General features: G+C 63.0%; 53 protein-coding genes and 4 pseudogenes (1 of these 57 running past the window's edge). 26 read left to right on the top strand and 31 right to left on the bottom strand.

Annotated elements, in window-relative coordinates:
* Together AWB78_RS22610 and AWB78_RS22605 are read left to right on the top strand one after the other, a co-directional pair.
* A protein-coding gene (locus AWB78_RS22610; protein ID WP_062608214.1) for an RHS repeat-associated core domain-containing protein crosses the window boundary here: on the top strand, nucleotides 1–1676 show its 3' end. It extends 2758 nt beyond the left edge of the window; only the last 1676 of its 4434 coding nucleotides appear in the window; its start codon lies beyond the left edge, outside the window; its stop codon occupies nucleotides 1674–1676.
* 23 nt (nucleotides 1677–1699) lie between these two features.
* Nucleotides 1700–2158: an Imm26 family immunity protein gene (locus AWB78_RS22605; RefSeq protein ID WP_062608213.1), complete on the top strand. Its 459-nt coding sequence runs from the start codon at nucleotides 1700–1702 to the stop codon at nucleotides 2156–2158.
* Nucleotides 2159–2197: 39 nt separating this feature from the next.
* Here AWB78_RS22605 and AWB78_RS22600 read toward each other — a convergent pair whose 3' ends face one another.
* Nucleotides 2198–2428: a SymE family type I addiction module toxin gene (locus AWB78_RS22600; protein ID WP_062608258.1), complete on the bottom strand. Its 231-nt coding sequence runs from the start codon at nucleotides 2426–2428 to the stop codon at nucleotides 2198–2200.
* 82 nt (nucleotides 2429–2510) lie between these two features.
* Nucleotides 2511–2858, bottom strand: coding sequence for a helix-turn-helix domain-containing protein (locus AWB78_RS22595; RefSeq protein ID WP_198399323.1), 348 nt, complete (start codon nucleotides 2856–2858; stop codon nucleotides 2511–2513).
* Nucleotides 2859–3000: 142 nt separating this feature from the next.
* On the opposite strand from AWB78_RS22595, the gene AWB78_RS22590 reads away from it, so the two are divergent.
* The 4 genes and pseudogenes from AWB78_RS22590 to AWB78_RS22580 all read left to right on the top strand — a co-directional run bounded on the left by AWB78_RS22590 (nucleotide 3001) and on the right by AWB78_RS22580 (nucleotide 9037).
* A complete protein-coding gene (locus AWB78_RS22590; RefSeq protein ID WP_082883396.1) occupies nucleotides 3001–6036 on the top strand; it encodes a CHC2 zinc finger domain-containing protein in 3036 nt (1011 codons plus the stop codon).
* Entirely contained in the window at nucleotides 6033–7118 is a 1086-nt protein-coding gene (gene xerC, locus AWB78_RS22585; RefSeq protein ID WP_062608211.1) for a site-specific tyrosine recombinase XerC, read from the top strand. Before AWB78_RS22590 ends, xerC (AWB78_RS22585) begins: the two co-directional genes overlap by 4 nt.
* 897 nt (nucleotides 7119–8015) lie before the next feature.
* A pseudogene (locus AWB78_RS43770) lies at nucleotides 8016–8555 on the top strand (RHS repeat-associated core domain-containing protein); the annotation flags it as partial.
* A 23-nt stretch (nucleotides 8556–8578) separates the two neighbouring features.
* Nucleotides 8579–9037: an Imm26 family immunity protein gene (locus AWB78_RS22580; RefSeq protein WP_062608213.1), complete on the top strand. Its 459-nt coding sequence runs from the start codon at nucleotides 8579–8581 to the stop codon at nucleotides 9035–9037.
* 39 nt (nucleotides 9038–9076) lie between these two features.
* Here AWB78_RS22580 and AWB78_RS22575 read toward each other — a convergent pair whose 3' ends face one another.
* Both AWB78_RS22575 and AWB78_RS22570 read right to left on the bottom strand, forming a co-directional pair.
* Entirely contained in the window at nucleotides 9077–9307 is a 231-nt protein-coding gene (locus AWB78_RS22575; RefSeq protein ID WP_062608258.1) for a SymE family type I addiction module toxin, read from the bottom strand.
* 82 nt (nucleotides 9308–9389) lie between these two features.
* Nucleotides 9390–9737 (bottom strand): helix-turn-helix domain-containing protein, encoded by a 348-nt coding sequence (locus AWB78_RS22570; RefSeq protein ID WP_198399323.1) that lies wholly within the window; start codon nucleotides 9735–9737, stop codon nucleotides 9390–9392.
* Between the two features lie 142 nt (nucleotides 9738–9879).
* Here AWB78_RS22570 and AWB78_RS22565 point away from each other — a divergent pair, with 142 nt between their 5' ends.
* From AWB78_RS22565 to AWB78_RS22550, 7 genes and pseudogenes are all read left to right on the top strand, one after another.
* Entirely contained in the window at nucleotides 9880–12915 is a 3036-nt protein-coding gene (locus tag AWB78_RS22565) for a CHC2 zinc finger domain-containing protein (RefSeq protein WP_082883396.1), read from the top strand.
* A complete protein-coding gene (gene xerC, locus AWB78_RS22560; protein ID WP_062608211.1) occupies nucleotides 12912–13997 on the top strand; it encodes a site-specific tyrosine recombinase XerC in 1086 nt (361 codons plus the stop codon). Before AWB78_RS22565 ends, xerC (AWB78_RS22560) begins: the two co-directional genes overlap by 4 nt.
* An 897-nt stretch (nucleotides 13998–14894) precedes the next feature.
* Nucleotides 14895–15098 (top strand): annotated as a pseudogene (locus AWB78_RS49775) (RHS repeat-associated core domain-containing protein); the annotation flags it as partial.
* Nucleotides 15071–15400, top strand: a complete 330-nt coding sequence (locus tag AWB78_RS46685; RefSeq protein ID WP_157697597.1) for a hypothetical protein — start codon at nucleotides 15071–15073, stop codon at nucleotides 15398–15400. The pseudogene AWB78_RS49775 and the gene AWB78_RS46685, both read left to right, overlap by 28 nt.
* Nucleotides 15397–15717 (top strand): hypothetical protein, encoded by a 321-nt coding sequence (locus tag AWB78_RS46680; protein WP_157697596.1) that lies wholly within the window; start codon nucleotides 15397–15399, stop codon nucleotides 15715–15717. The genes AWB78_RS46685 and AWB78_RS46680 overlap by 4 nt, the downstream gene beginning before the upstream one ends.
* Before the next feature lie 236 nt (nucleotides 15718–15953).
* Nucleotides 15954–16553, top strand: coding sequence for a LysE family translocator (locus AWB78_RS22555; RefSeq protein ID WP_062608210.1), 600 nt, complete (start codon nucleotides 15954–15956; stop codon nucleotides 16551–16553).
* A gap of 64 nt (nucleotides 16554–16617) precedes the next feature.
* Nucleotides 16618–17394 carry a class I SAM-dependent methyltransferase gene (locus AWB78_RS22550; protein ID WP_062608209.1) on the top strand — a complete coding sequence of 259 codons (777 nt, stop codon included), beginning with the start codon at nucleotides 16618–16620 and terminating at the stop codon, nucleotides 17392–17394.
* Here the strand turns inward: AWB78_RS22550 and AWB78_RS22545 are convergent.
* From AWB78_RS22545 to AWB78_RS22500, 10 genes are all read right to left on the bottom strand, one after another.
* The gene (locus AWB78_RS22545) at nucleotides 17367–17834 is read right to left on the bottom strand and encodes a hotdog family protein (protein ID WP_062608208.1); all 468 of its coding nucleotides are present in this window, start codon (nucleotides 17832–17834) and stop codon (nucleotides 17367–17369) included. The two genes, AWB78_RS22550 and AWB78_RS22545, sit on opposite strands and share 28 nt — an antisense overlap.
* On the bottom strand, nucleotides 17831–18628 hold the full coding sequence (locus AWB78_RS22540; protein ID WP_062608207.1) for a beta-ketoacyl synthase chain length factor: 798 nt from the start codon (nucleotides 18626–18628) through the stop codon (nucleotides 17831–17833). The genes AWB78_RS22545 and AWB78_RS22540 overlap by 4 nt, the downstream gene beginning before the upstream one ends.
* A complete protein-coding gene (locus tag AWB78_RS22535) occupies nucleotides 18625–19827 on the bottom strand; it encodes a beta-ketoacyl-[acyl-carrier-protein] synthase family protein (RefSeq protein ID WP_062608206.1) in 1203 nt (400 codons plus the stop codon). The genes AWB78_RS22540 and AWB78_RS22535 overlap by 4 nt, the downstream gene beginning before the upstream one ends.
* A gap of 80 nt (nucleotides 19828–19907) precedes the next feature.
* Nucleotides 19908–20630: a class I SAM-dependent methyltransferase gene (locus tag AWB78_RS22530; RefSeq protein ID WP_062608205.1), complete on the bottom strand. Its 723-nt coding sequence runs from the start codon at nucleotides 20628–20630 to the stop codon at nucleotides 19908–19910.
* Nucleotides 20631–20663: 33 nt separating this feature from the next.
* On the bottom strand, nucleotides 20664–21476 hold the full coding sequence (locus AWB78_RS22525) for a polysaccharide deacetylase family protein (protein ID WP_062608204.1): 813 nt from the start codon (nucleotides 21474–21476) through the stop codon (nucleotides 20664–20666).
* Complete coding sequence (locus tag AWB78_RS22520) at nucleotides 21473–23845, bottom strand: MMPL family transporter (protein ID WP_062608203.1); 2373 nt, start codon at nucleotides 23843–23845, stop codon at nucleotides 21473–21475. Before AWB78_RS22520 ends, AWB78_RS22525 begins: the two co-directional genes overlap by 4 nt.
* A gap of 6 nt (nucleotides 23846–23851) precedes the next feature.
* Nucleotides 23852–24436, bottom strand: a complete 585-nt coding sequence (locus tag AWB78_RS22515) for a LolA family protein (protein ID WP_062608202.1) — start codon at nucleotides 24434–24436, stop codon at nucleotides 23852–23854.
* A 4-nt stretch (nucleotides 24437–24440) separates the two neighbouring features.
* Nucleotides 24441–25343 carry a lysophospholipid acyltransferase family protein gene (locus AWB78_RS22510; RefSeq protein WP_062608256.1) on the bottom strand — a complete coding sequence of 301 codons (903 nt, stop codon included), beginning with the start codon at nucleotides 25341–25343 and terminating at the stop codon, nucleotides 24441–24443.
* Nucleotides 25344–25411: 68 nt separating this feature from the next.
* Entirely contained in the window at nucleotides 25412–27103 is a 1692-nt protein-coding gene (locus tag AWB78_RS22505) for an ApeI family dehydratase (protein ID WP_062608257.1), read from the bottom strand.
* 20 nt (nucleotides 27104–27123) lie between these two features.
* Nucleotides 27124–27786, bottom strand: a complete 663-nt coding sequence (locus AWB78_RS22500) for a COG4648 family protein (RefSeq protein WP_062608201.1) — start codon at nucleotides 27784–27786, stop codon at nucleotides 27124–27126.
* Nucleotides 27787–28251: 465 nt separating this feature from the next.
* Between AWB78_RS22500 and AWB78_RS22495 the strand changes: the two genes are divergently transcribed.
* From AWB78_RS22495 to AWB78_RS22470, 6 genes are all read left to right on the top strand, one after another.
* Nucleotides 28252–28512 (top strand): phosphopantetheine-binding protein, encoded by a 261-nt coding sequence (locus tag AWB78_RS22495; RefSeq protein ID WP_014252231.1) that lies wholly within the window; start codon nucleotides 28252–28254, stop codon nucleotides 28510–28512.
* Between the two features lie 150 nt (nucleotides 28513–28662).
* Complete coding sequence (gene fabG / locus AWB78_RS22490) at nucleotides 28663–29379, top strand: 3-oxoacyl-ACP reductase FabG (RefSeq protein ID WP_062608200.1); 717 nt, start codon at nucleotides 28663–28665, stop codon at nucleotides 29377–29379.
* Nucleotides 29380–29399: 20 nt separating this feature from the next.
* Nucleotides 29400–30743: an NAD(P)/FAD-dependent oxidoreductase gene (locus AWB78_RS22485; RefSeq protein ID WP_062608199.1), complete on the top strand. Its 1344-nt coding sequence runs from the start codon at nucleotides 29400–29402 to the stop codon at nucleotides 30741–30743.
* Nucleotides 30743–31600 (top strand): MipA/OmpV family protein, encoded by an 858-nt coding sequence (locus tag AWB78_RS22480; protein WP_062608198.1) that lies wholly within the window; start codon nucleotides 30743–30745, stop codon nucleotides 31598–31600. The genes AWB78_RS22485 and AWB78_RS22480 overlap by 1 nt, the downstream gene beginning before the upstream one ends.
* The gene (locus AWB78_RS22475; protein WP_062608197.1) at nucleotides 31593–32402 is read left to right on the top strand and encodes a lysophospholipid acyltransferase family protein; all 810 of its coding nucleotides are present in this window, start codon (nucleotides 31593–31595) and stop codon (nucleotides 32400–32402) included. The genes AWB78_RS22480 and AWB78_RS22475 overlap by 8 nt, the downstream gene beginning before the upstream one ends.
* A gap of 61 nt (nucleotides 32403–32463) precedes the next feature.
* Entirely contained in the window at nucleotides 32464–33231 is a 768-nt protein-coding gene (locus tag AWB78_RS22470; RefSeq protein WP_062608196.1) for a glycosyltransferase family 2 protein, read from the top strand.
* Here the strand turns inward: AWB78_RS22470 and AWB78_RS22465 are convergent, their stop codons facing one another.
* The 4 genes from AWB78_RS22465 to AWB78_RS47695 form a co-directional block, all read right to left on the bottom strand.
* A complete protein-coding gene (locus AWB78_RS22465) occupies nucleotides 33232–35250 on the bottom strand; it encodes a glycoside hydrolase family 28 protein (protein ID WP_062608195.1) in 2019 nt (672 codons plus the stop codon). It abuts the gene before it with no gap.
* Nucleotides 35251–35544: 294 nt separating this feature from the next.
* Nucleotides 35545–36882: a sensor histidine kinase gene (locus AWB78_RS22460; protein WP_062608194.1), complete on the bottom strand. Its 1338-nt coding sequence runs from the start codon at nucleotides 36880–36882 to the stop codon at nucleotides 35545–35547.
* Complete coding sequence (locus tag AWB78_RS22455) at nucleotides 36879–37622, bottom strand: response regulator (protein WP_062608193.1); 744 nt, start codon at nucleotides 37620–37622, stop codon at nucleotides 36879–36881. Before AWB78_RS22455 ends, AWB78_RS22460 begins: the two co-directional genes overlap by 4 nt.
* Nucleotides 37609–37752, bottom strand: a complete 144-nt coding sequence (locus AWB78_RS47695; RefSeq protein ID WP_167390430.1) for a hypothetical protein — start codon at nucleotides 37750–37752, stop codon at nucleotides 37609–37611. The genes AWB78_RS22455 and AWB78_RS47695 overlap by 14 nt, the downstream gene beginning before the upstream one ends.
* A 240-nt stretch (nucleotides 37753–37992) precedes the next feature.
* Here AWB78_RS47695 and AWB78_RS22450 point away from each other — a divergent pair, with 240 nt between their 5' ends.
* The 7 genes from AWB78_RS22450 (at nucleotide 37993) to AWB78_RS22420 (ending at nucleotide 43033) form a co-directional block, all read left to right on the top strand.
* On the top strand, nucleotides 37993–38532 hold the full coding sequence (locus tag AWB78_RS22450) for a thioredoxin family protein (RefSeq protein ID WP_062608255.1): 540 nt from the start codon (nucleotides 37993–37995) through the stop codon (nucleotides 38530–38532).
* A gap of 205 nt (nucleotides 38533–38737) precedes the next feature.
* The gene (locus tag AWB78_RS22445; RefSeq protein ID WP_062608192.1) at nucleotides 38738–38956 is read left to right on the top strand and encodes a DUF4148 domain-containing protein; all 219 of its coding nucleotides are present in this window, start codon (nucleotides 38738–38740) and stop codon (nucleotides 38954–38956) included.
* 46 nt (nucleotides 38957–39002) lie between these two features.
* On the top strand, nucleotides 39003–39275 hold the full coding sequence (locus AWB78_RS22440; protein ID WP_062608191.1) for a hypothetical protein: 273 nt from the start codon (nucleotides 39003–39005) through the stop codon (nucleotides 39273–39275).
* A 40-nt stretch (nucleotides 39276–39315) separates the two neighbouring features.
* A complete protein-coding gene (locus AWB78_RS22435) occupies nucleotides 39316–39732 on the top strand; it encodes an organic hydroperoxide resistance protein (protein ID WP_198399322.1) in 417 nt (138 codons plus the stop codon).
* A 65-nt stretch (nucleotides 39733–39797) separates the two neighbouring features.
* Complete coding sequence (locus AWB78_RS22430) at nucleotides 39798–40721, top strand: LysR family transcriptional regulator (RefSeq protein ID WP_062608190.1); 924 nt, start codon at nucleotides 39798–39800, stop codon at nucleotides 40719–40721.
* 110 nt (nucleotides 40722–40831) lie between these two features.
* Nucleotides 40832–42034 carry a YbfB/YjiJ family MFS transporter gene (locus AWB78_RS22425; RefSeq protein WP_062608253.1) on the top strand — a complete coding sequence of 401 codons (1203 nt, stop codon included), beginning with the start codon at nucleotides 40832–40834 and terminating at the stop codon, nucleotides 42032–42034.
* A gap of 165 nt (nucleotides 42035–42199) precedes the next feature.
* The gene (locus tag AWB78_RS22420) at nucleotides 42200–43033 is read left to right on the top strand and encodes a serine hydrolase (protein ID WP_062608189.1); all 834 of its coding nucleotides are present in this window, start codon (nucleotides 42200–42202) and stop codon (nucleotides 43031–43033) included.
* A gap of 6 nt (nucleotides 43034–43039) precedes the next feature.
* On the opposite strand, the gene AWB78_RS22415 is transcribed toward AWB78_RS22420, so the two are convergent.
* From AWB78_RS22415 to AWB78_RS22360, 13 genes and pseudogenes are all read right to left on the bottom strand, one after another.
* Nucleotides 43040–44332: an MFS transporter gene (locus tag AWB78_RS22415; RefSeq protein WP_062608188.1), complete on the bottom strand. Its 1293-nt coding sequence runs from the start codon at nucleotides 44330–44332 to the stop codon at nucleotides 43040–43042.
* 85 nt (nucleotides 44333–44417) lie between these two features.
* Nucleotides 44418–45338, bottom strand: coding sequence for a LysR substrate-binding domain-containing protein (locus AWB78_RS22410; protein WP_062608187.1), 921 nt, complete (start codon nucleotides 45336–45338; stop codon nucleotides 44418–44420).
* A gap of 60 nt (nucleotides 45339–45398) precedes the next feature.
* Nucleotides 45399–46694 (bottom strand): sugar efflux transporter, encoded by a 1296-nt coding sequence (locus AWB78_RS22405; RefSeq protein WP_062608186.1) that lies wholly within the window; start codon nucleotides 46692–46694, stop codon nucleotides 45399–45401.
* 664 nt (nucleotides 46695–47358) lie between these two features.
* Nucleotides 47359–49098, bottom strand: a complete 1740-nt coding sequence (locus AWB78_RS22400) for an ABC transporter substrate-binding protein (RefSeq protein ID WP_062608185.1) — start codon at nucleotides 49096–49098, stop codon at nucleotides 47359–47361.
* Between the two features lie 102 nt (nucleotides 49099–49200).
* Complete coding sequence (locus AWB78_RS22395; RefSeq protein WP_062608184.1) at nucleotides 49201–49482, bottom strand: DUF2160 domain-containing protein; 282 nt, start codon at nucleotides 49480–49482, stop codon at nucleotides 49201–49203.
* Nucleotides 49482–50294, bottom strand: a complete 813-nt coding sequence (locus AWB78_RS22390) for a carbohydrate ABC transporter permease (protein WP_062608183.1) — start codon at nucleotides 50292–50294, stop codon at nucleotides 49482–49484. Before AWB78_RS22390 ends, AWB78_RS22395 begins: the two co-directional genes overlap by 1 nt.
* Nucleotides 50284–51180 (bottom strand): carbohydrate ABC transporter permease, encoded by an 897-nt coding sequence (locus tag AWB78_RS22385; RefSeq protein ID WP_062608182.1) that lies wholly within the window; start codon nucleotides 51178–51180, stop codon nucleotides 50284–50286. Before AWB78_RS22385 ends, AWB78_RS22390 begins: the two co-directional genes overlap by 11 nt.
* Nucleotides 51177–52301 (bottom strand): ABC transporter ATP-binding protein, encoded by a 1125-nt coding sequence (locus AWB78_RS22380; RefSeq protein ID WP_062608181.1) that lies wholly within the window; start codon nucleotides 52299–52301, stop codon nucleotides 51177–51179. The genes AWB78_RS22385 and AWB78_RS22380 overlap by 4 nt, the downstream gene beginning before the upstream one ends.
* Nucleotides 52282–53379 (bottom strand): ABC transporter ATP-binding protein, encoded by a 1098-nt coding sequence (locus AWB78_RS22375; RefSeq protein ID WP_062608180.1) that lies wholly within the window; start codon nucleotides 53377–53379, stop codon nucleotides 52282–52284. Before AWB78_RS22375 ends, AWB78_RS22380 begins: the two co-directional genes overlap by 20 nt.
* Before the next feature lie 741 nt (nucleotides 53380–54120).
* Nucleotides 54121–54915 carry a bestrophin-like domain gene (locus tag AWB78_RS22370; RefSeq protein ID WP_082883395.1) on the bottom strand — a complete coding sequence of 265 codons (795 nt, stop codon included), beginning with the start codon at nucleotides 54913–54915 and terminating at the stop codon, nucleotides 54121–54123.
* A 508-nt stretch (nucleotides 54916–55423) separates the two neighbouring features.
* A complete protein-coding gene (locus tag AWB78_RS22365; RefSeq protein WP_062608178.1) occupies nucleotides 55424–55609 on the bottom strand; it encodes a hypothetical protein in 186 nt (61 codons plus the stop codon).
* A 56-nt stretch (nucleotides 55610–55665) separates the two neighbouring features.
* Nucleotides 55666–55794 (bottom strand): annotated as a pseudogene (locus AWB78_RS49770) (DnaJ domain-containing protein); the annotation flags it as partial.
* 193 nt (nucleotides 55795–55987) lie between these two features.
* Nucleotides 55988–56351, bottom strand: a pseudogene (locus AWB78_RS22360) (H-NS family nucleoid-associated regulatory protein); the annotation flags it as partial.

Here is a 56351-nt window from a genome sequence, read left to right as displayed (position 1 = left end):
TCGATGGCCGGATCACCTGCGAGACGCAGCAGCAGGACGGGACGCTCGGCACGGTGGAGTACGTGTACGACGCGGCCGGGGAACTGAGCGCGCAGCGGCGCGAGTTGCGTTCATCGGCGAGCGAGGCGGCGTATCGTCAAACGCTGACGTACGGTTACGACGCGTTGGGGCAGGTCCAAACGCTGAAGATCGGCGCGCACGAGCCGATTCGCTTCACGCATGACATGGCGGGTCGGCTGAGCGGGCTGCGGCTGAGCGCGCAACTCGATCAGCTGTACGAGTACGACGGCGCGGGACGGCTTGCGCGGCAGACGGCACGGGCGGCGGGCCAGCGCGATGCGCAGGTGGCGTACGAGTACGACCCGAGCGGCAATCTGGTGACGCGCAGCGATAGCCGGCTCGGGGTGGATCGGTATCGATACGATCCGCTGGGGCGGATCGTCGCGCATACGGATCCGGCCGAGCGCGTGCGTCACTTCGTCTACGACGCGCAGGGCGATCGTTTCCGCACGGTGCGCGAGGATCGGGACGGGCGCGAGCTGCGTCAGGCCGATGGTGCGCATTGGTGGCTGGATGCGGCTGGGCAGTTGACCGAGCGTCAAGATCGCGAGCTGGGCGTGCAGCGTTTCGAGTGGGATGAGTTCGGACGCCTGGCGCGGTTCGAGAACACGTCCAACGAGCGCTGGACGTATCGCTACGATGCGCTGGGGCGACGGATTGGCAAGCAGGCGGCGGAGGTGCGCATCGCAGGGAAGACGCATCGCGAGCAGGGTTCGCGCACGCACTTTCTGTGGGACGGCGATGTGATGGTGGGGGAGATGCGCGAGGCGCCGACCTGCGCTGGACAGGCGCGGTTCTATGCGTATCATGAAAGCAGCTTCGAGCCGCTGGCGGTGCAGGGGTTGGAGCGGCAGGGGGATGGAGGTGCTGGTGCGCAGGTTGTTGAGACGGGGTTGTTCTTTTATGAGAATGAGCCCAATGGCGCGCCCACGCGATTACGGAACGAAGCAGGCGAGGTCGTATGGGAGGCGCATTATGGTGTGACCGGCGGCGTTGACCATTTAGAGGCGCGAGGTGTTGAGCAGCCGATTCGGCTGCAGGGTCAGTACTTCGATCGAGAGTCGAGCCTCTGCTACAACCGGCACAGATATTTCGATCCGCAGACGGGTATCTTCATATCGCAAGATCCCATTGGGTTGCTGGGAGGACTCAATCCATATGAGTTTGCGCCTAACCCGTTTGGGTGGATCGACCCAAATGGGCTGGTTAAGCTAACTGCGCCTGGTTATCAGGTATATGGACTTTACAATATCGATGCTGACGGTAATGCGGTCGGAAAACCTTATTATATTGGCATAACAAACGACATTGATAGGAGAACGGTAGAGCATCAAGGTACCGGCCGGCTAGATAAAGATGGAGTAAAGACGGGTCTATTTCCATTTGCTGAAGATGGGAAAATGTCGTATGGGAAGGCCAGGGGTGTTGAGCAAGCTTATATTGATCATTATGGAACTTATAAGCCGAGCGCTAGAGGTAAAAAAATGAGTGATGCAACTCGTGGAAATCGAGTTAACTCATTCAGAAAGAATAGAGAAGACAAGCGGGGAAAGACCTTCTTTAAAAATTATAAGGCCAAGATGAAGTCCCTTAAAAAAGGTTGTGGGAAAGGTTAATCACATTAACTCTAGATCAAAAAATGAAATTTGATAAATTCTCTTGGGATAAGAAGAAAAGTACGAAACTTAGATTTATTAGGGCGGGAGATATTTTCTGTTTTCACTTGGATGAGGGGGTTTTTGGCTTTGGCCGAATTATGGGTAAGATTTCGATGGGTCATGTTGGAGAGATATTTGACTACTTTTCAGATGAACCCTGCTTTGAAGATGATTTGCCTAAAAGATTATTCCCCCCTATCATACTGGATTCATATGCTTTATTTGATAGGAAGACAAGTGGGGATTGGAGAATCGTTGCACATCAAAATGATTTTGTGGTGGATGAGGTAGGCGAAATATTTTTTAGGTCCGTTGATGGGAAAAAGGTCGATTTCTTTGATCAAGTGGTTGGGGACGCAAGGCATGGCGAAAGTTTGATCCCGTATAGTTCTATGAGGGATGGTTTAATAAAAAAATATATTGAAAAGTATAAGAAATAAGCGATCTGGAAAGGGCCACTAAAAAGCGGCCCTTGATTCTTATTCGGCGGTAATCACAAGCCGTCCGTGTTCAACGTTGATCTTGACGCGCTGCCCTGCGTGAAACCCCGCGTGCTCGATCCACCGCCCGGCGAGTTTCATCCATGGATAGAGCGGCGGATCGGTGCGTTGCCAGTAGGGTTTCTTCGATCGACTATCGCGCCGTGACTGTTGAATGGTCACGAAGCGTTCCGTAACGGGTGGACGTGCTTTAAGATTGGCGTCAGCCATAGTCAACTCCCTGAATGAGTTGGTTGAGGTCAGCGAGCCGCGTGGGTTGCCGCCCATGCGGCTCGCGCTTTTTACTGCCTTGCTATCTCGCCATCAGCTTCGTCATTTGCGAGCGTTTGACGAGACTGTCCATCAGAACGATCAGCGCCTGCTGGTCTTCGTCCGAAAGTAAATCCATCTGTTCATAAAGTTCATGCAGCCGCGGGTTGTGAATGCGCGGCTCGGTGGGCGGCTCAAGTCCTACGAGCGAATCCACGCTGGTTTGCAATACCTGCGCAATTCTCACCACAGCATCGAGCTGCGGCAAAGATGCGCCGCGCTCCCAGCGGTTATAGACCCTCTTGTCCACAGACAGCAGTTCAGACAAACGAGTCTGGGTCATCTGCCGTGCTTCACGCGCAGCGCGCAGACGCGCAGCGAACTCTTCCATGTCGTTCTCGCATAACCAGAGAGGTTGGGATGCGGTCATTGTAAGAACCCCATGTAAAAGGAACGCCTGATTTCTATATTGTAGTTCAATTCATTGTCTACTACAATGTCCATTGACAGGTTTTTAGCCGGAGGACGGTGGTATGGCGCGCATCGCGGAGCAGGAACTGGAGCGGCTAAAGGCGGAGGTGTCGGTGGAGCAGTTGGTGCGCGCGCAGGGCATCGAGCTGGCAAAGTCGGGCCGCGACTGGCGCGGTCGCTGCCCGTTCCACGAGGATTCCACGCCATCGCTGGTGATTACGCCGGCCAAAAACCTTTGGCACTGCTTCGGATGCGGCACGGGCGGTGGCCCGGTGGATTGGGCAATGAAGGCGGGCGGGATCTCGTTCCGTCACGCAGTGGAATTGCTGCGCGAAGGTATTCCTTCTTTAGCGGCTAAAGCCGGTACAAAGAACGCCACGGTGCGCGCGCTGGAAGCGCCGGTATCGGCGAGCGCGGACGATGCCGCGCTGCTCTCACAGGTGGTCGACTACTACCATCAGACGTTGAAGGCCGCGCCCGAGGCGATCGCGTATCTGGAAAAGCGCGGCATCGCGGGCGCGGTGGAGCACTTCAAGCTGGGTTACGCGAACCGCACGCTTGGTTTGCGGCTGCCGTACAAGAACCGCGAGGCGGGCGAGGCGATCCGTTCGCGCTTGCAGTCGGTGGGCGTGATCCGCGAGAGCGGGCATGAGCATTTGAACGGCTGCGTGGTGTTTCCGTGGTTCGATAAAGCGGGAAACGTGGCGGGCCTGTACGGCCGCAAGACGCGCGACGATCTGCGCGCGGGCACGGCCTATCACCTGTATCTGCCGGGGCCGCGGTGCGGCGTGTTCAATGCGGACGGCGTGCGCGGTCAGAAGGAAGTGATCGTGTGTGAGGCGATCATCGATGCGCTGACGTTCTGGTGCGCGGGTTTTACGAATGTGACGGCGGCGTTCGGCGTGAACGGGTTCACGGATGATCATGTGGAGTTGTTCAAGTCGTCGGGTATCGAGCGCGTGATCATCGCGTTCGATCGCGACGCGGCGGGCGATGCGGGCGCGGTGAAATTGGCCGAGCGGTTGATGGCCGAGGGTTTCGGCTGCTATCGGCTGAAGTTGCCGCATGGACTGGACGCGAACGAGTACGCGCTGAAGGTGACGCCAGCGGCGAAGAGCCTGGGCACACTGATTCGCAGCGCGGAGTGGTTAGGTAATGGCAAGGCGCCGGCGCGTGCTGTTGCTGCTGTACTCGAATCGGCTCCCACTTTAGCCGCTAAAAAAGAGGTTGAACCGGCGAGTGCGCCGACGTTGCCCGCGACCGAAGGAAGTCCCTGTGGGGCAGCGATGGAGCCGGTCGTGCCCGTGCTCTCCCCCAAGGGGACTTCCTTCGGGGCGGATATCGCGTGTGAAGTGAGCGAGTCGGAGATTGTGTTCACGTTCGGCGTAGTACGTTACCGCGTGCGCGGGTTCGATGCGAAGGCGAGCGGCGCGCTGAAAGTGAACGTGCTGGCTAGCAGCGGAGAATGGTTCCACGTGGACACGCTGGACCTGTATCACGCGAAAGCGCGCGCGAACTACATTGCGCGGGCGGCGGCGGAATTGCGCGTCAAAGAGGACGCGGTCAAAGCCGACTTGGGGCGCGTGCTGCTGAAGCTGGAAATGCTGCAAGTGCAGGGCGATGCGCCGGTGTCGTCGCAGGACATGAGCGCGGAAGACAAACGCGCGGCGCTCGATCTGTTGAGCGTGCCGGATTTGCTTGCGCGGATCGTGTCGGACTTCGACGCGTGCGGCGTGGTGGGTGAAGAGACGAACAAGCTGGTGGGCTATCTGGCGGCGGTCTCGCGCAAGCTGGATGCGCCGTTGGCCGTGGTGGTCCAGAGTTCGAGCGCGGCGGGCAAGTCGTCGTTGATGGATGCGGTGTTGGCGTTCGTGCCGGAAGAGGAGCGGATCAAGTACAGCGCGATGACGGGGCAGAGCTTGTTCTACATGGGCGAGACGAACCTGAAGCACAAAGTGCTGGCGATCTGCGAGGAAGAAGGCGCAAGCCGCGCGGCGTATGCGCTCAAGCTGTTGCAATCGGATGGCGAACTCACGATTGCCTCGACGGGCAAGGATGCCGAGACGGGCAATCTCGTGACGCAGGAATATCGCGTGGAAGGGCCGGTATCGATCATGCTGACGACGACCGCGATTGAGATTGACGAAGAGCTATTGAACCGCTGTCTGATTCTGACGGTGGATGAAGGACGCGAACAGACCGAAGCGATACATCGGCTGCAACGACAAAAGCGCACGCTGGAAGGGTTGAAACTGAAGGCGCAGAAGGAACGCGTGTTGAACGTGCATCGCAACGCGCAGCGCCTTCTAAAGCCGCTGGCCGTGGTGAATCCGTATGCCGATCAGCTCACGTTCCTGTCGGACAGAACGCGCACGCGGCGCGATCATGAAAAATACCTGACGCTGATCGACACGATTGCGCTGCTGCATCAGGTCCAGCGCGAGGTGAAGACGGTTCAGCACGCGGGCGAGGCGCTCGAGTACATCGAGGTGACGCTGGCCGATATCGAGGCGGCGAACCGGATCGTTCATGAAGTGCTCGGGCGCAGCCTGGACGAGTTGCCGCCGGTGACGCGCCGTGTACTGGAAGCGATTGTTGATGCGGTGAAGGCGAAGCCGCTGCCGCGTGAGTCGGTGCGGTTTAGTCGACGTGAAGTGCGGGCCTGGACGGGGCAGAGCGACACGCAGGCGCGCGCGCATCTTGAGCGGTTGGTGGAACTTGAATACTTGCTGACGCATCGCGGCCGACGCGGCCAGAGCTTCGAATATGAGCTGATCTATGACGGCGACGGTAGTGACTCGGCGCATCTTGCCGGACTGATCGACACGACTACGATTGGAAGTTCGCGGGGTGAAATCGGGAGTTCGCGGGGCAAAGGTAGTGAGTTCGCGGGGTCAACGCGGCCCCAAAACGGCCCCATATCGGCCCCATCGCGGGGCGCTGAAAATCCCGCCAACGCTGATGGCATAAGGCCGAGCGCGAATAAGCGCGTGAGCGGCGCGAAAACGCATATCCAGAGAGAGAAAAATTCGGGCTTGGTCGTACCGTCCCCCGAGGGGACTTCCTTCGGGGCGTACTCATACGAGGCGCGCACATGAAGGCCGATGAGCAAAAGCGGGTGGTGCGCCATCGAAAGCGCAAGCTGAGAAAGAAGCGCAGCGAGGCGATTCAGTCGGTCGAGACAGTTGATAACGCGCTGATGATCTACGTGCGGCTGTATGTGGACTGGTCGCAGGCGACGGGGCGCACGGAGGCGACGGTGCGAGGCCGCGCGGTGCGGCTTGAGCGGTTCGTGCAGTGGTGCGATGTGCGCGGGCTGAACCAGCCCGAAGAAATTACGCGCGCGGTGCTGGAGGCATATCAGCGGCATCTGTACCTGTATCGGAAGAAGGACGGCAAGCCGCTGTCGATCCGCTCGCAGGAGTCGATGCTCGCGCCACTGCGCGGGTTCTGCCGATGGTTGGCGCGTGAGCGGTATGTGCAATACAACGCGGCGTCGGAACTGGTGTTGCCACGCGCGCCGAAGCTGCTGCCGCGCGTGGTGCTGTCTGTTACGCAGGTTGAGCGCCTGATGGCGCAGCCGGACGTGAGCGAACTGACCGGCGCGCGTGATCGCGCGATGCTGGAAGTGTTGTACAGCACCGGAATGCGGCGCATGGAGCTGATGAACCTGACGCTATCGGACATCGATCTGGAAGGGCGCACGGTGATGGTTCGCCAGGGCAAAGGCCGACGCGACCGGTATATCCCGATGGGCGAGCGGGCGTGTTATTGGGTCGAGCGCTATCTGGACGAAATCAGGTCAATGCTGATCGTGCGACAGGAGGATTGGACGCTGTTCCTGACGGACTACGGCGAGCCGTACAGCGGCAATCGGCTGACGGACTTCGTGAAGCGCTATATGGAACTCGCCGGAATACGCGATGGCGCATGCCACGCGCTACGCCACGCGTGCGCGACGCACATGCTGGAGAACGGCGCGGACGTGCGATTCATCCAGGCGTTGCTCGGACACGCGGATCTGTCGAGCACGCAGATTTACACGCAGGTGGCGATTGGCAAGCTCAAGGAGATTCACGCGGCCACGCATCCGGCGAGGCTCGCGCGAACGCACGACGATGATGCAGCCGCTTCACTCTTAGCCGCCATCGACGCCGAAGCGGACGAGGACGCGCAGTAAGAAAGTGAGGAACGAAAAACCGGCCTCATCGACGCGGCTGCGAGCGGTGAGCTATAGAAGGAAGTGCGGCCCGTTGGGCCGAGAGCGCACGAAGGGCCGGGGGTAAATGGGCTTCGCCCATTTAACATAACGCAAAGGCGCATTAGCGAATTCTGAGGCGCGGGCACAAGCAGCAAGGAACGGCTTGCCGCTGGCCCGCGCCTCAGAATTCGCTAATACGCGCTATGTCTTGCGCCCCCGGCCCAAGGTTGTGCTTCGCAAGGTCAATCCAGTGGCCGCGTCGCGGCCAAATCATTGAAGAACGAATAAAGCATATTCAGCGCGCTGCGCGCGAGGGTGAACGGCCCCGCCCGCCCGGCTGTCTGCTGCGCTCGGGCTTCAGCCCTGCGGGCTTACGCTCCGTGCTCGCAGCCTGCCTCCCGTCCGCCCCCAAGGGGCTCCCAGATGTGCGCCGCTGCGCGGCGAAATCAACAACACGAAAAAGCGCGGTCTGCATGCGGTGCAAGCCGCCAAGTCGTCTTGCACCGCATTGCCGAGCGTGGTGAACCGATCGCCGTCAAGGCCAAGCCCTAGCGGGCGCTGCGCGGCCTTGACGGGTTCCGGCACCATGGGACATCCGCGAAATCCGGTTAAGGCAGGTGGTTGCAAGTGTGGCAAGTGGGAATGCGTCGGCCCGGTTCCGCCGTGCCTGCCGTCGGCCTGCGGCCGCCGTCAGACACGGCGGGTCGATGGTGAGGGCGACTCGGACAAATCGACTGGTTCGGGGTGCCGATGATCGGCTAGACTCGCGTCTAGGGAAAAATCTTGTTCTTTAAGTGGGTCTGTCGGCTGGAAGTCTTGCCGGGTAAGGCGTTGCAGCTCGTGCGCGGGTGAAGTGCGTCTAAGCGGTTTGTTTACAACCGGCACAGATATTTCGATCCGCAGACGGGTATCTTCATATCGCAAGATCCCATTGGGTTGCTGGGAGGACTCAATCCATATGAGTTTGCGCCTAACCCGTTTGGGTGGATCGACCCAAATGGGCTGGTTAAGCTAACTGCGCCTGGTTATCAGGTATATGGACTTTACAATATCGATGCTGACGGTAATGCGGTCGGAAAACCTTATTATATTGGCATAACAAACGACATTGATAGGAGAACGGTAGAGCATCAAGGTACCGGCCGGCTAGATAAAGATGGAGTAAAGACGGGTCTATTTCCATTTGCTGAAGATGGGAAAATGTCGTATGGGAAGGCCAGGGGTGTTGAGCAAGCTTATATTGATCATTATGGAACTTATAAGCCGAGCGCTAGAGGTAAAAAAATGAGTGATGCAACTCGTGGAAATCGAGTTAACTCATTCAGAAAGAATAGAGAAGACAAGCGGGGAAAGACCTTCTTTAAAAATTATAAGGCCAAGATGAAGTCCCTTAAAAAAGGTTGTGGGAAAGGTTAATCACATTAACTCTAGATCAAAAAATGAAATTTGATAAATTCTCTTGGGATAAGAAGAAAAGTACGAAACTTAGATTTATTAGGGCGGGAGATATTTTCTGTTTTCACTTGGATGAGGGGGTTTTTGGCTTTGGCCGAATTATGGGTAAGATTTCGATGGGTCATGTTGGAGAGATATTTGACTACTTTTCAGATGAACCCTGCTTTGAAGATGATTTGCCTAAAAGATTATTCCCCCCTATCATACTGGATTCATATGCTTTATTTGATAGGAAGACAAGTGGGGATTGGAGAATCGTTGCACATCAAAATGATTTTGTGGTGGATGAGGTAGGCGAAATATTTTTTAGGTCCGTTGATGGGAAAAAGGTCGATTTCTTTGATCAAGTGGTTGGGGACGCAAGGCATGGCGAAAGTTTGATCCCGTATAGTTCTATGAGGGATGGTTTAATAAAAAAATATATTGAAAAGTATAAGAAATAAGCGATCTGGAAAGGGCCACTAAAAAGCGGCCCTTGATTCTTATTCGGCGGTAATCACAAGCCGTCCGTGTTCAACGTTGATCTTGACGCGCTGCCCTGCGTGAAACCCCGCGTGCTCGATCCACCGCCCGGCGAGTTTCATCCATGGATAGAGCGGCGGATCGGTGCGTTGCCAGTAGGGTTTCTTCGATCGACTATCGCGCCGTGACTGTTGAATGGTCACGAAGCGTTCCGTAACGGGTGGACGTGCTTTAAGATTGGCGTCAGCCATAGTCAACTCCCTGAATGAGTTGGTTGAGGTCAGCGAGCCGCGTGGGTTGCCGCCCATGCGGCTCGCGCTTTTTACTGCCTTGCTATCTCGCCATCAGCTTCGTCATTTGCGAGCGTTTGACGAGACTGTCCATCAGAACGATCAGCGCCTGCTGGTCTTCGTCCGAAAGTAAATCCATCTGTTCATAAAGTTCATGCAGCCGCGGGTTGTGAATGCGCGGCTCGGTGGGCGGCTCAAGTCCTACGAGCGAATCCACGCTGGTTTGCAATACCTGCGCAATTCTCACCACAGCATCGAGCTGCGGCAAAGATGCGCCGCGCTCCCAGCGGTTATAGACCCTCTTGTCCACAGACAGCAGTTCAGACAAACGAGTCTGGGTCATCTGCCGTGCTTCACGCGCAGCGCGCAGACGCGCAGCGAACTCTTCCATGTCGTTCTCGCATAACCAGAGAGGTTGGGATGCGGTCATTGTAAGAACCCCATGTAAAAGGAACGCCTGATTTCTATATTGTAGTTCAATTCATTGTCTACTACAATGTCCATTGACAGGTTTTTAGCCGGAGGACGGTGGTATGGCGCGCATCGCGGAGCAGGAACTGGAGCGGCTAAAGGCGGAGGTGTCGGTGGAGCAGTTGGTGCGCGCGCAGGGCATCGAGCTGGCAAAGTCGGGCCGCGACTGGCGCGGTCGCTGCCCGTTCCACGAGGATTCCACGCCATCGCTGGTGATTACGCCGGCCAAAAACCTTTGGCACTGCTTCGGATGCGGCACGGGCGGTGGCCCGGTGGATTGGGCAATGAAGGCGGGCGGGATCTCGTTCCGTCACGCAGTGGAATTGCTGCGCGAAGGTATTCCTTCTTTAGCGGCTAAAGCCGGTACAAAGAACGCCACGGTGCGCGCGCTGGAAGCGCCGGTATCGGCGAGCGCGGACGATGCCGCGCTGCTCTCACAGGTGGTCGACTACTACCATCAGACGTTGAAGGCCGCGCCCGAGGCGATCGCGTATCTGGAAAAGCGCGGCATCGCGGGCGCGGTGGAGCACTTCAAGCTGGGTTACGCGAACCGCACGCTTGGTTTGCGGCTGCCGTACAAGAACCGCGAGGCGGGCGAGGCGATCCGTTCGCGCTTGCAGTCGGTGGGCGTGATCCGCGAGAGCGGGCATGAGCATTTGAACGGCTGCGTGGTGTTTCCGTGGTTCGATAAAGCGGGAAACGTGGCGGGCCTGTACGGCCGCAAGACGCGCGACGATCTGCGCGCGGGCACGGCCTATCACCTGTATCTGCCGGGGCCGCGGTGCGGCGTGTTCAATGCGGACGGCGTGCGCGGTCAGAAGGAAGTGATCGTGTGTGAGGCGATCATCGATGCGCTGACGTTCTGGTGCGCGGGTTTTACGAATGTGACGGCGGCGTTCGGCGTGAACGGGTTCACGGATGATCATGTGGAGTTGTTCAAGTCGTCGGGTATCGAGCGCGTGATCATCGCGTTCGATCGCGACGCGGCGGGCGATGCGGGCGCGGTGAAATTGGCCGAGCGGTTGATGGCCGAGGGTTTCGGCTGCTATCGGCTGAAGTTGCCGCATGGACTGGACGCGAACGAGTACGCGCTGAAGGTGACGCCAGCGGCGAAGAGCCTGGGCACACTGATTCGCAGCGCGGAGTGGTTAGGTAATGGCAAGGCGCCGGCGCGTGCTGTTGCTGCTGTACTCGAATCGGCTCCCACTTTAGCCGCTAAAAAAGAGGTTGAACCGGCGAGTGCGCCGACGTTGCCCGCGACCGAAGGAAGTCCCTGTGGGGCAGCGATGGAGCCGGTCGTGCCCGTGCTCTCCCCCAAGGGGACTTCCTTCGGGGCGGATATCGCGTGTGAAGTGAGCGAGTCGGAGATTGTGTTCACGTTCGGCGTAGTACGTTACCGCGTGCGCGGGTTCGATGCGAAGGCGAGCGGCGCGCTGAAAGTGAACGTGCTGGCTAGCAGCGGAGAATGGTTCCACGTGGACACGCTGGACCTGTATCACGCGAAAGCGCGCGCGAACTACATTGCGCGGGCGGCGGCGGAATTGCGCGTCAAAGAGGACGCGGTCAAAGCCGACTTGGGGCGCGTGCTGCTGAAGCTGGAAATGCTGCAAGTGCAGGGCGATGCGCCGGTGTCGTCGCAGGACATGAGCGCGGAAGACAAACGCGCGGCGCTCGATCTGTTGAGCGTGCCGGATTTGCTTGCGCGGATCGTGTCGGACTTCGACGCGTGCGGCGTGGTGGGTGAAGAGACGAACAAGCTGGTGGGCTATCTGGCGGCGGTCTCGCGCAAGCTGGATGCGCCGTTGGCCGTGGTGGTCCAGAGTTCGAGCGCGGCGGGCAAGTCGTCGTTGATGGATGCGGTGTTGGCGTTCGTGCCGGAAGAGGAGCGGATCAAGTACAGCGCGATGACGGGGCAGAGCTTGTTCTACATGGGCGAGACGAACCTGAAGCACAAAGTGCTGGCGATCTGCGAGGAAGAAGGCGCAAGCCGCGCGGCGTATGCGCTCAAGCTGTTGCAATCGGATGGCGAACTCACGATTGCCTCGACGGGCAAGGATGCCGAGACGGGCAATCTCGTGACGCAGGAATATCGCGTGGAAGGGCCGGTATCGATCATGCTGACGACGACCGCGATTGAGATTGACGAAGAGCTATTGAACCGCTGTCTGATTCTGACGGTGGATGAAGGACGCGAACAGACCGAAGCGATACATCGGCTGCAACGACAAAAGCGCACGCTGGAAGGGTTGAAACTGAAGGCGCAGAAGGAACGCGTGTTGAACGTGCATCGCAACGCGCAGCGCCTTCTAAAGCCGCTGGCCGTGGTGAATCCGTATGCCGATCAGCTCACGTTCCTGTCGGACAGAACGCGCACGCGGCGCGATCATGAAAAATACCTGACGCTGATCGACACGATTGCGCTGCTGCATCAGGTCCAGCGCGAGGTGAAGACGGTTCAGCACGCGGGCGAGGCGCTCGAGTACATCGAGGTGACGCTGGCCGATATCGAGGCGGCGAACCGGATCGTTCATGAAGTGCTCGGGCGCAGCCTGGACGAGTTGCCGCCGGTGACGCGCCGTGTACTGGAAGCGATTGTTGATGCGGTGAAGGCGAAGCCGCTGCCGCGTGAGTCGGTGCGGTTTAGTCGACGTGAAGTGCGGGCCTGGACGGGGCAGAGCGACACGCAGGCGCGCGCGCATCTTGAGCGGTTGGTGGAACTTGAATACTTGCTGACGCATCGCGGCCGACGCGGCCAGAGCTTCGAATATGAGCTGATCTATGACGGCGACGGTAGTGACTCGGCGCATCTTGCCGGACTGATCGACACGACTACGATTGGAAGTTCGCGGGGTGAAATCGGGAGTTCGCGGGGCAAAGGTAGTGAGTTCGCGGGGTCAACGCGGCCCCAAAACGGCCCCATATCGGCCCCATCGCGGGGCGCTGAAAATCCCGCCAACGCTGATGGCATAAGGCCGAGCGCGAATAAGCGCGTGAGCGGCGCGAAAACGCATATCCAGAGAGAGAAAAATTCGGGCTTGGTCGTACCGTCCCCCGAGGGGACTTCCTTCGGGGCGTACTCATACGAGGCGCGCACATGAAGGCCGATGAGCAAAAGCGGGTGGTGCGCCATCGAAAGCGCAAGCTGAGAAAGAAGCGCAGCGAGGCGATTCAGTCGGTCGAGACAGTTGATAACGCGCTGATGATCTACGTGCGGCTGTATGTGGACTGGTCGCAGGCGACGGGGCGCACGGAGGCGACGGTGCGAGGCCGCGCGGTGCGGCTTGAGCGGTTCGTGCAGTGGTGCGATGTGCGCGGGCTGAACCAGCCCGAAGAAATTACGCGCGCGGTGCTGGAGGCATATCAGCGGCATCTGTACCTGTATCGGAAGAAGGACGGCAAGCCGCTGTCGATCCGCTCGCAGGAGTCGATGCTCGCGCCACTGCGCGGGTTCTGCCGATGGTTGGCGCGTGAGCGGTATGTGCAATACAACGCGGCGTCGGAACTGGTGTTGCCACGCGCGCCGAAGCTGCTGCCGCGCGTGGTGCTGTCTGTTACGCAGGTTGAGCGCCTGATGGCGCAGCCGGACGTGAGCGAACTGACCGGCGCGCGTGATCGCGCGATGCTGGAAGTGTTGTACAGCACCGGAATGCGGCGCATGGAGCTGATGAACCTGACGCTATCGGACATCGATCTGGAAGGGCGCACGGTGATGGTTCGCCAGGGCAAAGGCCGACGCGACCGGTATATCCCGATGGGCGAGCGGGCGTGTTATTGGGTCGAGCGCTATCTGGACGAAATCAGGTCAATGCTGATCGTGCGACAGGAGGATTGGACGCTGTTCCTGACGGACTACGGCGAGCCGTACAGCGGCAATCGGCTGACGGACTTCGTGAAGCGCTATATGGAACTCGCCGGAATACGCGATGGCGCATGCCACGCGCTACGCCACGCGTGCGCGACGCACATGCTGGAGAACGGCGCGGACGTGCGATTCATCCAGGCGTTGCTCGGACACGCGGATCTGTCGAGCACGCAGATTTACACGCAGGTGGCGATTGGCAAGCTCAAGGAGATTCACGCGGCCACGCATCCGGCGAGGCTCGCGCGAACGCACGACGATGATGCAGCCGCTTCACTCTTAGCCGCCATCGACGCCGAAGCGGACGAGGACGCGCAGTAAGAAAGTGAGGAACGAAAAACCGGCCTCATCGACGCGGCTGCGAGCGGTGAGCTATAGAAGGAAGTGCGGCCCGTTGGGCCGAGAGCGCACGAAGGGCCGGGGGTAAATGGGCTTCGCCCATTTAACATAACGCAAAGGCGCATTAGCGAATTCTGAGGCGCGGGCACAAGCAGCAAGGAACGGCTTGCCGCTGGCCCGCGCCTCAGAATTCGCTAATACGCGCTATGTCTTGCGCCCCCGGCCCAAGGTTGTGCTTCGCAAGGTCAATCCAGTGGCCGCGTCGCGGCCAAATCATTGAAGAACGAATAAAGCATATTCAGCGCGCTGCGCGCGAGGGTGAACGGCCCCGCCCGCCCGGCTGTCTGCTGCGCTCGGGCTTCAGCCCTGCGGGCTTACGCTCCGTGCTCGCAGCCTGCCTCCCGTCCGCCCCCAAGGGGCTCCCAGATGTGCGCCGCTGCGCGGCGAAATCAACAACACGAAAAAGCGCGGTCTGCATGCGGTGCAAGCCGCCAAGTCGTCTTGCACCGCATTGCCGAGCGTGGTGAACCGATCGCCGTCAAGGCCAAGCCCTAGCGGGCGCTGCGCGGCCTTGACGGGTTCCGGCACCATGGGACATCCGCGAAATCCGGTTAAGGCAGGTGGTTGCAAGTGTGGCAAGTGGGAATGCGTCGGCCCGGTTCCGCCGTGCCTGCCGTCGGCCTGCGGCCGCCGTCAGACACGGCGGGTCGATGGTGAGGGCGACTCGGACAAATCGACTGGTTCGGGGTGCCGATGATCGGCTAGACTCGCGTCTAGGGAAAAATCTTGTTCTTTAAGTGGGTCTGTCGGCTGGAAGTCTTGCCGGGTAAGGCGTTGCAGCTCGTGCGCGGGTGAAGTGCGTCTAAGCGGTTTGTTTACAACCGCTATCGGTACTTCGATCCGCAGACGGGGATCTTCATCAGTCAGGATCCTATTGGGCTTGCGGGCGGTGATAACCCGTATCAGTTCGGCCCTAATACTTTCGTTTGGATTGACCCCCTTGGATTAAAGTGTAAAAAAAGCCGAGATGGAAGAAACGACGTTCCCATAAGGGAATGGATAAGAATAATGATCACGGCCTAAAAAATCATGCTGGACGCCATTCCAACCTATCTCCGACAGATTATCTCGAACGCGGAAAGCGGAATGTTACTGACGGGAAAGTGCTGAAAGGTGGCGGCAGAGATTCCAACGCAAGATATCATGTTAGAAAAGTTGGAGATGACGCGTATAGCGTTACTATTACAGACAAAAAAAATCAAATTCTTTCTGTCGATACATGGTCCAAGGAAGGTAAAGAGATGAGCAGAGAATATGTGGAAGAAAAGCTTGCAACAACTTCCGGAGTTACCGCTCCAAAGGGATTTTGGGAGAGCTTGGAATGACACAGGCCAGAATGATCGAGCTTAGAAATGCACTCGAAGGTGCTGGTTGGACAGTTCTTGGCAGCCCCGAGCAAGATAATCTTTTCGCAGTTTACAATGATCAAATATTTTGGAAGCTAATAAATAGGTCAGGTAAAGAATTCGATTTGGTTTTTTTTCTTTTCGATTACAGAGGAGGTTCTACAAATAAGCTTTCTGACGTTTCTGTTGCCGAGGAAAAAAGTACAGGAAAAAGTCTAGATTTCGCTAAAATTAATACTGAGATTTGGAAATCAAGGGTTCGAAGTTTTGTGAAGGATTTGTACTGCCTGATTTAATTATTCGGTTTAATAGGTTTTTGCATAAAGGGCCAATAATGGCCCTTATGTTTCACTCTGCTGTTATCAAAAGCCGCCCATGTTCAACATTACCTCAATCGCGAAACTCGCCGATTCAGTGAGGCCACCCGACTCAGTTGCCTCACGAAATCGATTGTCAAGAAAGTGTGGCCACGCCGATAAACCGCCCAACTTATGGTATTAAGCATCCTGCATTCAATACCCACCCCCATCCCATGCACCCACCCTCGCAGTCATCCCTGCTCCTGCTCGGCATCGTCATCATCCTGATCACCCCCGGCCCGACGAACACGCTGCTCGCCGCCGCCGGCCTGCGCCGCGGCATCAAACGCGCGATGCCGCTCATGGCGGCCGAGCTCGCCGGCTATCTCATCGCGATCTCCGCCTGGGGCTATCTCGTCACGCACGCGGCGAACTTCCTCGCCTGGCTGCCGACCTCCATGCGTATCGCGTGCAGCGTCTACATCGCGTATCTCGCGGTCGCGATGTGGCGCGCCGCCGTCTCATTGCCGACGTCCGCGCATAAGACGGCCGGCGTCAGCGCGCTCTTCGTCACCACGCTGCTCAATCCCAAGGCGATGCTGTTCGCGAGCGCCATCTTTCCGCCAAGCGCCTTTGCCGATCCCATCGCCTATCTCCGCACGATGTCGATCTTCGCCGCCGCGCTGATTCCCATCGGCTTCCTGTGGATCACCTTCGGCGCGGCGCTCGGCACCGGGCGTCTCGCGTGGCTCAGCCCGGAACGCGTGCAGCGCGGCGCGTCGATCGTTCTGGCGACCTTCTCCGTCGCACTCGCGTGGACCACGATCCACTGATCCCGCGCGCTGTGGTAAAAGCAATCGACCAAGGTCCTGCGGCTCGGCACAAACAGGAGACTCGATGACTTCCCCCCGGCGCGACCCCATCGAACGGATCGATCAGAAAGCTCCGCACGAGCCCCTCACGACCTACTATCCCGACGAATCGCGCCGCCGCGTCTGGCTGCGCGGCATGTTCGACCGCACCGCCTCCGACTACGACGCGATCGAGCGCGCAATGGCCTTCGGCTCCGGCCCGTGGTATCGCAATCGCGCGCTGCGCTCGGCGGGTCTCGCGCGCGGCATGCGCGTGCTCGATGTCGGCATGGGAACGGGGCTCGTCACGAAGGAAGCGGTCGCGATCACGGGCGATCCGTCGCTCGTCACGGGCATCGATCCGAGTCCGGGCATGGTCGGCAAGGCGGTTCTGCCGATCGGCGTCGAGACGCGCATCGGCACCGCCGAGAATCTGCCCTGCGACAGCGCCGCCTACGACTTTCTGTGCATGGGTTTCGCGCTGCGCCACGTAAGCGATCTCGCGTGCGTCTTCGACGAATACTTCCGCGTGCTCGCGCCCGGCGGACGCCTCTGCGTGCTCGAAATCACGCGTCCCGCGCATGGCCTGGGCGTCGCCGCGCTGAAGTTCTATATGCGCGGCGTGGTGCCGGTGATCGCGCGCGTCGTCGGGAAGAAAGAGGAAAGCGTCGAGTTGATGCGCTACTACTGGGACACGATCGAAGCGTGCGTGCCGCCCGACACCGTGCTCGCCGCCATCAGGCACGCGGGTTTCGCGGACGTGCGCCGCGACGTCGAGCTCGGCATTTTCTCGGCCTACTGCGCGACCAAACCCGCAGCCTGAGCGGCGTCGAGAATCACGGCGGCCCGGCCGCTCAGCAGCAATCGTCCCGCGCAATGCACGTTGAAGCGATACAGCACCGTGTTGTCGTCGCCGCCCATGCGCTCGGCTTCGATATCGAGCGGGCCGTCGAGCGTATCGAGCCGATCCACGTGCGTTTGCACGCCGCGCACGCTCGTCAGCATGCCCACGCGCGGCCGTCTGGCTTCCTCGCCGACGAGCGCGCCGTGCGTCGCCATCGCCTGCGCCGCGTATTCGATGCCGCACACCGACGCGAGCCGGTCTTTCGAGCGCAGCGGATTGTCAGGGGAAAGATGGCTCGTCGCCGTGCAGCGGATGCATTGCGCATCCCACGCGACGACGGCATCGAGCAGACACATCGAGCCGCTATGCGGTATGCGCGCGGCGATCCAGTCGCGAGCGAGATTCTGCGCGGCCGTCATGACGGATCGATATCCACGGCGACGCGCGTGCCGTCGAGATAATCGAGCACGACGTTCGATGCCTGCCCGCGCGCGATTGCGTCGAGCAGCGGCAGCGCGCGCGCGGCGGGATTCGACAGGCGCAGCGCTTCGAGACCGGCATCGGCGAAGGTGAGCGCATCGGCATCGGTGAGACGCGCCTCGATGCGCGCGAGCGTCCGCTCGCTTTCCTGCGGCGCGAGCACGAGCGCGACGCCGAACGCATCGGCGATCGGGCGCACGCGGCGCAACGGCTCGGGATAGTCCGTGTCGTACGCGACGAGCAGCGTCGCTGTGCCATCCACGCTGACTTGCGCGAGGCTCTCCAGCAAGCCCGCCGCGAAGCTGCCGTCGTACGCGCACAGCACGTTCGACGAAGCCATCGCGCGTGTCGCGATGCTCCAGTAGCCCGCGGGCGCGTTGTGGACGGAGTTGTGAAAGCGCGTCGGCGAGAGTTGCGGCTCGTCGCTCGCGAGCGTCTCGCAGATCGCGTGGAAATTCCCGCCGTCGCCGCCCGATGCCGCGAACACCGCGGCGAGCGTGGCGGCATCGCGGCCGCTGTGCGCGACCGCTTCGTGCGCGGCCGCGAGCGCCGCGCGCACGACCGGCCCGGTGCGGCGGCGCTCGGCGGACGGCAATCCGGCCGGCGGCGGCAGCACCGTCGTCGCGGCGTCGAGCGTCGCGCGTTGCGTCAGGACGTCGGCGGTGCGGGGCCAGTCGGCGAGCCCCGGCCCGATCACGCCGATGCCTTCGATATATGCACGCAATGGAGTCATGCCGATGCCGCTCCCTTGCGTCCGAACACGAGACTGCAGTTCGTCCCGCCGAAGCCGAACGAGTTGGACAGCACCGCGCGCAACGGCGCTTCACGCGTCGCGAGCACGTAGTCGAGGCCGAGCGCGGGATCCGGCTCGGTCGTGTTCGTGCCCGCCGGAATCAGTTGATGCCTCAACGCGAGCGCCGCGATCACCGCTTCGAGCGCGCCCGCCGCGCCGAGCGTGTGACCCGTCGCGCCCTTGGTCGAACTGCACGGAACGCGGTCGAAGAGGCTCGTGAGCGCGCGGCTTTCCGCTGCATCGTTGCTCGGCGTCGCGGTGCCGTGCAGGTTCACATAGCCGATGTCGCGCACATCGAGCCCGGCGCTCGCGAGCGCCTGTTCCATCGCGATGCGCGCGCCGAGTCCGTCGGGATGCGGCGACGACATGTGATACGCATCGCTCGATTCGCCGATGCCGAGCAGGCGGATGGCGCCGTCATCGGCATCGGTCGAATTGCGTTCGAGCAGCGCGAACGCCGCCGCCTCGCCGATCGAAATGCCGTCGCGCTTCACGTCGAACGGCTTGCACGGCCCCGGCGCGAGCAGCTCGAGCGAGTTGAAGCCGTAGAGCGTCGTGAGACAGAGCGTATCGACGCCGCCGGCCACGGCCACGTCGATGAGACCGGTTTCGAGCATGCGCCGCGCCGAGCCGAACACCTTCGCGCCCGACGAGCACGCCGACGACACCGACACGGCCGGTCCGCGCAGCCCGAAGTACGCGCGCACGTAGGCGGCGAGCGAGTAGGGATTGTGCGTGTTCGCGTAATTGAAGTGGGCGGGGAGCGCGCCGGTGTGCGCGTCGCGGCGCCGATAGGCGAGCTCGGTTTCCAGAATGCCCGCGGTGCTCGTGCCCATGAACACGCCGACACGCTCCGCGCCGACCCGCGCGATCGCTTCGCGCACGCGTTCGTCGAAGCCGTCCTGCGTCATCGCGAGTTGCGCGAGGCGATTGTTGCGGCAGTCGAATTCGGCGAGATCCGCGCGCACCGGCGCGTCCTCGATGCCGCCGACGCGGCCCGTGTACGTGTTGAGCGCGGCGCCTCCGAAGTCGCACGGGGCGAGGCCGCCGCGTCCTTCGACGAGCGCGGCGAGCGTCGCATCGACGCCGCGGCCCGCGCAACTCGTGGCGGTGAAATGCGTAAGCAGAAGAGGGTTCACTACGAGCTCGATCCCCAAAAATCCGGTGACGTTCAGTGCGATTAATTGTAACAAAGCGGGCCGTTCGGCCTTGGCGCTCCTCAGACTGCGGGCGTCGCAATGAACAGACGATTCGCGTCGTGCGTGCCGTTGCCCATCGGACGGATTGTCGCGCGGAAGCCCAGCTCGTCGAGCAGCGCGAGCCATTCCGATTCGCTGCGGCACGTCAGGCGGCCCGCGCGTCCCGAGCGCGCAATCTGCATGCCGAAATCGACGGTGCGATCGAAGCGCGCACGCCAGCCCGCGGCGGCATCGCTCACGCGCAAGAGGAGCACGCCGTCCGGCGCGAGGCTCGCGCGCACGCGGCGCAGAATCGATGCCTGCGAAGCGGCGTCGACGTAATGCAGCACATCGCACGCGACGACGACATCGACGCGCGGAAACCGCGCCACGCGAATGTCGTCGCAGACGAAGCGGATGCGCGCGTCATGCGCCTTCAACGCGATGCGCGCCCGGTCGATATCGCGCGGCGTCAGTTCGATGCCATGAATCGAGCGCGGCGCGGGCGGCACGGGCCAGCGCGCGGGCCACGCCGATTCCGCGTTTTGCCGATGCCACGCGTGCGCACCGACGAGCCACGCGGCGAGCAGTCCCTGACCGCTGCCGAGATCGAGGATGCGCGCGTCATCGGGAATCAGGCCGTGCGCGAGGATGTGCGCGAAGAACGGATCGTTGCGGAGTTTCGCGCAAGCGAAATGCCACGCGAAACGGCCCGCGGGGCGGTAAGGACGGCAGGCCGTTTCGATGAGCGCGTCAGGCACCATGCGGACGATGGATGAGCGGTGGGCTCGTGCAGTCTAGCCCACAATTCCTTCGCGCAAGGTCACCGTGCCGAGCCCGCGATCGGCCGCCGCGCGCAGCACCGTATCGAGCGCGGCGAGCACGACGGGCGCGCCGTTCGCATCGGCCGCGGCGTGGCCGTCATGCACGAGCAGAATGTCGCGCGCGGCGAACCCATGCAGCAAACGGCGCGCGACGAGCGCCGCATCGCCGGTCCGGGTATCGAAGCCGCGCCGCGTCCAGCTCGCGAGATGTAAGCCCAGACCGCACAGCACCGGTTCGAGGAACGGATTGCGCAATCCCGCCGGCGCGCGAAAGAAGAGCGGCCGCGTGCCCGCGATCTCGCCGAGCGTCGCTTGCGCGGCGTCGATCTCGCGCCGCATCGCGCCCGGTCCCGTCAGCGAGAAGTTATGCCGGTGCCGCTGGCTGTGATTCTCGACCGCATGCCCGCGTGCGACGATTTCCTCGACGATGCGCGGATAGCGCAGCGCCCGCTCGCCGATGCAGAAGAACGTCGCGCGGGCGCCATGCGCGTCGAGCAGATCGAGCACGCGCGGGGTGACATCGGGATCGGGACCGTCGTCGATCGTGATCGCGATGCATTCGCCCGCCGATTCCGGCAGCGTCGTCCAGTTGTGGCCGAGCAGCGCGCTGCGCGGCCAGAGTCCCGCCGCCGTCAGCGCGAGATGCGACGCGATCACGCTGCCCGCCGCCCACGGCCACATCGCGGGCGCGACGGCCAGCGCCGCGAGCGCGCCCGCGTGCACGGCCGCCGCGCCGCCGATAAGGGGCGTCGGCGTCCATCGGCGTGGCGTGCCGGGCGCGTTCATCGTGTGAAGCCCGAACGCGGCGCGAGAATCGCCGAAAACAGCAGCGCGAGAATCGCGCCGGGGCCGACGGTCAGGCCGAAGGTCTCGAGCATCGGCACTTTCGAGAGCGCGAGCAGGCCGAAGCCGAGCACCGTCGCGAGATTCGCGATCACGAGCGAGACGAGCGTTTGCGGCGAGATCGCGTTGTCCTCGGCGTGCGCGCGATAGTTGAAGAAGAGCGCATAGTTCGACCCGACCGCGACGATCAGCAGCATGCCGATCAGATGCAGGATCGTGAGCGACTTGCCCGCGACCGCCAGCCCCGCGATCACGACGATCACCGCCGCGACGAGCGGCGCGAGCGTGCGCGCGGCGCGCACGGGAGAGCGAAGCGCGAGCACGAGCAGCACGACGATCCCGGCGAATCCGCCGAGCGAGAGGCGAATGTCCTCGTGCACGTAGTTCTGATACAGGCGGTCGGCCTCGTTTTTCATGTCGACGAAAAGCGCGTCCGGCACCTGCGCCGACGCCACCGCCGCGCGGATCTTCTGCGCCTGCACGTCGGAGCCTTCGGCCGCGCGCAGCGGGAGCATCGCGGTCCAGCGGCCGTCGCGTTCGGTGAGCAGCGAATCGACCGCGAGCGCCATCGACGTGCCTTGCAGATCGGCACGGCGAAGCAGCGGCTGCGCGCGGGCGGCTTCCACATCGGCGATGAAAGGCTCGAAGACCTCGGGCTTCACGCGGATCGTCTGATCGCGCAATGCCGTGGCGAGGCGCGTGCGCAAGGCATCGGCGGGCGGCAGGCTCGCGATGCGCGCACGCTGCGCGGCATCGCTCGGCAGATAGCGCGCCGGGCTTTCGTAACCGGCGATCACGCGCGCATCGACCAGAGGCTGCAGTCGATGCGCGAGCGCTTCCGCGTGTTCGAGCGCCGCCTGCTCCGTCGCCGCCGACACGACGACGAGATAGCGCACGTCGGGCGCGCCGACATCCGCGCGCAGGCGTTCGTCGAGATCCTGGCTCGCCTGCGGAACCGGGCTCAGCGCCGACAACTCCTGGCTCCACAGTCCGTGCCGCTGCATCAGCAATGCCGCGACCGCGCCGACGAGCAAGACCGCGAGCGGCACGCGCAAACGCGACGCGTGCGCCGCGAAACTTGCGAGCAGATTGCCGAGGCGCGAGACGTCGCGGATCGCGAAGCCTTGCGGCAGCAGATGCGGCAGCACGAAGCGCGTGACGATGCCCGCCGTCGACAAACCGACGATCGAATACAGCCCGAGTTGCACGAGACCGGGAAAGCCCGAGAACAGCATCGACGCGAAGCCGCAGATCGACGTCAGCACGCCGAGGCGGATCGTCGGCCAGAAGCCCGCGACCCATTCCTTGAGCGATCCGCGCCGCCCGCTGAACGTCATGCCCGCCGATTGCACAAAGAGATAGATCGAATAATCGACGGCCTCGCCGATCAGCGTCGTGCCGAAGCCGAGCGTGAGGCCATGCACGGTGCCGAACGCGAGGCTCACGGCGGCGACGCCCGCCGCGACGCCGGAAAGCACCGGCATCAGGCCGAGCAGCAAGGTCGGCACCGAGCGATACACCGCGAGCAACAAAACGACGATCAGCACGATGCTCGCCGCCGACAGCCAGCGCACGTCGCGCATGATCGTGTCGCGCGTTTCGACAGCGAACACGCCGGGGCCTGTCATCACCAGCCGATACGGCGACGCGCCCGGCGCGGCCCGGCCGAACGCATCGCGGATCGCGGCCATCGCGCTGGCTTGCGCGTCGGTGTCGGAACCGGCGCTCGCAGTCTGCGCGAGCAGCACGGCGCGCGTGCCGTCGCGCGAGGCCCACACGCCGTCCCGCATCGCCGGTTGCGCGGCGCTGTCCAGTTGACTGACGAGCGCGGTGACTTCGCCGGTCGGATCGTGCGGCAAGAGCTCCTTCGCCATCATGCCGGCGGACGAGGTGAGCAGATCGAGGCTATCGGCGAGCGAGTCCTTCAGGCCGGCTTCGCTGAAGCGCTCGGGCGTCACGGCGGGACTCAACTGATAGCGATGCTCGAAAACGAAGCGCTCGTCGCGCGCCTGGCCAACCGGCTCGCCGTTGTTGATCGCCGAAAAGCGCTTGTCCTCGCGCAACCGGGACGCGACCTTGCGCGAAATATCCGCGCGGCCTTTCGTATCGCCGCCTTCGATGCCGACGAGTATCAGCCGCGACACCAGTCCGTCGCGCAACTGCTCGACGAGCACACGCTGCTGCGCGCTCGGCGAGCGCGGCAGAAAAGCGGAGAGATCGGCGGAGAACGTCGTGCGCGCGATGATCGCCGCGCACACCGCGAGAAAGCACAGCCAGACGATGACCGCAGGCTGACGAAGAACCGCGCGCATGCCGTGTCAGTGCGCCGACGCGTCTTGCAGGCGCATCAGCGAGCGATCGCCGTCGGCCTGCCGGATCTCGACACGCGCGAGCGCTGCGCCCGTGCCCGCGAGCGTGATCGAGCTGACTTTCTGCTTCATGCGCGAATCGATCGGCACGAGGGTGAGCGTCCAGTCGTCGCCCTTGCCATCGACCGACACCTTGTACGCGTTCTCCAGCGCGAAGCGGTTGCCCGCGAGCGTCGCGCGGATGCTTTCGATGAACGCGCTCAGTTCCGGATAGTTGCGCAGCGGAATGGTCATCTTGCGGCCGTTGCGATCGACGGTGAGCATGTCGCCATCGACGACAAGATTCTCCGGCTTCGGGCTGACCGTATGCTTTTCCAGATGATCGGGCGCGACGAACACCAGTTCGCCCGACGATTCCAGCGGCTCCTGCGCGATCTTCAGATAGCGCGTCTCGATGAAGTGCGCGCGGCCGGATTTCTTCGCGCCGAGCGTGTTCATCAGTCGATCGAGCGTCCAGGGCGCGTCGGCGGCGACACCGGTCGTCGAAAAAGCCGATAGCAAAGCGGCCGTCAAAACGGCGGCGAAAACTCGCATGAGATCAGGAATCCCTCGTTGCTTCCCGCAGACGGCCATCGGCCGAGCGCGCGGGCTCCCGCGCGGCATTCGCCTGCCAGAAGTCGAAATAATTGAACCAGTTGTATGGCGCGGCGCGGCAGTATTTTTCGAGCAGCGCGACATAGCGCGTGAGCGCGGCATCGACAGCGGCGGCGCGATCGGCGCGCTCGACCTTCGAAAAATCCGCGATCGTTTCGAAGTGGATATCGTAGCGGTTGCCGCCGAGATACAGCCCCGTCATGAAGACGACCGGACGGCGCAACACCGCCGCCATATGCAGCGGCCCGAGCGGAAACGCGGCGGGCGTGCCGAGGAAATCGCGTTCCTTCAGCGCGTCGCCGGCCTGACGCAGCGTGCGGTCCGCCAGGATGCCGACGAGACTGCCCGCGTCGAGCCGCTCGCGCACCTTGAGCATCGCATCGACCTTGCCGAGACCGATCACGTCGTGATGCGCGGCCGGATTCACGGCGGCGAGGATCGCGTTGATCTTGCGCGCGTTTTCCTCGTACATCGTGATCGCGATGCGGATATGCGGCTGCACCCGGCCGATCGCGCGCACCACTTCGAAGCTGCCGAGATGCGCGCCCATCAGAAAGGCGCCGCGTCCGCCGGCGAGCGCGGCTTCCACGTCCTCGACGCCGTGCGTGCGGATATCGAACAGATCGAAGCGCTCGTTCAGCAGATAGATGCGGTCGTGGATCGTCGACGCGAACGAGAACACATGCCGGTAACCATCGCGCCAGCCCGCATGGCGGCCGAGCGCGCGGTTCAGATACGCGCGCGACGCACGCCGCGCGCGCGGTGCAAAGACGACGAAATACGCGGTGATGACCCGCAGCAGCACGCGCCCGATACCCCGCCCGAAGCGCAGCGATATCCACGTCATGAAGCGCAGCAGCGCGAGGTTGCTGCGCTCCTGGCGGTCGGCCCAGTCGTCGCGGTTGCGCGGCTCGTTCACGATGCGTGCGTGTCCGTGGCGGTGGTCATCGGCGGAGCGGACGGCGCCGCGAGCGCGCCGCTCGCCACCGTGCGCGCGCCAGCGCGGATCGTGAAGCGGACCGCACCGCTCGCCGCCGTTTCATAGGCGATGTCGAGCGTTTCGCCCGGTTCGGCCGGGCTCAGGAATTTCGCGGATTCGATCCTGCACGCGTCGACGTTGCGGCCGAGCGCGGCGCCGATCGCATCGAGCGCGTGGTCGAGCAGCACGACGCCCGGCACGATCGGACGGCCGGGGAAATGTCCGGCGAGCGCGGGATGTTCCGGCGGCACGGTGAACGTGAGCGCAGCGCGTCGATTGCGCTCCTGCTCGATCAGTTGCGTGAGCACTTCGCGCGGCAGCTTGCCGGTGGCGTTGCGCGGCAGCGAATCGACGAACAGCAGCGGACGCGGCATGAACGCGGCGTCGATGCGCTCGCGCAAGGCGCGCTGCAAGTCCGCCGCCGCGAGTCCCGGCGCGACGACGAGCGCCATCAGGCGGCGCACGGGCTCGCTATCGGCGTGAGTTTCGTCGGGCATATGGAAGACGCCGTCGACGACACCCGGCACCGCGTTCAACTGGTGATTCAGATACGCGAGCGACGTGCGCTTGCCCGCGATATTGATCAGATCCGCCTTGCGGCCATGCAGCAGGAAATGCGTGCCGTCGATGAGTTCGAGCGCGTCGCCCATCGGCACCGGCATTTCGACGTGGCCGCCCGATGCCCACATCGTTTGTTCGCCGGCGTCATCGGCGCGCGGCGTCAGCGCGATGTCGGGGAACAATTCCCACGCGGCGGTGCGCGCGGTGCGGCGCGTCGCGATCTGGCCGGTTTCGGTGCTGCCGTAGATTTCCATCAGCGGCGCCTGCAGACGCGCTTCGGCGTCGAGCGCGAGCTTCTCGGAAAGCGGCGCGGTCGCCGACAGCACGAGCGACGCGCGCGGCAACGCTTCCTCGTTTGTCAGCAGTGCGCGCAGGTGGATCGGCGAACTGACGAGCACGCGCGGCTCGGGAATGGCATCGAGTTCCGCGCGGATATCGACGGGGTAGAACGGCTGGCGGTTGCTGAACGCGAGGCCGCCGAGCAGCGCGAGCAGCACCGTCGATTCGAAGCCGTACATATGCTGCGGCGGCACGGTGCCGATGAGCGTGGCGCGGTCTTCTCCGAGCAGCCCGAGCCGGTCCGCCGCCGCGCGCACGTTCTTCACCAGAAAACCCCACGTCTTGCGATGCGGCACCGGCACGCCGGTCGAGCCGGACGTGAACACGTAGGCGACGACGCGCGCGCCGTCGATCTGCGGCACCTTCGCTTCGCCGTCGACGTGCGCCACGGCGGATTCGGGATAGCGGAAGCGCGGCAGATCGATCGGGCAATCGTCGGTGTCGTGCAGGCAGAACGCGTCGGGCGCGAACGAGGCGAGGGCGCGCACCATTTCCGGCGTATGCGTGGACGGCAGCAGGCTCGTTTTTCCAGCGACGAGCGTCGCGCACAGGCTCACCGTGAAGCGGTAACGATCCGTGCAGACGTTGAACACATGCCCGCCTTCGGGGAGCGCATCGGCGAGTCGCCGCACATCGGCGAGAAACGCCCGCACCGTGACGGGCGCGCCGTTGCGCCAGGCGATCACCTGATCCGGCGACGAGTGGAAAACCAGCGGAAAGGTCTGCATGGGCGATGACTTCGTCGGCATCACTGCGCCCCGCTGCGACGCATCTGCATCGACTGCGTGTAGGCGCGAACCGAGTCCATGATGCTCGACGGCTTCATGCCCGGCAGCGCGATACGCCGGCAGCCGTACTCGACGACGAACATCAGTCCGACGAGCGGCAGCGCAAGATAGTTGGCGAACGTGGACCACGCGACGATCGACGCGCACGCGAACAGCATCGTCGACACAAACGCCGTGGCGACGAAAAAGAGCGTCCACGCGATGGTGACGCGCCGCGTATAGCGCCCGACGCGCGGTTCGAGCTTGCCGTGGACCATCGTCGCGAACTGGGTGCAGAGCGGTTCGCGCCCCTGGCCGAGCGTGCGCCCGAACATCCATGCGAGCGCGAGATTGAAGCTTGCGTGCTCGAGCCACAGGCCCCAGCCGAAATGCTCGGTCAGCGGCGCGCGGCCGAGCCACAGCACGGCGCAGGCGAGCGCCCACAACGGCAGCAGCCACGCACGCGCCGGCGAGCGCACGGCGGCGTTCAGCGCGACGAGCAGAAGGGGCGCGAGCACCAGCGCGAGACCGAGGCCGTGCGCGCCGGGCGTCGACGCGGCATGGTGCGCGCCGAACTGATACGCGGCGATCGCGCCCACGACGCCCGCTGCGCGCAGGAAGCGTGCGAACCGGACGGCGCTCATCGGCGCGCTCCGTTTGCGCGGAAGGCGCGGGAAAGCCGGTGCGGGAACGCTGATCGAAGGAAAAAGGTACGCAACATGGATGCGGCTGCGGCGCTCTTTCTGAACGCTCGTTTGTTGGACAAAAAGACGGCAGTCGCCCGCCTGAGGGACATTTTCTCGCGTGGGGGCGAGCCGGGTCTGTAACCGATTGTTCGATGATCTTACATTCGTCAGACGGGCGGATTCTACCCTACCGGCGCAGCCACCCGAGCGGCGCGGGAAGCCACTGATTTTTCTCGAAATTATCGCGGCGCAGCGAACCGCAGGGCCGGTTACCTTTTCCACTAGGCGTCCCGACAGAGCATCGTCTAGAATTTCGCCACTGCAATTACCTCAAAAACAGGCAGCCGGCAGCGTGCGGAGAGCGCGGGGCGCACGTCTTGCGAGCGGCCTTGCCGCGCGTTTTTGCGCTGGTCTGTGCATACGATGAATGAACTGGAAAGAGAGCTCGCCGAGCTGATCGTCGCCGAACTGAATCTCGAGGATGTCGATCCCAAGGCCGTCTCGGCCGATACGCGCCTGTATGAAGAAGGCTTCGGGCTCGATTCCATCGACATTCTGGAGATCGCGCTCCTCATCTCGAAGAAATATGGCTTCGAGCTGCGCTCGGACAATCCGGACAATCAGAAGATCTTCGCGAACCTCGGCGCGCTCGCGGCGCACGTTGCCGCGCACCGCACGCGCTGAGGCGTGCACTGGCGCGGGCGCGGCCCGCCGTCACGCAAGTGAAATCCGCCGCATCGAGACTGAACGACGCGCACGCTCGTGCGCTCCCGATGCGGCCACGCAACACGGGAAACGGACAAGCGAAATGGAATCGATGACGGGAGCCACGCCATGCGCGCGCTCGTGACGGGCGGCAGCGGCGCGATCGGACAGGCGGTGAGCCGCTCGCTCGCGGCCGCCGGACACGAAGTGTGGATTCACGCGAACGGCGGCATCGACCGCGCTGAAAGCTGCGCGCAGGCGATCCGCGAGGCGGGCGGCACGGCGCATGCGATCGCCTTCGACGTGACCGATCCCGACGCCGCCGAAACCGCGCTCGCGCGCATTCTGGCGGACGGCCCGGTGCAGATTCTCGTCAACAACGCGGGCATCCACGACGACGCGCCGATGGCCGGCATGACGCGCCAGCAATGGAAACGCGTGCTCGACGTCACGCTCGACGGCTTTTTCAACGTCACGCAGCCGCTGCTGATGCCGATGATCCGCACGCGCTGGGGACGCATCGTCAATATGTCGTCGCTGTCGGGGATGATGGGCAACCGCGGGCAGGTGAACTACGCGGCGGCGAAGGCGGGCCTGATCGGCGCGACGCGCGCGCTCGCGCAGGAACTCGCGTCGCGCGGCATCACGGTGAATGCGGTCGCGCCCGGCGTCATCGATTCGCCGATGCTCGGCCAGGCGTTTCCGCCCGAGCGCATCAAGCAACTGGTGCCGGCGCAGCGCGCGGGCACCGCGGAGGAAGTCGCGGGCATGGTCGCGTATCTGGTGTCGGACGCGGCGGCGTATGTCACCGGTCAGGTCATGTCGATCAACGGCGGAATCGCCTGAAGCAGACAAAGAGGAGCGGGATGAGCGAAGCGACGCAAACGCAAGCGCAGCAAACCTGGGATGTCGTCGTGATCGGCGGCGGTCCCGCCGGAGCGACGGCGGCGACGCTGCTCGCCGACCGCGGCTATCGCGTGCGCGTGCTGGAGAAGGCGCGGCATCCGCGCTTTCATATCGGCGAATCGCTATTGCCCGCGAACCTGCGGCTCTTCGACAAGCTCGGCGTCGCCGATGAAGTGCGCGCCATCGGCATGGTCAAGCTCGCGGCCGAGTTCGTGTCGCCGCAGCACGACAATCGCACGCAGCGTTTTTTCTTCGCCGATGCCTGGGACAAGTCGATGCCGAGCGCGTATCAGGTGCGCCGCTCCGAACTCGATGACATCCTGCTGCGCAATGCCGCGAAGCACGGCGCGCACGTGAGCGAAGGCTGCCGCGCGCGCGATGTCGCATTCGCGCCGGACGGTTCCAACGCGACGATCAACGCCGAGCACGACGATGGCCGCACGGAGCAAGTGCGGGCGCGCTTCGTCGTCGATGCATCGGGCCGCGACACGCTGCTCGCGAATCACTTCAAGACCAAGCGCCGTAACGAGCGACACAACTCGTCGGCGCTGTATGGCCACTTCAGGAACGCGCAGCGCAACGAAGGCGCGAACGAGGGCAACATCACCGTGTTCTGGTTCGAGCACGGCTGGTTCTGGTTCATTCCGCTCGCGGACGGCGCGACGAGCGTCGGCGCGGTCGTGTGGCCCGCGTATCTGAAGCAGCGTCCGAAGGGCACGTCGGTGGAGGCGTTCTTTCGCGAGACCATCGCGCTGTGCGCGCCGCTCGCCGGGCGCCTGAAAGATGCCGAGCTGATCAGCGACGTCCACGCGACGGGCAACTATTCCTACACCGGCGACATGACGCACGAGCGCAACTTCCTGCTCCTCGGCGATGCCTTCGCGTTCATCGATCCCGTGTTCTCGTCCGGCGTGATGCTCGCGATGCAAAGCGCGTTCGCGGGCGCGGAAGCCATCGACAAGGCGCTCGCGAATCCCGCCCATGCGCAAGCCGCGCTCGCGAAGTTCGATCGCGACATGCGCCACGGTCCGCGCGAGTTCTCGTGGTTCATCTATCGCATGACCTCGCCGACGATGCGCAATCTCTTCATGGGCCCGAAGAATCCGCTGCGCATGAAGGAAGCGCTGTTGTCGCTGCTCGCGGGCGATATCTTCGGCACGACGCCGATCTGGCATTCGCTGCGCGCGTTCAAGAGCGTGTATTACATCGCGGCGGCGCTCGACTGGCGCAACTCGCTGCGCGCGTACCGCCAGCGCCGCCGCAATCTGAGCGACGCGGAACGTGCGGAGCCGTCGGCCAATTGATGACGATGCCGGTAATCCGTTCACCGCGCGTGGCGCTGCTGATGCTGCTCATCGCGAGCGGGGCGGCGCGCGCGGAAGACATGCCGCCGCCGAGCAAGCCGCTGTGGGAACTCGGCATCGGCATGGGCGTGGCCGCGTTTCCGCACTATCCCGGCTCCGACCAGACGCGCGCGTGGGTCTTCCCGTTTCCGTATGTGATCTATCGCGGCAAGTTCTTTCGCGCCGACCGCGACGGCGTGCGCGGCCAGCTGCTCGACACCGACCGCGTCAACTTCAATATCAGCCTGCTCGGCTCGCTGCCCGTGTCCAGCCACGACGACAACGCGCGCGCCGGCATGCCCGATCTCAAGCCGACGATCGAAATCGGCCCGTCGGTGGAAGTGCATCTGTGGCGCACGCCGTCGCGCGACATGCTGCTCGATCTGCGTCTGCCGGTGCGCATGGGCATCACGCTGGAATCGTCGCCGAAGACGGTCGGCTGGCAGTTCGAGCCGAACGTGAACCTCGATCTCGTCGATGTCGCGGGCGTTTCGGGCTTGCGCGTCGGCATGCTCGCCGGGCCGATGTTCGCCGACGGCAAGTACAGCGACCACTACTACACGGTCGCGCCGCAATACGCGACGCCGGGCCGTCCCGCGTTCCAGGCGAGCGGCGGCTACGCGGGCACGCAGGCGCTCGTGTCGATGTCGCGGCGCTTCAGCCGCTACTGGGTCGGCGCGTTCATGCGCTACGCGAACATCGCGGGCGCGAGCTTCGCCGACAGCCCGCTCGTCCGGCAGAAAAGCGTGCTCTCGGGCGGCGTGGCGGTCGCGTGGGTGTTCGGGCAGTCGTCGAAAATGGTGTCGAGCGATGAGTGACGCGCATCGGAAAATCGGCGGCGCGGACGGGAAGCCGTCGTTCGTGGCCGCGCTCGAATCCGCGTGGCAATGCGTGGCGTTTTATTTCGCGCTCGTCGTGCTGGCGCTCGTGTGTCTCGCGTGGTTTCCGTTCGCGCTGATTCTGCGGCGCGTGCTGTCCGTCGATGCCGGGCGGCGCGTCGGGCGTACCGTCGTGCAGCGCGTGTGGCATATGTACTTCGCGCTGCTGCGCACGCTCGGCGCCTGCCGCTTCGATCTCTCGGACCTCGATTCGCTCGCGGGCCAGCCCGCGATGATCCTCGCGCCGAACCATCCGTGCCTGCTCGACGCGCTCCTGATCGCGTCGCGCGTGCCCGACACCTGCTGCGTGATGAAGGGCGATGTCGCGGGCAACGTCTTCCTCGGACCGGGCGCGCTGCTCGCGGGCTATATCGTCAACGATACGTCCGTCGGGCTGATTCGCGCGGCCGTCGCCGAGTTGCAGCGCGGCGCGCCGCTGCTGCTGTTTCCCGAGGGCACGCGCACCGGGCAGGCGGCGGTGAATCCGCTGAAGGGCGGCATCGCGCTGATCGCGGCGCGCGCGCAGGTGCCGGTGCAGACGCTCATCATCGAGACGGATTCGGGCTTTCTCGGCAAGGGCTGGCAAATCTTCAAGAAGCCCGCGCTGCCGATCACCTATCGCGTGACGCTCGGCCGCCGCTTCGCGCCGCCGGGACGCGACCACGCCGCGTTGCAGGCGTTCATCGGCGAATTGCAGCGCTTCTATGCGGGCGAGCTCGACGCGCATCGCCCGCGCGGCTGAAAGCGTCCGCGTCGGCAGACGTTAAAATTCGTCGCATCCCATTCCGCTTTTCGTTTTTTCAATGCCTTCGACACGCGCATCATCCACGCATCTCGTCCTCATTCCGAGCTACAACCCCGGCGAGAAAGTCGAAGAAACGGTGCGGGGCGCGCGCGAGCAGTGGAATCCGGTGTGGGTCGTCGTCGATGGCAGCACGGACGGCAGCGCCGAACGCCTCATGAGAATGGCCGAAGCCGATCCGGACCTGCGCGTGATCGTGCTGCCGGAGAATCGCGGCAAGGGCGCAGCGATTCTCGCGGGCCTCGACGAAGCCGCGAAGCTCGGCTTCACGCACGCGCTCACGATGGACTCGGACGGCCAGCATCCCGCCGCGCTGATCCGCACGTTCATGCAAACGTCGATGAACGCGCCCGACGCGATGATCCTCGGCCGCCCGAAATTCGACGCCAGCGCGCCGCAGTTGCGCGTGCAGGGACGGCGTATCTCGAACGGCTGGGCGAATCTCGAAACGCTGTGGATGGGCATCGGCGATTCGCTGTACGGCTTTCGCGTCTATCCGATAGCGCCGCTCGCTTCGCTAATGCGCAGGCAGCCCTTCATGCGCCGCTTCGACTTCGATCCAGAGGCGGTCGTGCGTCTGTGCTGGCGCGGCGTGCGCCCGATCAACCTCGACGCGCCCGTGCGCTACTTCACGCCGGAAGAGGGCGGCGTCTCGCATTTTCACTATGGCCGCGACAACGCGCTGCTCACGTGGATGCACGCGCGTCTGTTCTTCGGCTTCGTGCTGCGATTGCCGCTCCTCATCCTGCGAAGACTCAGCGGACGATGATCAACGCGGATCGCTGACCGTCGAGTTCATCGTCACGCCCGCGATCACCGTGTTCTTCAACGCGATGTCGTGCACGTTGTACGCGTAGATCGGGCCGGGCGTCGTCGCGGTGGCGGGACCGGCGGCGGCCGGCGTGCCGAAATCGCAATCCGTGATGGTGACGCCGGTGATCGCGGGAATCGCCGGCGTGGGCGCGGGCCCGTTGTAGTCGAACGCGACCGGACCTTGCGCGACGATCGCCTGAAAGCACGAGCCCGTCACGCCGTTCAGCGACACATTGCTCGCCTTCACGTTCGAGATATTCACGTTCTGCACGAGCGCGGGCCGCGTGCGGATCGCGTCCTTCGACGGCTGATAATCGCAATCGAACGTGATGATCCCGCCTTGCGATGCCGACGGATTCGCCGCCGTCGCCGTCACCACGCCGATGGGCACCGTCGAGTTGATCGGGCTGCCCGCGAGCATGCTGCTGCCGTAGCCCGAAGGCGTGAGGCTCACGCCGTTGGGCAGCGTCACGTTGTCGACGTAGAAGTCCTTCACGAAGCCGCCGCGATTCATGTTCGTCTTGACGCGGATCGCGATGTTCAGCGAATTCGTCGCCCAGAACTTGTTGAGCATCTGCAGGTTGCGCGCATAAATCTTCTGGATGCCGCCGCCCATTTCGCTGCCGAGCGTGATGCCGCCGTGGCCGCTGTTCATCGTGCAGTTCTGGATGACGTGGTTCTGCGCCGGGCCGTATTGCGTGTCGAGATCCTTGCCCGATTTGATCGCGATGCAGTCGTCGCCGGTGTTGAACGTGACGTTCTCGCAGAGGACCATGTCGCACGCGTCGGGGTCGAAGCCGTCGTTGTTCGGGCCGATGCTGTCCACCGTCACGCCGCGCATCACGACATTCTCGCAATCGGTCGGATGATGCTGCCAGAACGGCGTGTTGTTCGTGCGATAACTTTCCATCAGCACGTTGGTGCAGCCGATGAATTCGACCATGCAGGGCCGCAGATAATGCCCGATGCCGAAGATGCGCTTCTCGATCGCGACACCCGCTTCCGATAGCGCGGGCAGGTAATTCTGGTCCTGCTGCCAGGGCGTGGCGGGATCGGTGAGCTTGGCGTAGAGCGCATCCGGGATGCCGGGCACCGCGGTTTTCAGATCGACGTTGTTCGGATTGACCGATGCCTGCGAAGGCGTCGACGAATTCACGCAGCCGTAGACGCCGCTGTTGCCCTTCCACGTCCACCAGCACGTGGCCGTGTTGCCGCTGCCCGCGAACGGTGTCATCGCCTGGCCGTTGAGCACGGATGTGTCGCCTTCGCCCGTCACGGCGATGTTCTTCTGGTTGCGCGCGTAGACCGGCGGGCCGTAGTTGAGGCAATCGTTGGCCTGCCAGCGGCTGTAGTAGAGCTTGCCGTTCGCGCCGCAGTCGATCGGGCCGTCCTTCGCGTAGTCGGCGGGATTCGGGCTGAAGTAGATCGTGCAGTTCGCGGAGAGATGGAAATCGACGTTGGACAGCAGCACGATCGGCCCCGCGCAGTACCAAGTGCCCGCGGGCACGACGACATGGCCGCCGCCCGCCGCGTTGCATGCCGCGATGGCCGCGAGAAACGCGGGGCGCGAGTCGAACGAGCCGGGCGCGTTGGTCTGGTCCGCGCCGGTGGACAGCGGCGATTTCGCCGGATCGGTGTACGGATTCGTCGCCGCGACGACCGCGCAGGGCTTCGCACCGTAATCGGTGACGGGGAACTGACGGTCGGGGAACATCGACTTCGACACGCTCTGCAGCGCGTTCACGATCTGCGTCGCCGAGCCGGACGAGCCCCAGATCGGGTCTTGCGCGGCGGGCGGCGTCGTGCCGGAGCTGGAACTGGAGCCGGAGTTGTCGTCGTGGCCGCCGCAGCCGGCGAGCACGCCGAACGTGCTCATCGCGCCGATGAGCGGCGCGCCCGCCGAGATGCCGGCGAATTTCACGAACGTGCGGCGCGCGGCGGATCGTACAGCCGGTGCGTTTTTCGGTTGCTTCATCGATGTCTCCTTGTGTGTGTTCTGCAGGCGCGCGACGACGCGCGGACGCGGCGGCGGCCGATTTGGGGCGTATGTGAAGGAAGAGAAAACGCGCGTCAGCGCGGCGTCAGCGCAGGACGTTGCCGGGTACACAAACGATGTCGTACAACTATATCGCGACGAAGCATGACGTCTCCAGCCATGTGGGGTGCGCGCGTGGGGCCGCGCGTCATGGAGCAAACGTTAGCGGAGTTGGCTAGGCGGCGTCAAGCGGGGCTAACATGTAGGCCGATTGCGAAATAGGACGTCGTATTTTTATGCGGCCGTCTTCAGCACGAGCCGGGCTTCCAGCCCGCCGCCTTCGCGATGATGCAGCGTCAGCGACGCGTCCATCGCGAGCGTGAGCTGGCGGGCGATGGCGAGGCCCAGCCCCGTGCCGCCCGTCTGCCGGTTGCGCGAGCCTTCCAGCCGCACGAACGGCTCGAACACCGCTTCCAGCGATTCATCGGGAATGCCCGGTCCGCGATCGAGCACGGAGATGACGGCGCGGCCATCGTCGCGCGTGGCGACTTCGATCTCGGCCGCGCCGGAATACTTGATCGCGTTATCGACGAGATTGCCCACGACGCGCTTCAACGCCTGCGGGGGCGCCATCAACGCACCGCCGATGCTGCCGGAGAGCGTGACCGTCTGCCCGGCGTCGAGATAATCGTCGACGATGCTTTCGAACAGCGCGTCCGGATCGATGCGGCGCGGCGCCTCGTTCGTGCCGTGCAGCGTGCGCGCGTAGGTCACGCCTTCCTTCACGAGCGATTCCATTTCCTTCAGGTCCTGCTGGAGCTTCGCGCCGGTCGTCTCGTCGTCCATCACGTCGACGCGCAGGCGCATGCGCGTGATCGGCGTCTGCAGGTCGTGCGTGATCGCGGCGAGAATCTGCATGCGCTGGGTCATGTACATCGAGACGCGGTCCTGCATCGCGTTGAATGCCTTCGCCGCGCGCGCGACTTCCTCCGGGCCGGATTCGGGCAGACGCTCGGCCTTGAGATCGGGGCCGAGCGTATCGGCGGCGCTGGCGAGGCGCTTGAGCGGGCCGGTCGCGAGACGCACCGCGAGCCAGCAGCACGCGCCGAGCACGATCAGTTGCAGCACCAGAACCAGCGGCAGCCAGCCGGACAAGGGCGTGCCGGCCATCGGACGCATGTCGATGGTGAGCGGCGAGCCGTCCGTCAGCTTCAGATGCACCTGGAAGCGCTCCTTATCGCCGGGCACGGCATTGACCGTCAACGGATACTTCTTGCCGATGCCTTCGCCGATCGAGCGCGCGAAGCGCTCCGAGAGCGCCGCATCGGGCGGCGCGCCGCTTTCGTCGGTGATGCCCGGTCCGAGGATGAACATGTAGCTGCGCCGCGCGAGACGCGGCAGCCACGCCGCGCGTTCGTCCGGCGGCAGATGATCGAGCAACGCGACCGAGCTCGCGACCTCGCGCTCGACGTAGCCCATCATCACGTTGGTCATCGATTCGTCGCGTTCCCGCATCGTCAGAAGGAACGAGAAGGTCTGCGCGAGCGCCAGCCCGACCACGAGTATCAGCGCGAGCCGCGCGAACAGCGTTCGCGGCCAGTGCAGCAGGGAATGCGACGACAGCGTGCTCATTCGGCAGACCCGAGCGGTTTGACCTCGGCCGAGAACACATAGCCCTCGCTGCGCAGCGTCTTGATGTAGCGCGGCTCGCGCGCGGTGTCGCGCAGACGTTGACGCAGACGCGACACGAGCAGGTCGATGGAACGGTCGAACGCATCGGCCTGACGGCCTTGCGTCAGATTCAGCAGTTGATCGCGCGTGAGCACGCGCTGCGGATGATCGAGAAACACGCGCAGCAGCCGGTATTCCGCGCCCGAGAGCGAAACCATCGTGCCTTCGGCGTCGAGCAGATGACGCGCGGTGGTGTCGAGGCGCCAGTCGCCGAATCCGAGCATCGGCGATGCTTCGGTCACTTCCATCCCCGGCGGCAGCATGCGCGTGCGGCGCAGCACCGAGCGGATGCGCGCGAGCAGCTCACGCACGGCGAAGGGCTTCGGCAGGTAATCGTCGGCGCCCATTTCGAGGCCGAGAATGCGGTCGGCTTCCTCGTTGCGCGCGGTGAGCATCAGCACCGGCACGTCGCGGAACTTGCCCGCGCGCAGCTCGCGGCACAGCACGAGGCCGTCTTCGCCGGGCAGCATCAGATCGAGCACGATCAGATCCGGCGCGCCTTGCTGCTCCAGCACGGCGCGCATCTGCCGGCCGTTCGCCGCGAGCGACACGCGCATGCCGTTCTTCTCCAGATAGCTTGCGAGCAGCTCGCGAATGCCGCGATCGTCGTCGACGATCAATACGTGATCAGTGGTTTCCATCGATGGATCGTTGTCGTTGACGCTTGAGTTGCACCCGGCTCGGGCTGACGAGCAGACACTGAACCGGATGGGCCATTTCCGTCGCGATCCCGCCGACGAGAAAGGCGAGGACCGCCAGCATGCGTTTCATTCGAAGCTCCCGCCGATGACGCGATGACTGCGTTATAGCGCGCCCCGGCGGATGTTTTGTATCGCAGTGTATCCCGCATGCCGCGCGATACATAACATTGCGCAACGCGGCATGTCCCGACACAAGCGGGATACGCGCGCGCAGTCCAATGCGGTCATGCCGATGCGAACGTCGGCCGGCCGGGGCGGCAGGTTCATCGAGGACCGCCCCGATTTCCACCGCATATCAAAGGACTTCGTCATGCTCGCCGGAATCAGAAAGGCAGCCGCATGCGCCGGTTTGGCCGCGTGCGCCGCCATCGCGCCCGCGCACGCCGCCGCGCCCGCAAGCGCCGATATCAACGCCAACGCAGCGCCGGAATTCGCCGGCATCGACAAGTGGCTCAACAGCGAGCCGCTCACGCTCGCGCAGTTGCGCGGCAAGGTCGTGCTCGTCGATTTCTGGACCTTCGCGTGCGGCAACTGCGTCAACACGCTGCCCGCCGTGAAGTCGTGGCACGCCAGATACAAGGACAAGGGGCTCGTCGTGGTCGGCGTGCACACGCCCGAGTTTCCGTTCGAACAGGACACGCATAACGTGCAGCGCGCGATCGAGCGCTTCGGCATCACGTATCCCGTCGCGCAGGACAACCGCTATGCGACCTGGGCCGCGTACGGCAATCAGTACTGGCCGGCGTTCTATCTCATCGACAAACACGGGCGCGTGGCCTACACGCACGTCGGCGAGGGCGATTACGCGCAGACCGAGGCCGCGATCCAGAAGCTGCTGGCCGAGCGCTGAGCGGGCCTTCGTATCGCAATGTATCTGGAACGCACGCGATACAAAACATTGCACAGCACCGGGTTTCCCGACACAAGCCAGATACCTCCGGGGATTCAAATACACACAACGACGGCTCACGAGTGAAACGCAAGACAGGCACCCGCGAAGCCCAAGTGACGTAACTCATTCAACCGACTGATTGATCCGCTCAAGGAGAAACACCATGAAATCCACGATCGTTGCATTTGCTCTCGTCGCCGGCGCTTTGACGGGCGTGGCTCACGCCGCCGTGACCAGCAACCCGATGAGCGTGCAGACCGAACAGGCCGTCGCCAAGCACGCGTACGAAGGCAAGACGCGCGCCGAAGTGAAACGCGAGCTGGTGCAGGCTCAACGCGATGGCCAGATCGCCGCGTTGCGCAGCCTGTACCAGGGCAGTTGATTAGCTTGCCAACCCGTTTTCGAATTCACGAAGAGAGAGGCACATCATGATCAAGCAATTCGTCACCGCCGCAGTCATCGCCGTCAGCGCCGTCGCCGCCGGTTCCGCATTTGCCAGCAGCGGTTATGGCCCCGCGCCGCACTACGACCCGCTCGCGGGAGCACCCGCATCGCAGCGCGGCGTGAGCGCGCAGACCATCGCCAATGAAAGCGCCGCCATGCCGATGCAAGCCTACGGCGGCATGAGCGACACGGTCTCGCAATCGGGCGCGCGCGGTGCGGCGACGAACGACGTCGCCAGGCTTTTCGCGCATCACTGAGCCATTCGACTTTCCAACATCATCGAACGAGGAATTCATCATGACCCAGATCGACACCGTCCTGTACACCGGCAAAACCCGCGTCGTCGGAGGCCGCGAAGGCTTCGCGAAGAGCACCGATGGCCGTCTCGACGTGAAGCTGTCGCCGCCGGGATCGACGGGCGCGGGCACCAATCCCGAGCAGATGCTCGCCGCGGGCTGGTCCGCGTGTTTCATCGGCGCGATGGGCAAGGCCGCCGCGAAGCTGAAGACGCGTCTTCCCGCCGAGACCGCCGTCGATGCGGAAGTGGACCTCGGCATGGCTGGCGAAGCGTATCTGCTGCGCGCGCGCCTGAACGTGAGCCTGCCGGGCATCGAGCGCGCGGTGGCTGAAGAGATCGCGAGCATGGCGCATCAGACTTGCCCGTACTCGAAGGCGCTGAAGAGCAACATCGACGTGACGATCAAGGTGGTCTGACGCATTTCATCGGCGCGATCCGGTCCGGTAGACTTGGCGCTTCATCGACCAGGCAACGAGCCGACATGGACCGAATCGACGCGATGAAGGTGTTCATCGCCACGCTGGACGAGGGCAGTCTGGCGGGCGCGGGGCGGCGGCTCGGCCGTTCGCCGGCCGCCGTGAGCCGGGCCATCGCCTTTCTCGAAACGCACACCGGCACGGCGCTGCTTCATCGCACGACGCGCACGATCAAGCTTTCCGAAGCCGGCGAGCGTTATGCCGCCGCGTGCCGCCGCATCCTCACCGATCTCGAAGAAGCCGACTTGCTGATCGCGCATGAACGCTCCGCGCCGCGCGGGCTGTTGACGATCACCGCGCCCGTCGCCGCCGGCGAAGACCTCCTGCGACCGATGCTCGACGATTTCATCGCGCGCTTTCCCGCCATATCCGTGCGCCTGCAGATGCTCGACCGTCCCGTGAGTCTGATCGACGAAGGCATCGATGTCGCGCTGCGCATCGCGCATCTGTCCGACTCGACGCTGATCGCGATTCCCGTGGGCGAAGTGCGGCGCGTCGTGGCCGCGTCGCCGCGCTATCTCGCGAAGCATCCGCGCATCAGGAAGCCCGCCGATCTCGCGCAGCACCAGATCATCTCGATGACGCATTTCGGCCTCGATTCATGGAGCTTTCCGACGTCGAGCGGTTCCACGATTCCGCAAGTCGTGCAGTTCGCGCCGCGCTTCATCGTGAACACGGTGCGCGCCGCGGTGGCTTCGGCTGTCGACGGGCACGGGATCACGCGGCTCTTTTCCTATCACGTCGCAAAGGAAGTGAAGGACAAGTCGCTGCGAATCGTGCTGCCGGATAGCGAGCACGCGCCGCTGCCGGTGCATCTGCTGACGCCGCATGGACGGCTCGCGGTGCCGAAGGTGCGCGCGTTCGTCGACTTCGCCACGCCGCGTCTGCGACGTCATTTCAGGCAATTGCAGCTCGATTCGACCGCTTAGCGGAAGAGTGTCTTCCCGTTGGCGTCGATTCTCTCTGCGCGCGATGGAATATAGACTGGCCTTCATCGAAGGGCGCGTAGACCGTGCCCGATGCAGCGATGGAGGCAGTCATGCGATACGCAGTCTTGAATCAAACGGAGCGCGGGGCGTTCCAGGTCTGGCGCGGTGTGTTGGCCGGCGCCAGCGCGAGTCTGGTCGGCATCGGGCTCGCGCGCTTCGCCTACACGCCGCTCTTGCCGGCGATCATCGGCGCGCACTGGTTTCCGGCGTCGACGGCGGCTTATCTCGGCGCGGCCAATCTCGGCGGCTATCTCGCGGGCGCGCTGGCGGCGGGTCTCTTCGCGCGTCACGCGCGCGCGGCGACCATTCTCCGCGCGATGATGGTCCTCGCCACCATCGCGTTCGTCGCGTGCGCGTTTCCCGTGTCGTTTCTGTGGTTCTTCGCGTGGCGCTTCCTGTCGGGCATATCCGGCGGCGCGCTGATGGTGCTCGCCGCGCCGACGATCATCGCGCATGTCGCGCCGTCGCGTCGCGGCTTCGCGAGCGGCGCGATCTTCACGGGCATCGGGCTCGGCATCGCCGCGTCGGGCACCATCGTGCCGCTGCTGCTTCGGCAAGGGCTCACCCAGACGTGGCTCGGACTCGCGGTGGTGTCCCTGCTGCTGACGATCGTCGCGTGGAACGGATGGCCGTCGCAGGATGCGCCGGCCCCCGCGCAGCCGCATGAGCACAAGCAGGCGAAAGCGCCGTCGCCGCCCGCGCTGCGTGCGTTGTTCGTCGAGTACGCGCTCAATGCGGTTGGCCTCGTGCCGCATATGATCTTTCTCGTCGATTTCGTCGCGCGCGGTCTCGGCAAGGGCGTCGATGCGGGCGCGGAGTTCTGGGTGCTCTACGGGCTCGGCGCGATCGCGGGTCCGCTGCTCGCTGGCCATCTCGCCGATCGCGCGGGCTTCGGCCGTGCGTTGCGGGTCGCGTATCTGCTTCAGCTCATTGCCGTCGCGTTGCCTGCGGTATCGTCGAATTCCGGTTTGCTGATGGTGTCGAGCGTGATGGTCGGTGCGTTCACGCCGGGCATCGTGCCGCTCGTGCTGGGACGCGTGAACGAACTGCTCGCGCATCATCCGGCGTTGCAGAAGGGCGCGTGGAGCCGTGCGACCACCGGATTCGCGGTGCTGCAGGCGCTCGCGGCGTATGGATTGTCGTTCCTGTTCTCCAGCAGCGGCGGCGATTATCGGTTGCTGTTCATGATCGGCGCGGCGGCGCTCGCGATTGCGCTGGCGGTCGATCTGTTCGCCGCGTTGAAGCGCAGATGAACCGCTCGATCGCGTGATGCGCGCCGCGCGCATCGCGCGTCTTAAGCTTCTCTTAAGGTTCGTTTAAGCCTTACGCCTTACGGTAGCGGACTTCTTTCGCCCGTCGCCGACCCATGCCGCCGCATCCGCATAGACATCCACTCATGACGCGCCTCTGATCGCGTCATGCTCAAATTCCATCTCTTCTTCATCGTCTTCATCTTCGCGAGTCTCGTGCCGCTCATCGCGCACGCGAAGCGCGTCATCGCGAAACCCGTCGTGCAGGCGCGCGCCGCGATCGCCGTCGATCTGACGAGCGGCCGCACGCTCTATTCGAAGCACGCCGACGAGCGCATGCCGGTCGCATCGCTCACCAAGCTGCTCACCGCGATGGTCGTGCTCGACTCGAAGCGCTCGCTGCTCAAGCCCGCGCGCATCACCGATGCCGACGTCGATCGCCTCAAATGGTCGCGCTCGCGTCTGCCCGTCGGCTCGTTGCTCTTGCGTAGAACGATGCTGCATATCGCGCTGATGTCATCGGAGAATCGCGCCGCGTTCGCATTGAGCCGCGATTATCCCGGCGGCCGGGCGGGCTTCGTGCGCGCGATGAACCACACCGCGAAGCGCCTGCACATGAAGCGCAGCCATTTCGTCGATCCGACCGGTCTTTCGCCGCGCAACGTATCGACCGCGCGCGATCTCACGAAGCTCGCGCGCGCGGCGTATCGCTATCCGACGATCCGCGAATACGCGACCTCGCATCACAAGCTCGTGCTCGGCGGAGCGGGGCCGCTGATGTATCGCAACACGGACCCGCTCGTGTATGACGCGGCGTGGCGCGTCGGCTTGCAGAAGACCGGGTTCACGAACGAAGCGGGGCATTGCCTGATCGTCGTCGCGTCGGTGCATGGGCGTCCGACGCTCTTCGTTATTCTCGGTGCGCCGGGCGTGCACGGGCACTTTCAGGATGCGGCGAACCTCCGAAGCTGGCTGCTGAAACGTTCGATGCAACGTCGCTAGGAACACTCAGCCCGCAACGAGCGATTCCTCGGTGACCGGCCGGTCGTCGATCGGAAAGTGCAGCAGCGCCGCGACGAGACCCGCGATGGCCGTCGCGCCCCAGATCAGCGAGTACGAACCGGTCGTATCGAACACATAACCGCCGAGCCACGCGCCGAGAAACGAGCCGAGCTGATGGCTGAGAAACACGACACCGAACAGCGTGCCGAGATGCCGCGTACCGAACACCTTCGCGATCAGCCCATTGGTCAGCGGCACGGTGCCGAGCCAGGTCAGGCCCATCACGGCGGCGAAGATGACGACGGAGACGCTCGTCGTCGGCAGCAGCACGAAGAGCGCGATCGTGCCGCCGCGAATCAGATAGAGCCACGCGAGCACGTGATGCTGCCGCCAGCGTCCGCCGAGCCAGCCGCATCCCCAGCTGCCGATCATGTTGAACAGGCCGATGAGCGCGAGCGCCGTCGCGCCGAGCCCGACCGGCATGTGGCACAGCATCAGATAGCCCGGCAGATGCGTCGCGATGAACGCGAGCTGGAAGCCGCACGTGAAGAAGCCGAGCGTCAGCAGCCGATAGCCGCGATGACGCGATGCATACGCGAGCGTTTCGCGCAGTGACATCGCGGCGGGCTGCGCGTGCGTTTCATGCGATGCCGATGCCGATGCCGATGCCGATGTCGATGCCTTGTGCCGGCGGCTCGCGCGATCGAGCACGATGCCGAGCGGCGCGGCGAGCAGCAGCACGAAAGCGAGCGCATAGAGCGACGCCGCCACGCCCGCATGCAAGCGCACTCCCTGCGCGAACGGCACCATCAGCACTTGCCCGAGCGAACCGCCGGCGCTCGCGAGACCCATCGCGACACTGCGCGTTTGCGGCGATGCGACACGTCCCACTGTCGCGAGCACGACGCCGAAGCTCGTGCAACTGATGCCGATGCCGACGAGCAGGCCGAGCCCGAGCACGAGCATCCATCCCGATGTCGCGGCGGCGGCGAGCGCGAGCCCGGCGGCGAACGTGGCCGCGCCCATCGCGACGACGGGCGCGGCGCCGTAACGGTCGGCGGCGGCGCCCGCGAACGGCTGCGCGAATCCCCACACGAGGTTGTGCAGTGCGATTGCGAAGGCGATCAGCGTGACGGGCAAGCCGCGATCGAAGGAAAACGGCCCGATGAAAAGCCCGAAGGTCTGGCGCACGCCCATGGCCGCGCTGAGGATCAACGCGGCGGCGCCGATGAGCGCCCACGCCGCCGCGCGGTTGGTGCTCGTGCCGGTGTTGCTGCTGGTGCTCGAAAGGGACGACATGGTTCGAATTCCTCCTTGCGGCCATCGTCGCAGGCGAACGTCCGTGCTGGCAAACGAAAAGTTTTCGCGGACGGTTGAGCCCAATTCAATCGTGACGGTCCGCTTTCTCGCTTTCGGCGAATTCCTTAGCCTGCTCGACGAGCCAGTTGCGGAACGCGGCGAGATCCGCGCGGGCGCTCGCTTGCGGCGTCTCGCAGAGCCAGTACGCGGTCTGCGTCTCGACGCGCATCGGCGATGCCTCGACGAGCACGCCCGCCGCCAGTTCGCGATCGACGAGCGGCCGCCGCCCGATCACGACGCCGAGTCCGGCCGCGGCGGCATCGAATGCGAGTTGCACGGTATCGAAGCGCAGGCCGCCGCGAAGATCGAGGCCGTCGATGCCGGCGCCGTCCATCCATGCCTGCCAGTCCTGGCTCGCGGTATCGACATGGATGAGCGCGGCGCGCGTGAGATCGGCGATGCCGTCGGCGCCGGTCAGTATCGCGCGATACGCCGGGCTGCAGACGGGCACGAGACGCTCGCCGAAGAGACGCTGCCACGATGCGCCATCCACCGGGCCGCGCGAGAGGCGCAGGCCGAAATCGAAGCCATCGACGGGAAAGCCCGCCTGGCGCCGCGATGTGTCGACGCTCACGTCGATGTTGGGCCAGCGTGCGCGGAAATCCGCGAGACGCGGGACGAGCCAGCGGGCCGCGAGCGTCGGCGCGCACGTGACGGCGATGGTGCGGCGCGTGCGCTTGTCGGGCAGCGATTGCGTGCCGACCGCGATGAGCGAGAACGCTTCCGCGATATACGGCAGATACAGCTCGCCGGCGGGGCTCAGCGACAGGCCGCGCGGCTCGCGCACGAAGAGCTCGACGCCGAGCATCTCCTCGAGCGCGCCGATGCCGTGGCTCACGGCGCCGGGCGTCACGTTGAGCTCGGCGGCGGCGAGCTTGAAACTGCGATGGCGCGCGGCGGCTTCGAAGAGACGCAGCGCGTTGAGGGGAGGGAGGCGCAGGGGCATGTTGGCGTGTGGGATCGACGGCGTTCGCGCTTATATTGCCATCCCTCGCCGCGAACGATGTCAGCGGGCCGGCTCGCGCCGCGTTTTCCACCAGTCCCGGGCGCGCCTCGCGATGAGCCTGTACGGCGGATTGGCGAACAGCACCGCCGCACCCAGCGCGATGCAGCCGCAGACCAGAAACGTGCCGCGATAGCCGAGCGCCGCCACGAGCGCGCCGGACAGCACGCCCGACAGAATCGATCCGACGCGCGATGCGTTGAAGAACAGCGCGGTGGCCGAGCCGGGGCTGCGCGGCATCAGGTCCTGCATGTAGGTCATGCCGAGGCACGACGTCACCGATACGACGAACGCGTTGAAGGCCTGCATCGGAATCAGGAAGTGGACGTTCGGCGAGGCCGCGACCGCCACGAAGTAGATCAGATGCACGACCGCGCAGGACGCGAGCCAGCGCTGCTTGTCGAGGCGCGACGCGCGTGCGCCGAGCGCGAGCATCATCGGGATTTCGAGCAGCGCGCCGAGCCCGAGCATGACCGATACGTCGATGCGCGTGCCGTGCATGCCGTGCACGACGTAGAGCGGCAGCACGATCATGGTCGCGCTCGCGGCGAGCCCGATGAGCGTCATCGCGACGGTGGCGCGTCCGATCTCCGCGCGCGTGTGCGACGCACCGGCGTGCGGCGGCACGAGTTCCTCGGTGTCGGGCGCGGTCACTTCGAGCAGCGACGACGGATCGCCCGCATAGTGCGCGGGCGCGCTGTGCGGGTCGCCTTTGGGCGAATCGTGCATGCGCCAGACGATCCCGCCGCACGCGACGAAACACGCCGCCGCGAACAGAAACAGGCCATAGAAGCCGGCGGCCGCCAGCACCAGCGCGCCGACGGACGGACCGAAGACCCACGCCATCGAAAGAACGGTGCGCAGCGTTGCGAGCGCGAGCGACCGTTCGGCTTCGTCATCGACGGGCAATGCTGCGCGCGCGAAGGAGAACACGAGCGACATCGCGGAGCCGCCGGCGCCGAGGAACGCAATGCCGATCGCGACCAGCGCCGCGTAATTGCGCACCACGCACAGCAGCAGGAAACCGAGCGACGAAGCGATGAGCGCCGCAAGCAACAGTTCGCGGTGGTGGCCGCGCCGGTCGGACCATTTGCCGGCGAAGGCGCTGGCCACGACGCCGCTCGCGGCGATCACCGTCATGAAGACGCCGAGCTTCAATGGGCTCATGTCCGCTTGCTCGACGCTGAAGAGCGACAGATAAGGCGCGGTGAAGGACATCGCGACGCCGAGCATCAGGGTGGCGCCGGCAAGCGGCAGAAAGAAGGGAATGCGTGTGAGACCGAGCAGGCGAGTGTTCATCGGGGCGGGGATCGGCGCGTGCGGTGAAGCCGGACGGAGAAATCGTCCGTCGGCTGCAATTCGCGTTCCGCGCGCTGGAAGGAAGCGCGCGCGGACCAGCGCACAGTTTGCCATCGTGGAAGTGCTCGTACGTAAAACTGTGAGCGTTGCACCGCGCCGTATCTCGGCACTACTTCACGGTATACGTATCGCGTTTGAAAATTCGAAACGGTTTTTATGTACGTTCCGATCCGACGTAAAACGGGCTCGAGAAACAGTTGTTGACGTAATTCGATCCAGACAACGAGTATAGAGAAAACCGACGTAATCGCCACGCGTCAACGTCCAGGAATTATCTGCCGCCTCTCGAAGGCCGCCGTGAGTCGGATGAGACGATCACATTGCGTTCTTGGAACGCGTCGGATATGCATCAAACACTGGACTACTTGATTTCGGAATGGTGCGTTCGATCAGTCCGGCCACTGTCGCGGGAGAGGTCGTCCAGATGGCGCTGGTTTCCAACGTCAGACATCACGGCCGACGATCACTTCTTTGAAAATTCAATTCTCGTTAGTTCAAGGTCTGAGGTCATACGGGTCAGCAACTTTTGCGACGGGCGACTGCTTCACATAAAAAGGGCGACGCTATGCAGCGCCGCCCATCCATAAGAGCGCCGTCAGAAACGTTACCGCGCCTTGCCCGCCTTCCAAGCCGACAGCAGTTGCTCATACTTCACAGTTTCGCCCTTCGGTTTTTCGTTGGCGAGCCGCTTCCAAGGCGCGTGCTGGTCGGACAGCCACTTGGACGGATCGCTTTGCGCATTGAGCTCCGGCGCGCATACCTTCATCCCGGCCCGTTGCAAACGGGACAACACCTGATCCATTTCCTTCGCGAGGTTGTCCATTGCAGCCTGCGGCGTTTTTTCACCGGCGACAGCGGTGCCGACGTTCTTCCACCAGAGTTGCGCCATCTTTGGATAGTCGGGCACGTTGTTGCCGGTCGGCGTCCACGCGACGCGCGCCGGGCTGCGATAGAACTCGATCAAGCCGCCGTACTTGTCCGCGTTTTTCGTGAAGTAGTCGCTATGAATGTCGGAGTCGCGAATGAACGTGAGACCGACAATCGACTTCTTGAGCGACACGCTCTTCGACGTAACGAACTGCGCGTACAGCCACGCGGCGGCTCGCTGATTCGGCGGCGTCGACTTGAAGAACGTCCACGAGCCGACATCCTGATATCCGTTTTGCATGCCTTCCTTCCAGTAAGCGCCGTGCGGGGACGGCGCCATGCGCCACTTCGGCGTGCCGTCCGCATTCGTGACGTTGCCCGGCTTGAGCATCGACGCTGTGAACGCGGTGTACCAGAACACCTGTTGCGCGATCCGGCCTTGCGCGGGCACAGGACCAGCCTCGCTGAAGGTCATGCCCGACGCTTCTGGCGGCGCGTATTTCTTGAGCCACTCGATGTATTTGGTCGTCGCGTAGACTGCCGCCGGGCTGTTGGTGCCGCCGCCGCGCGACACCGACGCGCCTACCGGATGACAGCCGTCGGGCGTCACCCGAATGCCCCATTCGTCGACGGGCATGCCGTTCGGAATCCCTTTGTCGGCTTCGCCCGCCATGGAAAGCCATGCGTCCGTGAAGCGCCAGCCGAGCGATGGGTCTTTCTTGCCGTAATCCATATGACCGTAAACTTTCTCTCCGTCGATGTTTTTCACATCGTTCGTAAAGAATTCGGCGATGTCTTCATACGCGGACCAGTTGACCGGCACGCCGAGATCGTAGCCGTATTTCGCCTTGAACTTGTCCTGGAAATCCTTGCGTGCGAACCAGTCGGCGCGGAACCAGTAAAGGTTCGCGAACTGTTGGTCGGGAAGCTGATAAAGCTTTTTGTCGGGCGCGGTCGTAAAACTCGTGCCGATAAAGTCTTTCAGGTCAAGACCGGGGTTGGTATATTCCTTACCTTCGCCCGCCATGTAATCGGATAGCGGAACGATCACGCCATAGCGATAGTGCGTGCCGATCAGGTCCGAGTCCGAGATCCAGCCGTCGTAAATGCTTTGCCCGGATTGCATCGAGGTCTGCAATTTCTCGACGACGTCGCCTTCCTGAATGATGTCGTGCTTCACCTGAATGCCGGTGATTTCACTAAACGCGGCGGCAAGCGTTTTGGATTCGTAGATATGCGTGTCGATGGTTTCCGACACTACGTGAACCTCCTTGACGCCTTGCGATTTGAGTTTCGCCGCGGTGTCGATGAACCATTTCATCTCGTCCATCTGCTGCTGTTTCGAAAGCGTGCTTGGTTGAAACTCGCTGTCCACCCATTTCTGCGCCTCAGGCGTGCCCGCCAGAGCCTGATTCGCGAAGGCACCTGACACGATGCTTGCCAATGCCAGCGCGACGATCCGTCTCCTCTGATGCATGGTCTTCTCCTGTGTCTTCCGTGCCCCTTCGGCCTTGTCGGCGCCCGCTGGGGGCATCAGCGGAACCGGCAGTTTCCAGTCTTCATTGCATGCGTCCGCTTTCTAGCCCTTCCACATGATCGCGAGCACGATCAGCATCGAGGCTGTGAAACCCGGCCAGGCGCTCGAGCCCTCGGCGCTGATTGCGAGCCACGCGAGATTGACATACGCGGCAGTCAACAGGCCGATGAACAGACGATCACCGCGAGTCGTCGCGATAGGCAGAAAGCCCTTGCGTTCATGACTTGGCGAGCGCAGTTCCCATACCGTCATGCCGCCCAGCATAACGACTATGCAGGCGAAGAAGATCGCCACCTCAGGCGTCCAGTACATCCAGGTGAACATCACACCCTCCCCATGGCGAAGCCCTTCGCGATGTAGTTGCGCACGAAGTAGATCACCAGCGCGCCGGGAACGATGGTCAGCACGCCCGCGGCCGACAGCACGCCCCAGTCCATACCGGCCGCCGACACGGTCCGCGTCATCACGGCAGCGATAGGTTTCGCGTTGACCGAGGTCAGCGTGCGCGCGAGCAGCAGTTCGACCCAGCTGAACATGAAGCAGAAAAAGGCCGTGACGCCGACGCCCGACTTGATGAGCGGCAGGAAGATTTTCACGAAGAAAGCGGGAAACGTATAACCGTCTATGTACGCGGTTTCGTCTATTTCTCGCGAGACGCCCGACATGAAGCCTTCGAGAATCCACACGGCAAGGGGCACGTTAAACAGCATGTGCGCAAGTGCGACGGCAATGTACGTGTCGGTCAGGCCGACGCTCGAATAGAGCTGGAAAAACGGCAGCAGAAATACGGCGGGCGGCGTCATGCGGTTGGTGAGCAGCCAGAAGAACATGTGCTTGTCGCCGAGAAAGCGATATCGTGAGAACGCGTACGCGGCAGGCAGCGCGACCAACACCGACATCACCGTGTTCATCAGCACGTAGATGATCGAATTGATGTAGCCCCAGTACCACGAAGGATCAGTGAAGATCACCTTGTAGTTCTCGAACGTCACGTGCTGCGGCAGCGTGGCGAACGTCGACATGGTTTCCTCGTTCGTGCGCAGGGAGATCGAAAACATCCAGTAAAGCGGAATCAGGACGAACAGCATATAGACGACGAGCATCAACGTCCGCATCCAGCGGCGCTTATCCTGCATGGTCGTCTCCTTGCGCAGCGGGTCCACCTTTGCCTACGCGGCTCATCCAGTTGTAGAGAATGAAGCACAGCAGCAGAATGATCAGGAAATAGATCAGCGAGAAAGCCGCAGCCGGGCCAAGATCGAACTGACCGACCGCTTTTTGGGTCAGATACTGACTGAGGAATGTTGTGGAATCGCCGGGCCCGCCGCCTGTCAGCACGAACGGCTCGGTGTAGATCATGAAGCTGTCCATGAAGCGCAGCAGCACGGCGATCATCAGCACGCCGCGCATCTTCGGCAATTCGATGTAACGGAATACCGCAAAGCGGCTTGCGCCGTCTATTTCCGCGGCCTGATAGAAGGCGTCCGGAATCGCGCGCAAGCCCGCATAGCACAGCAGCGCGACGAGCGGGGTCCAGTGCCAGATGTCCATCACCAGCACGGTGATCCATGCGGCCGTGGGACTCGCCGTGTAGTTGTAGTCGAAGCCAAGACGATTGAGCCAGTAGCCGAGCAGTCCGATATCCGGGCGCCCGAAGATCTGCCAGATCGTGCCCACCACGTTCCACGGAATCAGCAACGGCATGGCAAGCACGACGAGTGTGGCCGATGCCCGCCATCCCGAAGCCGGCATCGAAAGTGCGAGGCCCACGCCCAATGGAATCTCGAACAGCAGAACGCACGCCGAGAAAATGACCTGTCTGCCGAGCGCTTCGCGCAAATCCGGATCGGTCATGATGTTGCGAAACCACTCCGTACCGACGAACACATGCTGCGTCGGGCCGATGATGTCCTGCACCGAATAGTTGACCACCGTCATCAGCGGCAGGATCGCGGAGAACGCGACGCAGATGAACACCGGCATGACCAGCAACCATGCTTTCTGATTGACGGGCTTGTTCATCGCGCGGCCCCTTCGACGATGCGTGTTTCGATTCTTTCGTCGTTGCAGAAGTACACGGTTTCAGGCGCAACGAGATGCAGCCAGGCAGGTCCGTCGAAAACCCGCACATGCGGCTCGAGCCTCGCATTGAAAACATGGCCGTCGCATTGCAAGGTAACCAGTTGATAGTTGCCGAGCTGCTGCGCGCGCAGCACCCGCGCGTCCACCGCGCCGGCTCCTCCTTCCTGCGAGAGGCGGACGAATTCCGGGCGAATCCCCAGCTTAAGCACGCCGTTTGCCTGCTGATGCGCGCCCCGCAGCGTCGCAAGCGTGCCGGCGTCGAGCGGCAAGCGCTGCGAGCCGATTTTTGCGCCGTCGGCGTCGAGCTCGATCGGACAAAGGTTCATGCCCGGACTGCCGATGAAGTAGCCAACAAAAGCGTGATCCGGCCGCAGAAAAAGCGCATCGGCTCCCCCTTTCTGAACGACGCGGCCATTTGTCATGACCACGACTTCGTCGGCGAAAGTCAGCGCTTCTACCTGATCGTGCGTCACGTAGATGAGCGTGAGCTTGAGTTGCTGGTGGATCTTCTTCAACTCGCGGCGCAGCATCCACTTCATCGCCGGGTCGATCACGGTCAACGGTTCGTCAAAGAGGATCGCCGCGACGTCCCTGCGCACGAGGCCGCGCCCGAGCGAGATCTTCTGCTTGGCGTCGGCGGCCAGATTGCTCGCCTTGAGCGGCAGGTCGCGCGTCATATCGAGGATATCCGCGACTTCGTGCACGCGCTTCGTGACCTCGGCGACTGACAACTTGCGATTACGCAGCGGAAACGCGAGGTTATCGAACACGGTCATCGTGTCGTAGACCACGGGGAACTGGAACACCTGGGCGATGTTGCGCTGACGTGCGCCGAGCGCCGTCACGTCGCGCCCGTCGAACAACACCTTGCCCTCCGACGGCTTGACGAGTCCCGAAACGATATTCAGCAGCGTGGTCTTGCCGCAACCCGATGGACCGAGCAACGCATAAGCGCCGCCGTCATCCCAGACCATGCTCATGGGTTGAAGCGCGTAATCGTCGACCGTCGCGGGGCTCGGTCTGTACGCGTGTGCGAGATTTCTAAACTCGATGCACGCCATAGGCTGCCTCCGGGCTGGACACCAGTTGGGTCTCTGCGCCGAACACAAACAGTTCCTGAGGGTCGATGAAAACGTCGAGCTGCGTGCCGAGCTCGATCTGATGCACGCCCTGCAACTGCGCAACCAGGTTGACCGCGCCGGTCAGCGTGCGCAAGTGCAGGTACGTTTCGGAGCCGCTCAGTTCAGCGAGTTCGAGCCGGCACGGAACGGCGATCGCATGAGAGGCCTTCGCCTGAAGACGCAGATGCCCCGGCCGGATGCCGATGCGGCATGCGCCGTTCACAGCGGGACTGTGCTGGACTGGAACCTCCACGCCGATCGGCAGACGCGCGCGGCCGTTGCCGCAGTCGCTCGTCAGCATGTTCATCGGCGGGTCGTTGAAAACGGCCGCGGCCGCGACGTTGACCGGTGCGTTATAGACATCGAGAGTGGGACCGAATTGCAGAACTTGGCCTTTATCGACGATCGCCGTATAGCCGCCCAGCAGTAACGCTTCGAGAGGTTCGGTAGTCGCGTAGACGACGGTGGTGTTGCCGTCAGCGAAAAGCGTAGCCAGTTCCATGCGCAATTCCTCGCGCAGTTTGTAATCGAGATTGACGAGCGGCTCGTCGAGCAGCACCAGCGACGTACGCTTCACGAGTGCACGCGCGAGCGCGCAGCGCTGCTGTTGGCCGCCTGACAGTTCGCCTGGCCGCCGCTCCAGCAAATGATCGATATGCAGTTTGGCTGCGACTTCCCGCACGCGCCGGCGGATTTCAGCAGGATCGGTCTTTTGCAGGCGCAAAGGCGAGGCGATGTTCTCGGAAACCGTCATCGCCGGGTAGTTGATGAACTGCTGATAGACCATCGCGAGATTACGCTGGCGCACGCTGACGCCTGTCACGTTCTGGCCGTCGACGAGCACTCGGCCGTCGTTCGGCCTGTCCAGACCGGCCATCACGCGCATCAGCGTAGTTTTACCGGCCTGCGTGGGTCCGAGAAGCACATTGATGGCGCCTGGGACGAGGCGCAAATCCACGCCGTACAAATACGGTTGCCCGCCAGAAACGACACTGACTCGCTCCAGTTCCAGGACCAAATCGCTCTCCTTTGCGGCGTGCGCGACGCCAGTCGCAGAGGCGGCGCTTTAAGGTGGCGTCAATTGGGTTTCGCATGGATTACGTGCAGCAGCCAAAAATGTCCCTTTTGTTGGTTTGCGTTTAAATCGGGGTAAACCTTACGACAGGATGAAATGGAGAACATGGTCGGCGGGTTGGGGCAGATCGCCGTGAGATAGGTCGGAATGTAATGTTCACTCCATTTTCAGCGCACGACGGCGGCGATACGTCATGCCGCAGTTGGCGCAAGCCCGTTTTTGCGCATCATCGTATGGGCGGCGCGCGATTTAATCTCGGTCCTGACGAGCGAGTTGCTGAGGCCCATCGCTCGCATCACTGAGGCTGTGCGACTGCAACATGAAGCACATAGCGCGCAGTCGGGCGTATTAGCTATACGATTATTCGCGGGTGCGAAAGTCGCATTCTGCAGACAATGCCAGACTAGCGAGTCCCAAATTTTGGAAGTCGGCCACTTGCGGCCGTTCGGTTGTGCGCTCCGACGGGTATTCGAATGGCCGCGCGACTCGTATAGCGGACCATAGGCAACCTATTGTGCTCGCCGTGTCATTGGCGATTGCGGTCAAGCGAGATCCATTTTCCGGCCGCTTGGGCGTGAAGCAGATGTCCTTGCTCGACCCGTTGCCGAATCGCCCTGGCCTAAAAAATTGCACAAAGACATCTAAGTATCGATACGCCGAAGGTACGTGTCTCCCAACTTTGACTTAACGTTTTGATTCGGCCACCAACCAATTTCGCAAATCCACCATTGGCTGCTGGCTGACATTAACGATACCGTGCCCTGGACTATCGACATCCGCAATCAGGACCATGACCAGTGAAAAGGAAATGGCGACCGCGATCATCACAGGGCTTCTAACCGTTCCTGCCACTCCCCCATGGTATCCCATTGACCAAAGCGACAAGATCGCCAGCAGGTACAGCACCAACCAGAAATCGTTAGGAATTCGGCTACGCTCTCGAACCGTTTCTCGCTCTGCACGAACTTCGGTCACTCTGGCCACCGAACCTAGAAATTCGTCAACTCCGCCGGGAGATTGCGCGCCGACGGCGACGGCGTGTGCCCACAATCGATCGAGCAGCACTGTCGCGGCGATGGATTCCTGGGCTTTATCCAACCCGACCCAATGCAACCGGTCCTCCACATATTCGCGGAGAATCTGGCGCACGTCAGTACGATGCGGTTCCGGGATTACTCCGGCCAGCCGATAGGTTATCCGAACTGCGTTTGTCTCTTCGAGGAGCGCCATTTTCCTCGCGTGGAAAGCATCTGCCGCCATGCCGAACGTAAACGCAAGTAGAAATGCAAGTAAGCCAAGCGTGGTGCCGACCATCGCGCCGACGGGCGCCTCTTTTTCTCTCTCCTCTTCCTGTTCGGTCCGCAGTTGTCTTTTCCTCGCGCGCCGGTAACCTAACTCGACTGATAACAGCGAGAGCATTAGAGTCGCGATGAAAACAAACCAAGTCGGCAGACTACTAAATGGCAGAGGGCTGTTCATCTGAGGATCACCTTTGACAAGGTCAACGCTTTCATCTTACGTCAATGCGTCGACCGGAATCATCGAATCTTGGCGAGGACTGTCGAACCGCCGGTCCGTTCAAAAGACACCTTTAGCGGTGCGGGTCTCACCGACACGGCGTGACTGATCCTCTGCCTTGCATGGTCAGGATGCCTGGCATCCGACTCTTGGCCTTCTCCGGGTTGGCGTGCTGGGAGCGCCAGGGCAGTTTGTTTACCCGGGCGATTAGCACACTCGTACGCATGCCCCTTGATAATCCGCTCGAGATACCTGACGCGCATCGGTAACACGGAAATAGTTGAGGAGAGGTGTAGAACAAGACGGCAATTCATCAGCGGGCGACTGTAGGTCAGCGGCTCCGGCATATCCGGCAACCTCTTTCCCACAGAGGCGAATACACAGGAAGTCTGTTCTGTGGCGTCCACTCCGGCTTGTCGTGCGCGGCGTGACGTGTAGTCTCGGTGCCGCTTGCGTTTGCGCACAGGCATTACAACGTGGCGTGTTCAGCGGTCGGAATCGGGCCGAAGAAGATTGCCTTCAATTGTTTTCGACCAATGATATGCGACAGCTCCGCCATCACGCAGTAGTTAAGAATCAGAGTCACGAGAAGAATCCGGATGGCCCAGAAATGCGCCCAATTCTGTTCGGAAAGCTGCTTGTGAAATGCCGCCATGAGACTTGGCGAGGCCTTCCAGTAGTCGTACAGGCGTTCGAGGAAGTGGATCAGCAGCGCTGCGAACTGCTGTTCTTGTCCGGATGATAGCGTTGGCTCAGGGCCTTATATGCCGCGCGGATGACCTATGGTGGCGCGTTACGCGAAACCTTTAGCTTGTCATAATGGGTACGCTGTCGAGACATGCGTGCGAGCCATAATCTGTTTGTCTCTGTCTTACGGCATTCGTCGCTTGTCTCGGTGCAACGCTGGTCATGCCGACTTTGCGGGTGCCCTGAAGGCTTGAATCACTGACCGCTCCGGGCTCAAGAAGGGACGCAGCGACAAGGAATATCGAAAGATCGCTGAGGGTCGAAGACGATGATTTGCAGTAGCCTCTTACGCCGAGGTTACCGCGCTCGTTACATTCGGTTCGACCGCTGGCGCGGGTACGTCGACTACCGTCGACTTTTTCGCCGCAACCTGTTTCGTCGCCGCTTTCCTAACGGTAACCTTTTTAGCCACCGTCTTCTTTGTGGCAGGCGCGGCCTTCTTTGCTGACTTGGCGATTGACGCTTTCTTCACTGCCGCCGTCTTGGTTGCAGTCTTCTTCGCCGCTTTCTTCACGGCAACCTTCTTCGTCGCTTTCTTGGCAGGTGCCGATTCAGATTTTGCCGACACAACCTCTGGCTTTTCGATCAGAAATTGCGTTCGATCCTTGGCCGTTGCTAACCAGGCCGGCGCACGACCGCGACCGCTCCAC

Source organism: Caballeronia calidae (assembly GCF_900044055.2).
Taxonomy (GTDB): Bacteria; Pseudomonadota; Gammaproteobacteria; order Burkholderiales; family Burkholderiaceae; genus Caballeronia; species Caballeronia calidae.
Note: the sequence above shows the minus strand (reverse complement) of the source record. Positions and strands in the feature narration are given on the sequence as shown.

Bases quoted from the DNA above. Each gene is read 5' to 3' on its own strand.
- AWB78_RS22605 (WP_062608213.1), top strand. From the start codon at position 1,700: ATGAAATTTGATAAATTCTCTTGGGATAAGAAGAAAAGTACGAAACTT.
- AWB78_RS22600 (WP_062608258.1), bottom strand. From the start codon at position 2,428: ATGGCTGACGCCAATCTTAAAGCACGTCCACCCGTTACGGAACGCTTC.
- AWB78_RS22595 (WP_198399323.1), bottom strand. From the start codon at position 2,858: ATGGAAGAGTTCGCTGCGCGTCTGCGCGCTGCGCGTGAAGCACGGCAG.
- AWB78_RS22590 (WP_082883396.1), top strand. From the start codon at position 3,001: ATGGCGCGCATCGCGGAGCAGGAACTGGAGCGGCTAAAGGCGGAGGTG.
- xerC (WP_062608211.1), top strand. From the start codon at position 6,033: ATGAAGGCCGATGAGCAAAAGCGGGTGGTGCGCCATCGAAAGCGCAAG.
- AWB78_RS22580 (WP_062608213.1), top strand. From the start codon at position 8,579: ATGAAATTTGATAAATTCTCTTGGGATAAGAAGAAAAGTACGAAACTT.
- AWB78_RS22575 (WP_062608258.1), bottom strand. From the start codon at position 9,307: ATGGCTGACGCCAATCTTAAAGCACGTCCACCCGTTACGGAACGCTTC.
- AWB78_RS22570 (WP_198399323.1), bottom strand. From the start codon at position 9,737: ATGGAAGAGTTCGCTGCGCGTCTGCGCGCTGCGCGTGAAGCACGGCAG.
- AWB78_RS22565 (WP_082883396.1), top strand. From the start codon at position 9,880: ATGGCGCGCATCGCGGAGCAGGAACTGGAGCGGCTAAAGGCGGAGGTG.
- xerC (WP_062608211.1), top strand. From the start codon at position 12,912: ATGAAGGCCGATGAGCAAAAGCGGGTGGTGCGCCATCGAAAGCGCAAG.
- AWB78_RS46685 (WP_157697597.1), top strand. From the start codon at position 15,071: ATGGATAAGAATAATGATCACGGCCTAAAAAATCATGCTGGACGCCAT.
- AWB78_RS46680 (WP_157697596.1), top strand. From the start codon at position 15,397: ATGACACAGGCCAGAATGATCGAGCTTAGAAATGCACTCGAAGGTGCT.
- AWB78_RS22555 (WP_062608210.1), top strand. From the start codon at position 15,954: ATGCACCCACCCTCGCAGTCATCCCTGCTCCTGCTCGGCATCGTCATC.
- AWB78_RS22550 (WP_062608209.1), top strand. From the start codon at position 16,618: ATGACTTCCCCCCGGCGCGACCCCATCGAACGGATCGATCAGAAAGCT.
- AWB78_RS22545 (WP_062608208.1), bottom strand. From the start codon at position 17,834: ATGACGGCCGCGCAGAATCTCGCTCGCGACTGGATCGCCGCGCGCATA.
- AWB78_RS22540 (WP_062608207.1), bottom strand. From the start codon at position 18,628: ATGACTCCATTGCGTGCATATATCGAAGGCATCGGCGTGATCGGGCCG.
- AWB78_RS22530 (WP_062608205.1), bottom strand. From the start codon at position 20,630: ATGGTGCCTGACGCGCTCATCGAAACGGCCTGCCGTCCTTACCGCCCC.
- AWB78_RS22525 (WP_062608204.1), bottom strand. From the start codon at position 21,476: ATGAACGCGCCCGGCACGCCACGCCGATGGACGCCGACGCCCCTTATC.
- AWB78_RS22520 (WP_062608203.1), bottom strand. From the start codon at position 23,845: ATGCGCGCGGTTCTTCGTCAGCCTGCGGTCATCGTCTGGCTGTGCTTT.
- AWB78_RS22515 (WP_062608202.1), bottom strand. From the start codon at position 24,436: ATGCGAGTTTTCGCCGCCGTTTTGACGGCCGCTTTGCTATCGGCTTTT.
- AWB78_RS22510 (WP_062608256.1), bottom strand. From the start codon at position 25,343: ATGACGTGGATATCGCTGCGCTTCGGGCGGGGTATCGGGCGCGTGCTG.
- AWB78_RS22505 (WP_062608257.1), bottom strand. From the start codon at position 27,103: ATGCAGACCTTTCCGCTGGTTTTCCACTCGTCGCCGGATCAGGTGATC.
- AWB78_RS22500 (WP_062608201.1), bottom strand. From the start codon at position 27,786: ATGAGCGCCGTCCGGTTCGCACGCTTCCTGCGCGCAGCGGGCGTCGTG.
- AWB78_RS22495 (WP_014252231.1), top strand. From the start codon at position 28,252: ATGAATGAACTGGAAAGAGAGCTCGCCGAGCTGATCGTCGCCGAACTG.
- fabG (WP_062608200.1), top strand. From the start codon at position 28,663: ATGCGCGCGCTCGTGACGGGCGGCAGCGGCGCGATCGGACAGGCGGTG.
- AWB78_RS22485 (WP_062608199.1), top strand. From the start codon at position 29,400: ATGAGCGAAGCGACGCAAACGCAAGCGCAGCAAACCTGGGATGTCGTC.
- AWB78_RS22480 (WP_062608198.1), top strand. From the start codon at position 30,743: ATGACGATGCCGGTAATCCGTTCACCGCGCGTGGCGCTGCTGATGCTG.
- AWB78_RS22475 (WP_062608197.1), top strand. From the start codon at position 31,593: ATGAGTGACGCGCATCGGAAAATCGGCGGCGCGGACGGGAAGCCGTCG.
- AWB78_RS22470 (WP_062608196.1), top strand. From the start codon at position 32,464: ATGCCTTCGACACGCGCATCATCCACGCATCTCGTCCTCATTCCGAGC.
- AWB78_RS22465 (WP_062608195.1), bottom strand. From the start codon at position 35,250: ATGAAGCAACCGAAAAACGCACCGGCTGTACGATCCGCCGCGCGCCGC.
- AWB78_RS22460 (WP_062608194.1), bottom strand. From the start codon at position 36,882: ATGAGCACGCTGTCGTCGCATTCCCTGCTGCACTGGCCGCGAACGCTG.
- AWB78_RS22455 (WP_062608193.1), bottom strand. From the start codon at position 37,622: ATGGAAACCACTGATCACGTATTGATCGTCGACGACGATCGCGGCATT.
- AWB78_RS47695 (WP_167390430.1), bottom strand. From the start codon at position 37,752: ATGAAACGCATGCTGGCGGTCCTCGCCTTTCTCGTCGGCGGGATCGCG.
- AWB78_RS22450 (WP_062608255.1), top strand. From the start codon at position 37,993: ATGCTCGCCGGAATCAGAAAGGCAGCCGCATGCGCCGGTTTGGCCGCG.
- AWB78_RS22445 (WP_062608192.1), top strand. From the start codon at position 38,738: ATGAAATCCACGATCGTTGCATTTGCTCTCGTCGCCGGCGCTTTGACG.
- AWB78_RS22440 (WP_062608191.1), top strand. From the start codon at position 39,003: ATGATCAAGCAATTCGTCACCGCCGCAGTCATCGCCGTCAGCGCCGTC.
- AWB78_RS22435 (WP_198399322.1), top strand. From the start codon at position 39,316: ATGACCCAGATCGACACCGTCCTGTACACCGGCAAAACCCGCGTCGTC.
- AWB78_RS22430 (WP_062608190.1), top strand. From the start codon at position 39,798: ATGGACCGAATCGACGCGATGAAGGTGTTCATCGCCACGCTGGACGAG.
- AWB78_RS22425 (WP_062608253.1), top strand. From the start codon at position 40,832: ATGCGATACGCAGTCTTGAATCAAACGGAGCGCGGGGCGTTCCAGGTC.
- AWB78_RS22420 (WP_062608189.1), top strand. From the start codon at position 42,200: ATGCTCAAATTCCATCTCTTCTTCATCGTCTTCATCTTCGCGAGTCTC.
- AWB78_RS22415 (WP_062608188.1), bottom strand. From the start codon at position 44,332: ATGTCGTCCCTTTCGAGCACCAGCAGCAACACCGGCACGAGCACCAAC.
- AWB78_RS22410 (WP_062608187.1), bottom strand. From the start codon at position 45,338: ATGCCCCTGCGCCTCCCTCCCCTCAACGCGCTGCGTCTCTTCGAAGCC.
- AWB78_RS22405 (WP_062608186.1), bottom strand. From the start codon at position 46,694: ATGAACACTCGCCTGCTCGGTCTCACACGCATTCCCTTCTTTCTGCCG.
- AWB78_RS22400 (WP_062608185.1), bottom strand. From the start codon at position 49,098: ATGCATCAGAGGAGACGGATCGTCGCGCTGGCATTGGCAAGCATCGTG.
- AWB78_RS22395 (WP_062608184.1), bottom strand. From the start codon at position 49,482: ATGTTCACCTGGATGTACTGGACGCCTGAGGTGGCGATCTTCTTCGCC.
- AWB78_RS22390 (WP_062608183.1), bottom strand. From the start codon at position 50,294: ATGCAGGATAAGCGCCGCTGGATGCGGACGTTGATGCTCGTCGTCTAT.
- AWB78_RS22385 (WP_062608182.1), bottom strand. From the start codon at position 51,180: ATGAACAAGCCCGTCAATCAGAAAGCATGGTTGCTGGTCATGCCGGTG.
- AWB78_RS22380 (WP_062608181.1), bottom strand. From the start codon at position 52,301: ATGGCGTGCATCGAGTTTAGAAATCTCGCACACGCGTACAGACCGAGC.
- AWB78_RS22370 (WP_082883395.1), bottom strand. From the start codon at position 54,915: ATGAACAGCCCTCTGCCATTTAGTAGTCTGCCGACTTGGTTTGTTTTC.
- AWB78_RS22365 (WP_062608178.1), bottom strand. From the start codon at position 55,609: ATGGCGGCATTTCACAAGCAGCTTTCCGAACAGAATTGGGCGCATTTC.